Source organism: Billgrantia montanilacus, assembly GCF_003336675.1.
Lineage (GTDB): Bacteria > Pseudomonadota > Gammaproteobacteria > Pseudomonadales > Halomonadaceae > Halomonas > Halomonas montanilacus.
Genome location: NZ_QPII01000014.1, coordinates 1 through 57,671 on the forward strand (window position 1 = coordinate 1; position 57,671 = coordinate 57,671).

44 protein-coding genes and 5 tRNA genes (1 of these 49 running past the window's edge) are annotated in these 57,671 nt (G+C 62.9%); 29 read left to right on the plus strand and 20 right to left on the minus strand.

Annotated features, from left to right (window positions below):
* On the plus strand, positions 1-93 hold a 93-nt coding region (locus DU505_RS16150; protein ID WP_147273091.1), incomplete at its 5' end, for an IS3 family transposase.
* A 171-nt stretch (positions 94-264) separates the two neighbouring features.
* Positions 265-927 (plus strand): LuxR C-terminal-related transcriptional regulator, encoded by a 663-nt coding sequence (locus DU505_RS16155; RefSeq protein ID WP_114480024.1) that lies wholly within the window; start codon positions 265-267, stop codon positions 925-927.
* Positions 928-1,126: 199 nt separating this feature from the next.
* On the opposite strand, the gene DU505_RS16160 is transcribed toward DU505_RS16155, so the two are convergent.
* The 4 genes from DU505_RS16160 to DU505_RS16175 form a co-directional block, all read right to left on the minus strand.
* A complete protein-coding gene (locus DU505_RS16160; protein WP_114480025.1) occupies positions 1,127-5,077 on the minus strand; it encodes a hybrid sensor histidine kinase/response regulator in 3,951 nt (1,316 codons plus the stop codon).
* A 168-nt stretch (positions 5,078-5,245) separates the two neighbouring features.
* Complete coding sequence (locus DU505_RS16165; RefSeq protein ID WP_114480026.1) at positions 5,246-5,761, minus strand: hypothetical protein; 516 nt, start codon at positions 5,759-5,761, stop codon at positions 5,246-5,248.
* Positions 5,762-5,856: 95 nt separating this feature from the next.
* The gene (locus tag DU505_RS16170) at positions 5,857-7,653 is read right to left on the minus strand and encodes a sodium:solute symporter family protein (protein ID WP_114480027.1); all 1,797 of its coding nucleotides are present in this window, start codon (positions 7,651-7,653) and stop codon (positions 5,857-5,859) included.
* Positions 7,654-7,659: 6 nt separating this feature from the next.
* Positions 7,660-7,920, minus strand: a complete 261-nt coding sequence (locus DU505_RS16175) for a DUF4212 domain-containing protein (RefSeq protein ID WP_114480028.1) — start codon at positions 7,918-7,920, stop codon at positions 7,660-7,662.
* A gap of 721 nt (positions 7,921-8,641) precedes the next feature.
* Here DU505_RS16175 and DU505_RS16180 point away from each other — a divergent pair.
* From DU505_RS16180 to ttcA, 3 genes are all read left to right on the plus strand, one after another.
* Positions 8,642-10,462, plus strand: coding sequence for a putative nucleotidyltransferase substrate binding domain-containing protein (locus DU505_RS16180; protein WP_114480029.1), 1,821 nt, complete (start codon positions 8,642-8,644; stop codon positions 10,460-10,462).
* Between the two features lie 73 nt (positions 10,463-10,535).
* Complete coding sequence (locus DU505_RS16185) at positions 10,536-11,165, plus strand: 3'-5' exonuclease (RefSeq protein WP_114480030.1); 630 nt, start codon at positions 10,536-10,538, stop codon at positions 11,163-11,165.
* A 90-nt stretch (positions 11,166-11,255) separates the two neighbouring features.
* A complete protein-coding gene (ttcA, locus tag DU505_RS16190; RefSeq protein WP_114480031.1) occupies positions 11,256-12,197 on the plus strand; it encodes a tRNA 2-thiocytidine(32) synthetase TtcA in 942 nt (313 codons plus the stop codon).
* Between the two features lie 143 nt (positions 12,198-12,340).
* Here ttcA and fnr read toward each other — a convergent pair whose 3' ends face one another.
* The 11 genes from fnr to ccoN all read right to left on the minus strand — a co-directional run bounded on the left by fnr (position 12,341) and on the right by ccoN (position 23,485).
* Positions 12,341-13,087, minus strand: coding sequence for a fumarate/nitrate reduction transcriptional regulator Fnr (gene fnr / locus DU505_RS16195; protein ID WP_114480118.1), 747 nt, complete (start codon positions 13,085-13,087; stop codon positions 12,341-12,343).
* 140 nt (positions 13,088-13,227) lie between these two features.
* Positions 13,228-14,634, minus strand: coding sequence for an oxygen-independent coproporphyrinogen III oxidase (hemN, locus tag DU505_RS16200; RefSeq protein WP_245948006.1), 1,407 nt, complete (start codon positions 14,632-14,634; stop codon positions 13,228-13,230).
* Positions 14,635-14,741: 107 nt separating this feature from the next.
* A complete protein-coding gene (locus tag DU505_RS16205) occupies positions 14,742-15,440 on the minus strand; it encodes a sulfite exporter TauE/SafE family protein (RefSeq protein WP_114480032.1) in 699 nt (232 codons plus the stop codon).
* Positions 15,440-15,673, minus strand: a complete 234-nt coding sequence (ccoS, locus tag DU505_RS16210; RefSeq protein WP_114480033.1) for a cbb3-type cytochrome oxidase assembly protein CcoS — start codon at positions 15,671-15,673, stop codon at positions 15,440-15,442. The genes DU505_RS16205 and ccoS overlap by 1 nt, the downstream gene beginning before the upstream one ends.
* Entirely contained in the window at positions 15,670-18,147 is a 2,478-nt protein-coding gene (locus DU505_RS16215; protein ID WP_114480034.1) for a heavy metal translocating P-type ATPase, read from the minus strand. The genes ccoS and DU505_RS16215 overlap by 4 nt, the downstream gene beginning before the upstream one ends.
* A 34-nt stretch (positions 18,148-18,181) precedes the next feature.
* Positions 18,182-18,697, minus strand: a complete 516-nt coding sequence (locus DU505_RS16220; protein WP_114480035.1) for a FixH family protein — start codon at positions 18,695-18,697, stop codon at positions 18,182-18,184.
* Positions 18,694-20,133 (minus strand): cytochrome c oxidase accessory protein CcoG, encoded by a 1,440-nt coding sequence (ccoG, locus tag DU505_RS16225; RefSeq protein ID WP_114480036.1) that lies wholly within the window; start codon positions 20,131-20,133, stop codon positions 18,694-18,696. The genes DU505_RS16220 and ccoG overlap by 4 nt, the downstream gene beginning before the upstream one ends.
* A gap of 131 nt (positions 20,134-20,264) precedes the next feature.
* Positions 20,265-21,194, minus strand: coding sequence for a cytochrome-c oxidase, cbb3-type subunit III (gene ccoP, locus DU505_RS16230; protein WP_114480037.1), 930 nt, complete (start codon positions 21,192-21,194; stop codon positions 20,265-20,267).
* Positions 21,191-21,427, minus strand: a complete 237-nt coding sequence (locus tag DU505_RS16235; protein WP_114480038.1) for a cbb3-type cytochrome oxidase subunit 3 — start codon at positions 21,425-21,427, stop codon at positions 21,191-21,193. Before DU505_RS16235 ends, ccoP begins: the two co-directional genes overlap by 4 nt.
* Before the next feature lie 2 nt (positions 21,428-21,429).
* Positions 21,430-22,038 carry a cytochrome-c oxidase, cbb3-type subunit II gene (ccoO, locus tag DU505_RS16240; protein ID WP_114480039.1) on the minus strand — a complete coding sequence of 203 codons (609 nt, stop codon included), beginning with the start codon at positions 22,036-22,038 and terminating at the stop codon, positions 21,430-21,432.
* A gap of 22 nt (positions 22,039-22,060) precedes the next feature.
* Entirely contained in the window at positions 22,061-23,485 is a 1,425-nt protein-coding gene (gene ccoN, locus DU505_RS16245; protein WP_114480040.1) for a cytochrome-c oxidase, cbb3-type subunit I, read from the minus strand.
* Between the two features lie 162 nt (positions 23,486-23,647).
* Between ccoN and DU505_RS16250 the strand changes: the two genes are divergently transcribed.
* The 7 genes from DU505_RS16250 (at position 23,648) to DU505_RS16280 (ending at position 27,139) form a co-directional block, all read left to right on the plus strand.
* Positions 23,648-24,379 carry an alpha/beta family hydrolase gene (locus tag DU505_RS16250; RefSeq protein WP_181872851.1) on the plus strand — a complete coding sequence of 244 codons (732 nt, stop codon included), beginning with the start codon at positions 23,648-23,650 and terminating at the stop codon, positions 24,377-24,379.
* Positions 24,380-24,421: 42 nt separating this feature from the next.
* A tRNA-Val gene (locus DU505_RS16255) sits at positions 24,422-24,497 on the plus strand.
* 41 nt (positions 24,498-24,538) lie between these two features.
* Positions 24,539-24,615, plus strand: a tRNA-Asp gene (locus DU505_RS16260).
* A gap of 27 nt (positions 24,616-24,642) precedes the next feature.
* Positions 24,643-24,719: transfer RNA gene (locus DU505_RS16265), tRNA-Asp, on the plus strand.
* A gap of 64 nt (positions 24,720-24,783) precedes the next feature.
* Positions 24,784-24,860 (plus strand) — tRNA-Val (locus DU505_RS16270).
* A gap of 3 nt (positions 24,861-24,863) precedes the next feature.
* Positions 24,864-24,940, plus strand: a tRNA-Asp gene (locus DU505_RS16275).
* Positions 24,941-25,195: 255 nt separating this feature from the next.
* Positions 25,196-27,139, plus strand: a complete 1,944-nt coding sequence (locus DU505_RS16280; RefSeq protein WP_479688577.1) for an FAD-dependent oxidoreductase — start codon at positions 25,196-25,198, stop codon at positions 27,137-27,139.
* A gap of 19 nt (positions 27,140-27,158) precedes the next feature.
* Here the strand turns inward: DU505_RS16280 and DU505_RS16285 are convergent, their stop codons facing one another.
* From DU505_RS16285 to DU505_RS16295, 3 genes are read right to left on the minus strand one after another with little or no spacing between them, the layout of a single operon-like run.
* Positions 27,159-28,241: a response regulator gene (locus DU505_RS16285; RefSeq protein WP_114480042.1), complete on the minus strand. Its 1,083-nt coding sequence runs from the start codon at positions 28,239-28,241 to the stop codon at positions 27,159-27,161.
* A complete protein-coding gene (locus DU505_RS16290) occupies positions 28,238-30,007 on the minus strand; it encodes a sensor histidine kinase (protein WP_114480043.1) in 1,770 nt (589 codons plus the stop codon). The genes DU505_RS16285 and DU505_RS16290 overlap by 4 nt, the downstream gene beginning before the upstream one ends.
* Entirely contained in the window at positions 30,004-30,516 is a 513-nt protein-coding gene (locus tag DU505_RS16295) for a putative pterin-binding protein (protein ID WP_220250848.1), read from the minus strand. The genes DU505_RS16290 and DU505_RS16295 overlap by 4 nt, the downstream gene beginning before the upstream one ends.
* A gap of 278 nt (positions 30,517-30,794) precedes the next feature.
* Here DU505_RS16295 and DU505_RS16300 point away from each other — a divergent pair, with 278 nt between their 5' ends.
* From DU505_RS16300 to DU505_RS16345, 10 genes are all read left to right on the plus strand, one after another.
* On the plus strand, positions 30,795-36,209 hold the full coding sequence (locus tag DU505_RS16300) for a VWA domain-containing protein (protein WP_181872852.1): 5,415 nt from the start codon (positions 30,795-30,797) through the stop codon (positions 36,207-36,209).
* On the plus strand, positions 36,206-38,044 hold the full coding sequence (locus DU505_RS16305; RefSeq protein WP_114480045.1) for a hypothetical protein: 1,839 nt from the start codon (positions 36,206-36,208) through the stop codon (positions 38,042-38,044). Before DU505_RS16300 ends, DU505_RS16305 begins: the two co-directional genes overlap by 4 nt.
* A 194-nt stretch (positions 38,045-38,238) precedes the next feature.
* Positions 38,239-40,563 (plus strand): hypothetical protein, encoded by a 2,325-nt coding sequence (locus tag DU505_RS16310; RefSeq protein ID WP_114480046.1) that lies wholly within the window; start codon positions 38,239-38,241, stop codon positions 40,561-40,563.
* 10 nt (positions 40,564-40,573) lie between these two features.
* Entirely contained in the window at positions 40,574-42,013 is a 1,440-nt protein-coding gene (locus DU505_RS16315; RefSeq protein WP_114480047.1) for a hypothetical protein, read from the plus strand.
* Between the two features lie 52 nt (positions 42,014-42,065).
* Positions 42,066-43,214: a WD40 repeat domain-containing protein gene (locus DU505_RS16320; protein ID WP_114480048.1), complete on the plus strand. Its 1,149-nt coding sequence runs from the start codon at positions 42,066-42,068 to the stop codon at positions 43,212-43,214.
* Positions 43,215-43,373: 159 nt separating this feature from the next.
* Positions 43,374-44,354, plus strand: coding sequence for a hypothetical protein (locus tag DU505_RS16325; RefSeq protein WP_114480049.1), 981 nt, complete (start codon positions 43,374-43,376; stop codon positions 44,352-44,354).
* Between the two features lie 92 nt (positions 44,355-44,446).
* Positions 44,447-45,076 (plus strand): hypothetical protein, encoded by a 630-nt coding sequence (locus DU505_RS16330; protein ID WP_181872853.1) that lies wholly within the window; start codon positions 44,447-44,449, stop codon positions 45,074-45,076.
* 549 nt (positions 45,077-45,625) lie between these two features.
* Positions 45,626-47,548, plus strand: coding sequence for a PrkA family serine protein kinase (locus tag DU505_RS16335; protein ID WP_114480050.1), 1,923 nt, complete (start codon positions 45,626-45,628; stop codon positions 47,546-47,548).
* A 24-nt stretch (positions 47,549-47,572) separates the two neighbouring features.
* On the plus strand, positions 47,573-48,853 hold the full coding sequence (locus DU505_RS16340; protein WP_114480051.1) for a YeaH/YhbH family protein: 1,281 nt from the start codon (positions 47,573-47,575) through the stop codon (positions 48,851-48,853).
* 17 nt (positions 48,854-48,870) lie between these two features.
* The gene (locus DU505_RS16345; RefSeq protein ID WP_114480052.1) at positions 48,871-50,424 is read left to right on the plus strand and encodes a SpoVR family protein; all 1,554 of its coding nucleotides are present in this window, start codon (positions 48,871-48,873) and stop codon (positions 50,422-50,424) included.
* A 129-nt stretch (positions 50,425-50,553) separates the two neighbouring features.
* On the opposite strand, the gene DU505_RS16350 is transcribed toward DU505_RS16345, so the two are convergent.
* On the minus strand, positions 50,554-50,868 hold the full coding sequence (locus DU505_RS16350; protein WP_114480053.1) for a high-potential iron-sulfur protein: 315 nt from the start codon (positions 50,866-50,868) through the stop codon (positions 50,554-50,556).
* A 190-nt stretch (positions 50,869-51,058) separates the two neighbouring features.
* Here DU505_RS16350 and DU505_RS16355 point away from each other — a divergent pair, with 190 nt between their 5' ends.
* Together DU505_RS16355 and DU505_RS16360 are read left to right on the plus strand one after the other, a co-directional pair.
* Positions 51,059-51,553: a methylated-DNA--[protein]-cysteine S-methyltransferase gene (locus DU505_RS16355; protein ID WP_114480054.1), complete on the plus strand. Its 495-nt coding sequence runs from the start codon at positions 51,059-51,061 to the stop codon at positions 51,551-51,553.
* Positions 51,554-51,588: 35 nt separating this feature from the next.
* A complete protein-coding gene (locus DU505_RS16360; RefSeq protein WP_114480055.1) occupies positions 51,589-52,008 on the plus strand; it encodes a CopD family protein in 420 nt (139 codons plus the stop codon).
* 54 nt (positions 52,009-52,062) lie between these two features.
* On the opposite strand, the gene DU505_RS16365 is transcribed toward DU505_RS16360, so the two are convergent.
* Positions 52,063-52,527: a DUF2231 domain-containing protein gene (locus tag DU505_RS16365; RefSeq protein ID WP_114480056.1), complete on the minus strand. Its 465-nt coding sequence runs from the start codon at positions 52,525-52,527 to the stop codon at positions 52,063-52,065.
* Positions 52,528-52,623: 96 nt separating this feature from the next.
* Between DU505_RS16365 and coxB the strand changes: the two genes are divergently transcribed.
* The 5 genes from coxB to DU505_RS16390 all read left to right on the plus strand — a co-directional run.
* Positions 52,624-53,637, plus strand: a complete 1,014-nt coding sequence (gene coxB, locus DU505_RS16370; protein WP_245948008.1) for a cytochrome c oxidase subunit II — start codon at positions 52,624-52,626, stop codon at positions 53,635-53,637.
* Positions 53,634-56,165 (plus strand): cytochrome c oxidase subunit I, encoded by a 2,532-nt coding sequence (ctaD, locus tag DU505_RS16375; protein WP_114480057.1) that lies wholly within the window; start codon positions 53,634-53,636, stop codon positions 56,163-56,165. The genes coxB and ctaD overlap by 4 nt, the downstream gene beginning before the upstream one ends.
* On the plus strand, positions 56,162-56,512 hold the full coding sequence (locus DU505_RS16380; protein WP_114480058.1) for a hypothetical protein: 351 nt from the start codon (positions 56,162-56,164) through the stop codon (positions 56,510-56,512). The genes ctaD and DU505_RS16380 overlap by 4 nt, the downstream gene beginning before the upstream one ends.
* Before the next feature lie 117 nt (positions 56,513-56,629).
* Positions 56,630-56,905 (plus strand): Lrp/AsnC family transcriptional regulator, encoded by a 276-nt coding sequence (locus DU505_RS16385; RefSeq protein WP_043510462.1) that lies wholly within the window; start codon positions 56,630-56,632, stop codon positions 56,903-56,905.
* Between the two features lie 83 nt (positions 56,906-56,988).
* Positions 56,989-57,671, plus strand: the 5' portion of a protein-coding gene (locus tag DU505_RS16390; protein WP_114480059.1) for a DNA/RNA non-specific endonuclease. It continues 205 nt past the right edge of the window; the window shows 683 of its 888 coding nt (coding positions 1-683); its start codon is at positions 56,989-56,991; the stop codon falls past the right edge of the window.

Below are 57,671 nucleotides of genomic sequence, written 5' to 3' on the forward strand. Positions count from 1 at the left end.
TACATACGGTGGTATAACGAGAAAAGAATCAAAATGTCACTAGGTGCCCTGAGCCCTCTCGAATACCGAAAGAGCCTAGGGATCGCAGCATGAAAGAGTCCAAGAAAAGCACCGCACCCCCGATTGACCCGGTTCGAGAGATTGTTGACAAATATGGTCATGTGCTTGGGAAAGCCTCGACGCATGGGGTAACATGCTGCTATCGATTGATGAGCCCAGTGTGTCGGCCCTTGGCCCACTGCTCGAGGAACCGGAGGAGAATCCATGGCGTTTGCCCAGAAATTCATCGTTGCCGATGATCATCCGCTGTTCCGTGCAGCCCTGACCCAGGCGCTGCGCCAACTGGCGCCCCAGGCCGAGATCGTCGAGTCCGATACCATGGCGGCAACCAACGAGATGGTGACGCGTCATCCCGATGCCGACCTGATCCTGTTGGATCTGCACATGCCCGGCGCACATGGCTTCTCGGGGCTGATCCAACTGCGTGGTCAGACTCCCGATATTCCGGTAGCGGTAGTATCCGGCAGCGACGAACCCTATGTGGTGCGCCGGGCCATCGACTATGGCGCTTCCGGCTTCATACCCAAGTCCTCCTCCCTGGCGCTGATCGCAGAGGCGGTGGGCGAGATTCTTGACGGTGAGGTGTGGCTGCCCAAGGAACTGGCCGATGCCATGGGCGATACCAATGAAGAGGAGACGCGTTTCGCGGAGGCTATCGCCTCGCTGACGCCGCAGCAGTTCCGGGTGCTGAACATGCTCACCGAGGGCCTGCTCAACAAGCAGATCGCCTATGAGCTGAGCGTCTCCGAGGCGACCATCAAGGCGCATGTTACGGCCATCTTGCGCAAGCTTGGCGTGCATTCACGCACCCAGGCGGTCATCGCGGCCCAGAAGCTCGAGGTGGAGCCGCCCAAGGTCGAGTCCTGAGCGACTCGCACCGAGCATCGAGGCAAGACAAAACCGCCGGATGGCAACATCCGGCGGTTTTTTGTGTCCCGGGGGGCTTGCTGGCCATGCCGGTGGAGGGCGAAACGGAGGTCATTCGCCATGGATGGCGAATGTAGCGCCCAGGGATGGGTTCACAGCGCCTCCGTGGAGCCCTCCTCCGGTCATGTAACGCCCTGCGCTAATTCTCCTGCCTGGCGGCACGGCTGGCCTGAAGTGTCCGGGTCAACAGGGCTCGCAGGGCGGCAGGGCGCACCGGCTTCTGTAGCAGGTGATAGCCCGAGCGGCGGATCACCTCGGCCACCTCTTCGGTGCGATCGGCGGTGATCACGATGCCGGGCACGGCACCCTCGAGGCGTTCGCTCAATGCTTCCAGAGCCATCAGGCCGGTCACCTCGTTGTCCAGGTGATAGTCCGCCAGGATGGCATCCGGCTCGCCGTCCAGGTTGCGCAGGACCGACTTGGCACCACCGATGCTGGTGGCGATGAGCACGTCGCAGCCCCAGCCGGACAGCATCGCCTTCATGCCCTCCAGGATCAGTGTCTCGTTGTCGATGCACAGGATACGGGTTCCGGCGAGCTTGTTCCCGGCGCGCCGGGCGATGGCCTGGCTCGAAGCGGCTTCCTGAGGCCGGGCCTCTACCACCGGAACGCTGACGGAGAAGACCGTACCGTACCCCTCACGCGAACGAACCCGTATCGGGTGGTCAAGGACCCGGCTCATGCGGTCGGCAATGGAGAGACCAAGCCCCAGCCCCTTCTCGCTCTCCTTGTGGCGGGTGGTTTGGTCGAGGCGACGAAACTCCTGGAAGATCTCCGACTGTTTGGACTCGGGTATGCCGGGGCCGCTGTCCCAAACCTCGATGGAGAGCCGTTGCCCCTGGCGGCGACAGCCGAGCAGTACCCGCCCTTCCTGAGTGTAGCGGATGGCATTCGACAGGAAGTTCTGGACGATGCGTCGCAACATCTGGGGATCGCTGTCGACCCAGAGTCGTGTCGGCACCATCAACAGGTCGAGGCCACGGTCCTCGGCCATGACCGCGAATTCGGCATATAGCGGCTGGACGATATCGGCCAGGGCGAAATGGCTGCGACGGGGTGTCAGCGCCCCGGCATCGAGCTTTGAGATATCGAGCAGAGTACCGAGCAGTTCCTCGGCTGCCTGCAGTGAGTTGTCGATATGGCCGATGGTTCGGCGCATGTCCTCTGCCACGTCTTCCTGTGCAAGCGCTGAGGTGAAGAGGCGGGCGGCATTCAGCGGTTGCAGCAGGTCGTGGCTGGCCGCTGCCAGGAAGCGTGTCTTGGAGGCGTTGGCGTCCTCGGCCACCTGCTTGGCCTGGCGCAGAGCCAATTCGGCCTCGGCGCGGACCCGGTTCTCCTGCCGCAGGGCGGCGTTGGCCTCGGACAGCGCCTGGGTGCGCTCGCGGACCCGTTCCTCAAGCGTCTCGTTGGTCTCCTTGAGGGCAATTTCGGCCACGCGACGCTCGGTGATGTCCTGGTAGAGGGCGAAGAAGCCGAGGATGGCACCGCTGTCACCGAAGTGGGGCGTATAGGTAACCAGCATATAGCGGAGGCCGTCGTTACCTCGCATGGAGACTTCGAAGCTGACCCGTTCCCCGGCCAGTGCCCGGCGAATCCAGGGCGCACGTTCGCGGGCCATCTCGTCGGTGATCACCGTGTCCACCGATTGTCCAATGACCTCGTTGCGGTCGATGCCGAAGGCCTGCTCATAGGCGCGGTTGGTAAAGAGGTAGCGGCACTCCTTGTCGAAGTAGGCGATCAGCGCCGGCACGTTATCGGTATAGATACGGATATTGTTCTCGGAGCGGATCAGCGCTTCCTCGATGCGCTTCTGCTGGGTGATGTCCTGGTAGGTGTAGACGAAGCCGCCTCCCGGCATGGGATTGCCCTGCACCTCCAGCACGCTGCCGTCCTGGCGGTAGCGCACGTAACGATGGGGTTGGCCGTCACGGATATTGTCGATCAGCAGCTGGACGTGTTCTTCCGGGTCGCCGGGTCCGTATTCGCCGTTGTGGGCGTTGTAGCGGAAGATCTTGTTGATGGGTGCGCCGACCCGTATCAGGTGGTCGGGAAAGCGGAACAGCTCCAGGTAGCGTTGGTTCCAGACCACCAGGCGCATATTCTGATCGACTACGCTGATGCCCTGGTTGATGTTCTCGATGGTAGCCTGCAGCAGGGCGCGATTGAATTCGAGTACCTGCGAGGCCTCGTCGACGATGGAAATCACATCCGAAATGCCGATGCCGCGCCCCTGTAGTGCCGAATTGACTACGATCCGCGCCGACGATGCCCCCAGCACCGAAGCCAGGAAGCGCTCGGTGAACTGGATCACGTCGATGGAGGCCCGTGAGCCGTCCTCCAGTGGCTTGCCGGTGCGCCGGGCGTAGTCGTCGAAGGCACGTTGTACCTGCTTGGCCCCCAGGAAGCGCTCGCACAGGACCTTGAGATCGCCTACGGTCGTGGCGCCGGTCCAGGGACGATTGACCGAGGTCTGGCGGGTTTCGACGCTATCGACGAACAGCGAGGCCTGGATCCGCTCCACCACGCGCTGCGAGGTGACCTGGGAAACGAAGATGTAGCAGAACAGGTTGACCCCGAGTGAGAGCATCACCCCATGGGTGAAGCTGTCGCCGAAATTGAGCCCGAACAGAGCGGTGGGGGTGAGCCAGGCGTGCCCGAAGGGGCCACCGTCGAGCCAGTGGGCCGGCAGCACGCCGGCCTGGATCATGGCCGGCATCAGCAGGCTGTAGGCCCAGATGGCGAAGCCGGCATTCATGCCAACGATCACGCCCAGCCGGTTACCGCGTTTCCAGTAGAGGCCACCGAGCAGGGCGGGAGCAAATTGGCCGGCGGCGGCAAATGAGAGCATGCCGATTGAGGCCAGCGAGGTGAATTCGCCGATCAGGTGGTAGAAGCCATAGGCCAGCGCCAGGATGGCGCAGATGGTGATGCGCCGCGCCTGTAGCACCAGGCGACCGTAGTCTCGGGGCCGTGCGTCCAGCCAGCGCAGCCTGAACAGCAGGGGAATCACGATCTCGTTGGAGATCATGATCGACACAGCGACCGTGGCCACGATCACCATGCCGGTGGCCGCCGAGAAGCCACCGATATAGGTGAGCAGGGTCAGCCATTGATTTCCTGCGGCCATGGGCAGCGCCAGCACGAAGGTGTCGGGCTCCACCGAGCCATCGGGGAACATGGCCAGGCCAGCGGCGGCGATGGGCAGGATGAAGAAGGCGAAGGCCACCAGGTAGAGCGGAAACAGCCAGCGTGCGTTGGATGCGTCATCGGGATGGGTGTTCTCCACTACCGCGACATGGAACTGCCGGGGCAGGCAGAAGATCGCCAGCATTGCCAGCAGGGTCTGGGCCCAGAAGCTGCGGCCGAAGTCCTGGTCGGCCAGCTGGCGCTGCAGTTCCAGCTGATTGTCGGCCCGGCTCAGCAGGTCGCCGAGGCCGTCGAACATCCCCCAGGTGACGTAGGCGCCGAGGACCAGGAAAGCCAGCAGCTTGACCAGCGACTCGAAGGCCACGGCGTGGATCAGGCCTTCGTGATGCTCGGTGGCGTCCGTGTGGCGGGTGCCGAAAAGGATGGCAAAGGCCGCCATGACGATGGCCACGAAAAAGGCTGTATCGGCAAACAGCGGGGTATGGGTGATGTCCGTGGCATCGGTGAGCACGGCAAAGGAGGTTGAGACCGCCTTCAGCTGCAGGGCGATATAGGGCAGCGTGCCGATCAGTGCCACCAGGCTGGCAAAGGCGGCGAGCGACTGCGCCTTGCCATAGCGCGAGGCAATGAAGTCGGCGATCGACGTGATGTTCTGCCGCTTGGCGACACGGATCATCTTGGCCAGTACCGGCCAGAAGAGCAGGAAGGTCAGTATGGGACCGACATAGATGCTGGCGAAGGACCAGCCGGACGTGGCGGCCTGGCCAACCGCCCCATAGAAGCTCCACGAGGTGCAGTAGATGGCCAGCGCCAGGATATAGATGATGGGCCGGCGGCGGCTCGCACCGTGCTTGCGCGCATGGCGATCTCCACGCCAGGCGATGGCGAACAGGACGGCAATATAGAGCAGCGAAACGGCAATCAGTAGCCAACCGGCGAACATGCACTCTCTCCCTCGGGTCTGTGGCCATTCTAGGGCAATGGCGGCCGGTAGGGCAGTCAGTCGATGTCCAAGGGCAGGTAGGCGTCGCGTCGCGGGGGCGATCGGCGGGGCGGAGGCGGCCGGTCACCCGATGGCAACCGGCGTACGATGGATCCTTGTCAGGCAGGCTCAGGTGTTGCCACAGACCGCCTGATACAACGCAGAATCGCTATCGACGCTGCGCAGGGCTGAAAGGCGGGGCTGGCGCTCTTCGCCGACGAGCGGCAGCTGCTCCTGGGTGGTGCAATTCATCAGGTACGCCTGATGGGTCAAGCGGTCCACATAGTCCTTCTCGAAGCGATAGAGGATGAACTCGACCAACTGTTGCCCGTCGGCCTCACTCGGTACCATGCTGTCTCGATCCACCACGCTGAAGGCCGTGGTCATGGGAAAGAAGTACGTCCAGGGGCGCCAGAACGCTTCACCCTCCTCGGTAGATACCACCTGGCTCGTGGCCGGCAGCTGGCTCTGCTTGTGGCTGAGCCAGGAGTACTCGTAGTGAATCTGGTAACCCAGCATGCCCAGGCCGGCACAGGCCGGAACGATCCAGCGGGGCAGACGCTTGCCGCTGATCAGCCGCAGTAACAGGCCAATGCCTGCGGCCCCCAGTCCGGCAAATATCGCTGCAACCAGATGCCATATCATAATGTAGCCTTCTAAAAGCAGTCGGGCTTCCTGGTGGAAGCCCGACTTGGTTTTGATTCCACAACAGCCTTGCTGTGTCAGGAATCCATTATGGCTTAGTGGTCAACCGCACCGCCAGCGCCTTTGGGGAAGCGAACGCTTTCCACCAGGTCCTGGATTTCCTGCGGAGGCTCTTCGGTTGCAGAAGAGACCGCGAAGGCAATGGCGAAGTTGATCATCGCACCGATTGCGCCGAAGGAGAGCGGCGAGATGCCCGCGACCCAGTTGTCCGGCGTATTGGGCAGCATGTTGGTCTCCGGAATGAAGAACCAGCCCAGGTAGGTGAAGATATACAGCAGGGTGGCAAGCAGGCCTGCCAGCATGCCGGCTACGGCGCCCTTGCTGTTGATCCGCTTGGAGAAGATACCCATCATCAGTGCCGGGAAGAGCGATGCACCGGCGATACCGAAGGCCAATGCCACCGTCTGTGCCGCGAATCCGGGCGGGTTCAACCCCAGGTAGGTAGCAAGCAGGATGGCGCCACCCATGGAGATCCGTGCCGCCAGCATCTCGCCTTTTTCGGTGATGTTGGGGTTGATGGTCTTCTTGATCAGGTCGTGACTGATCGCGGATGAGATCGCCAGCAGCAGGCCTGCTGCGGTGGAGAGCGCCGCCGCGATGCCGCCGGCTGCGACCAGACCGATGACCCAGCCCGGCAGGTTGGCGATTTCCGGGTTGGCCAGTACCAGGATGTCGTTGTTGACCACCAGTTCGTTACCTGCCCAGCCACGATCTGCGGCCGTATCGGCGAAGTCGGCGTTGCCGTCATTGTAGAACTGGATGCGACCGTCTTCGTTCATGTCGTTGAAGGTGATCAGGCCGGTATCTTCCCAGGTGCGGAACCACTCGGGACGATTCTCGTAGAGAATCGGTTCGGCCATTGCCTCTTCATAGTTCTCGACTTGGCCGGCAGCTTCCGGGTAGACGGTGGTCAGCAGGTTGAGGCGTGCCATGGAGGCCACGGCGGGGGCGGTCAGGTAGAGCAGGGCGATGAACACCAGTGCCCAGCCAGCGGACCAGCGCGCATCGGCGACTTTCGGGACGGTGAAGAAGCGGATGATGACGTGGGGCAGGCCGGCGGTACCGATCATCAGCGACAGGGTGAACAGCACCATGTTCAGCTTGTTGTCCACGTCAGCGGTGTAGTCCCGGAAGCCGAGTTCCACCAGGACTTCGCTCAGCTTGGCCAGCAGCGGTACGCCGGATTCACTGTGCGTGCTGAACATGCCGAACATCGGGATCGGGTTGCCGGTGAGCTGCATGGCGATGAACACGGCCGGAATGGTATAGGCAATGATCAGTACCACGTACTGCGCCACCTGGGTGTAGGTGATGCCCTTCATGCCACCGAATACGGCGTACAGGAAGACGATGGTGGCGGCGATCCAGATGCCCCAAGTGTTGCTGACCTCCAGGAAGCGGGAGAAGGCGACGCCGGCACCGGTCATCTGGCCGATGACGTAGGTCACCGAGGCCACGACCAGGCAGACGACCGCTACCAGGCGCGCGGTACTGCTATAGAAGCGGTCACCGATAAAGTCTGGCACGGTGAACTTGCCGAACTTGCGCAGGTAAGGTGCCAGCAGCATGGCCAGTATGACGTAGCCGCCGGTCCAGCCCATCAGGAAGGACGAGTTGGCGTAGCCGCCGGATGCCAGCAGACCAGCCATGGAGATGAACGACGCGGCCGACATCCAGTCGGCTGCTGTCGCCATGCCGTTGGTGATCGGATGGACGCCGCCGCCGGCGACATAGAAGTCCTTGGTCGAGCCGGCGCGTGACCAGATCGCAATGCCGATATAGAGGGCAAAGGAGCCACCCACGAACAACAGGTTGATTGCAAATTGACTCATACCGGCTTACTCCCCAAGACCGTATTTTTCGTCGAGCTTGTTCATTTTCCATGCGTAGAAGAAAATGAGCCCGATGAAAGTGAGGATGGAGCCCTGTTGGGCAAACCAGAAACCGAGGTCCGTACCGCCGATGGGAATGCCGGACAGCAAGGGCCGCAGGAGGATGGCGAAGCCATAGGAAACCATTGCCCACACAATCAGGCATCCGGTTATCGTGCGAACGTTCGACTTCCAGTACGCAGCAGCATTGGATTTATCATCTGCCATAGTGTTGCTCTCCACTTGTTTTTGAGGTTGGGAAGTTGCACAGAGAGATAACAGGATTCATCAGGGTCGTCCCACGAGGTCAACCGTACGTTGAACACCTCGACAATGGTGCCGGCTAGAACCTCTTTTTATCGTTACCCTGCGCGGCCAAGCCACTCTTCCCACCATGTCTCTTTGCCGGTTGTCGAAGTGTGTTACCGACGTGCAATTGCCCTGTATGACTCATCGGCAATACTGGTCAATAAATGAGAAAATTAAATCCCAGACTTTGGTATCATGAGTAAACTGTGATTGAACGATTCAAAATTTTCTCTATATTTTTCAGTATGTTGAGTCCCATCCTTCGGCTTTGGCTCGAAGCTGCCCGTCTCGGGCATAGGACGATTGTCTAGCCTCGGATTGTATGGACCTTTGTCTAATTATTTTTTGAATAGACTATTGTCTAAGGCGCGTGCGCTGGATTATTTCGGCTTGTAGGACGATGGTCTAGGTTATGCCGCAAAAGACGATATTGTTATTCTGCCTGAAGGCCTCTTCGCCACGTCTACCTGAGAACCTCTTTGCGACGTGGGTGACAGCAGGGAGCCGTTGGAAGGCCAGATCGAAGCGTCCGCTGCCGGAGCGATTTGGAATCCACTAGCAGTTGTTTTTCCGAGCGTGCTGGTCCATCCATGGTCCCACTCCTTTCCGCGCATAATGGCCGCACAACGAGGGCAGCTGCATGGTCGATGTCGATCTCTCTCAACCGCCTTTTTCCTTTCTTGATGATGAGGGGCGCGAGCGTGTTCGCAACGGCATCGACCTGGCCTATTTCGATCGCGACGAAATCATTCTCGAGACCGGCCAGCCCGGCGAGTATGTCTTCATCATTCATAAGGGTGAAGTCGCCGAACTGGATACAACCCTACCCGGCGCTCGTGAACGGATCGGCCATTACACGGCCGGCGATCTCTTCGGTGCAATCAGTATCCTGAACGGTAAGAGCCGCTATCGTTTCCGCGCCGAACAGGAGAGCCTGTGCTACCTGTTACCCAAGACATTGTTCCTGCAACTGTGCGATGAATTTCCCCCCTTCGCCGAATTCTTCCGCCAGACCCTGGCCCATAAGGCACGCCTGCTAACCGAACAGCGTGCCGAAGGCGGCGTGACCATGGCCGGCTTCATGCTCGCAAAGGTCAGTGAGTGCATGCGCGTACCGCTCTGCGTGGGCCGGGAATCGACCATCGCCGATGCGGTGGCCACCCTGCACGACAGCCATGCCGATAGCCTGCTGGTCGAGGGAGACCAGGGAGTCGGCATGGTCACCAAGACTGATTTACTCAATGCCCTGGTACTGGAGGGGCGTGAACAGGCCAGCCCGGTGCGTGAGGTGGCCAGCTTCGAACTTGTCACGGTCAGTCCCGACCAGTACCTGTTCGAAGTGCTGGTCAAGATGACGCGCTTCAAGGTGGAGCGGGTCGTGGTCACCGAGGCAGAGGCACCGGTTGGCGTGGTGGAGCTGACCGATGTGCTCAGCTACTTCTCCAGTCGCAGCTACGTGGTCAGCCTCCAGGTGGAGCAAGCTGACAGCCTCGACGCACTGTTCCGTGCCAGCCACCGGACGCCGGAACTGGTCAAGGCGCTGATGGCCCAGGGGGTCAAGCTCCGATTCGCCATGGGGCTGTTGGCGGCACTCAACGGCCGCATCATGTCCAAGGCCTGGAGCTTCCTGATCGATGAACGCTACCACGACGGCAGCTGCCTGATGGTGATGGGTAGCGAAGGACGTGGTGAGCAGATACTCAAGACCGACCAGGACAACGGGCTGATCCTTGCCGATGACCTTGACTGGCCGGATGTGCATGACCAGATGCAGCGCCTTACCGAGACCCTGATCGAGCTGGGATACCCGCCATGTCCCGGCAACATCATGGTATCCAACCCTGAATGGGTGGGAAGCGTATCCCAGTGGCGCGAACGTATCGCGCGCTGGGCCCGGGCGCGCGATGGTGACAGTCTGATGAAACTCGCCATCATGCTCGATTCCCATGCCGTGGCCGGTAATCCGGCGCTTCTCGAGCGCGTGCGCGAGTCGCTGTTCGAGGCGTGCTCACGGGATGAGCTTTTTCTCTCCTATTTCGCTCGCACCGCGCTGCGCTTCTCCACCCCGCTGACGCTGTTTGGTTCATTGAAGAAACCCCAGCATGGGATCGATATCAAGAAGGGGGGCATTTTCCCCATTGTGCACGGCGTGCGAACCATGGCGCTGGAGCGGCGTATCAAACCGACCTCGACCCTGGAACGCCTGGAGGCGCTGGCCGCCGATGGACGCCTGGAAGAGCGCGTCGCCGAAGACCTGTCGGAAGCGCTCTCACTGTTTACCGAGCTGCGCCTCAAGCAGCAGCTCGAGCGCCTGGACGGCAGTGCCGGCGATGCGAGCCCAGACAGGGTCGTCGTACAGCAACTGTCGTCGCTCGAGCGAGATCTGCTGCGAGAGGCGTTGCATATCGTCAAGGATTTCAAGCAGAGCCTGTCACAACGCTATCACCTGGAATACTCCTGAGGGATCACGAGAGCATCGGGTAGAGCGCAGGCTGACAACCGGTTAAAACCGGTCAATAACAACAGGAGGCTACATGCTTCGAGCATTGCGTCGGGCCAAGGATCGTCGCCGTCATGCCAACGGCGAGTATGGCTGGCTGTTCCACCCCTATACCGGCGACGAACTGGTTGCCATCGATTGTGAAACCACCGGCGTCGACACCCGCACGGCGGAACCGGTATCCATCGCCGCCGTGAAAGTGCGTGGCGACCGCGTGCTGGCCAGCGAGTCGCTGGACCTGCGACTCAGGCGTCCCGCTTCGCTCACGGGGGATTCCATTCGAATCCATGGCTTGCGTGGCATCGACCTGGATGACGGCGAATGCCTCGACGAGGCGCTGGCGAAGCTGCTGGATTTCATCGGTAACCGGCCGTTGCTGGGCTGGCACCTCGATTTCGACCTCGCCATTCTCAATCGTCAGCTACGTCCTCGTTTCGGCTTCGAGCTGCCGAATAGCGGGATCGACGTGGCCCAGCTCTACCATCGACAATTGCGCCGCAGTGCCATGGAGCCGGACCCGACGACGATCCGCTTCGACACGGTGGCGGAAGTGCTGGATGTCCCGGTGATGGGGCGTCACACCGCGCTGGGGGATGCCGTGACCACGGCGCTGATGTACCTGAAGCTCGAGCGTGGAAGCATGCAGGCCCGGCGGGAGGCATGACCGGGACGTTCTGCCAGGCGTCGCCAGTCGCGGGTGGCGATGGTAGGATGTGCCCCGATATCCACCACACGCCCTGGCAGCGCCGTGACCATGCAAGACGCCGTGACATTCGACCCGCTTGCCCTGAAGGGCAGCTCCGTTAGGCCCGCCTCCACTTCAGTAGAGGAGCCACGTTCTCCGCTGGACGGCCTGGATGCCAAGGCCCGCCGTGAATTCAACAAGCTGCAGAAGCGCCTCCGTCGCCATGCGGGAAATGCCATCATCGACTATGGCATGATCCATGAGGGCGACAGGGTGATGGTCTGTCTTTCCGGGGGCAAGGATAGCTACACCCTGCTGGAGATACTGCGAAACCTGCAGCGCAACGCGCCAGTGAATTTCTCCCTGGTGGCGGTCAACCTCGATCAGAAGCAGCCCGGTTTTCCCGAGCACGTATTGCCGCGCTATCTGGATGCACTCGGCGTCGAGTATCATATCCTCGAGCGCGACACCTATTCGGTGGTCAAGGAGAAGACACCGGAAGGAAAGACCACCTGTGCGCTCTGTTCGCGGTTGCGTCGCGGCTCGCTCTACGGCTTCGCCGAGGAGATCGGCGCCACCAAGGTTGCCCTGGGGCATCATCGCGAGGACATACTCGAGACGCTGTTTCTCAATCTCTTCTTCGGTGGCAGCCTCAAGGCCATGCCGCCCAAACTGCTCTCCGATGATGGCAAGAATATCCTCATTCGCCCGCTGGCTTATTGCCGCGAAGCCGATATCGCCGAGTTTGCCCGGCTGATGCAGTTCCCTATCATCCCCTGTAACCTGTGTGGCTCACAGCCCAATCTCCAGCGCCAGGTAGTCAAGGAGATGCTGGCCGAGTGGGAAGCCAAGCACCCCGGCCGACTCGAGAGCATGTTCAAGGCGGTGACCAACGTGGCGCCTTCTCAGCTGGCGGACCGCGACCTGTTCGACTTTGCCGGTCTCGAGGAGAAGCAGGCGAGGCGTCAGGCGAATCACATCGATGCCCTCGATCTGGGTCAAGGGGGCTGAAGAAGAGGCCTGGCCGCTTTCGTTCCGGTCGACATTGTCACGGGGCAGAGTGGGGTCGATAAAGCAACGGCCCATCGCGCTTTGCACGACGGGCCGTTGCTTGTACCCAGGTGCCCAGGGCGGATGCTCAAGGCGGCCTGGGCTCAGTGCTCTTCCTGAGCCTGGGCAAGCAGCGCTTCCAGATTGAGGATGTTCACTTCGCGGCCGGAGACCTCCACCAGCCCCTGCTGCTGGAAGCGTCCCAGGATACGGCTGACTGTCTCCACCGCCAGGCCCAGATAGTTGCCGATATCGGCCCGCGACATGGAGAGCCGGAAGCTGTAGGGCGAGTAGCCGCGACGACGGAAGCGGTCCGACAGGCTGGAAAAGAAGCTGGCCAGGCGCTGGTCGGCGGTCTTGCGCGACAGCAGGCGCATCATCCGACGGTCGTCTCTCAGCTCCTTGCTCATGCTGCGGTAGAGCTGGCCACGTAGCTCGGGCAATGCCTCGGATAACGTATCGAGGCGATCGAACGGGATCTCGCAGACCGTGGTGGTTTCGAGTGCGATCACGCTGCCGGGGTAGGCCTGTTCGTCGATGCCGTCGAGCCCGACGAGTTCGCTGGGGAGATAGAAGTTGGTGACCTGGTCGTCGCCGGAACCTTCGGTGGTGACCTGCTTCAGGCTGCCGGAGCGCACCGCGTAGACGCTATTGAAGGCGCTGCCCTGGCGGAACAGCGATTCGCCCTTCTTGAGAGGGGCTCGGCGGCGGATGATGGCATCGAACTGCTCCATATCCTCCAGTTCGAGCGCCAGCGGCAGACACAGGGAGCTCAGGCTGCAGTTCTGGCAGCGGGTTTCATGCAGCAAAGAGCGCCGCTTGTCGATCGCGTTGGCCGCATGGACAGCCATGGTCACCTCCTTGATCGTGATCATGGAGGCATTATGGAGCATTCTTTGGCCCGGGAGAATGCCCGTTGTGACGATTGGTCGCAACACATTGATAACGTGTGTTAACTCAACGGGTCCATTGGTCGAGTTCGTTGGACATTTCAGGGCAGGGGGGAGACCGGCTGACGAGGCAGCCGAGTATCGAAGGCCGTGGCGAGATGGCAAATCAGCAGCCGGCCGATCGGTGTGGCAACGAGCCGGTCTCCCTGCCAGGCGAGCAAGCCATCCCGCTCCGGCGCTTCCAGTCGGGCCAGGGCATCGGCCAGGTAGCGCGCTGCATCGATGCCGAATCGTTCCCCCAGCTGGCCCAGGTCCAGCTGCATGTCGCAGATCAGCCGCTCGATGGCGTGGTGACGCACTCGATCATCGAAGGTCTGGCGAATGCCGCGCGCCGTCGCCAGATGGCTGGCGTCCAGGGCCGCTTCGTAGGCGCCGAGGCTGATGGGGTTCCGGGCGTAGACGCCGTCGACATGAGAGATGGCCGACACGCCAAGCCCCACCAGGTCGCAGCGACCATGACTGGAATAACCCTGGAAGTTGTGCTGTAGCGTCCCCTGGCGCTGGGCCATGACCAGGCTGTCCCCGGGGCGGGCGAAGTGGCCCATGCCGATATGCACGTAGCCGGCATCGGTCAGCATGATGATGGTGATTCGCAGGATGGCCAGTTTCTCTCCCGGGCCGGGAAGGTCCTCGCGTCGGATGCGTCGCTGTGAGATGAAGCGGCCGGGCTGATGGGCAAAGTTGAAAATCGACAAGCGTGCCGGCGCCATGGCGATGACCTGTTCCAGAGTGGTGGCGAAACTGTCGCGGGTCTGGAAGGGCAGGCCATAGATCAGGTCGAGATTGAGCGAACGAAAGCCCAGTCGATCGGCTTCATCGAGCAGGGCTTCGGTCAGGATACGCGGCTGTACGCGGTTGATCGCGCGCTGCACCCTGGGGTCGAGGTCCAGTACACCGAGGCTCAGGCGGTTGAAGCCCAGGGCCTGCAGGTGGCGCAGGGTAAAGACATCGGCCTCGCGCGGATCGATGTCGATGGCGTAGTCACGTTCCCGGGAACTGGAGAGCCCGAAGCGGGCGTCGAGCCGGTCTATGAGGTCGCTCATCTGGTCGAGGCTGAAGAACGTCGGCGTGCCGCCGCCCCAATGCAATTGGGTGACCTCCCTGCGGGTATCCAGATGCGACCTGACCAGGACCATCTCCCGGTCGAGCCGGGAGATATAAGGCTCGGTAACGCGCTTGGCCTTGGTGACGATCCTGTTGCTGGCACAGTGATAGCAAGCCTGGCGGCAGAAGGGGAGATGAAGATAGAGCGACAGGGGACGGCCGCCGTCGTTGCTGTTTGCCAGGGCGTGCTGATATGCCTCTTCGCCGATACCGTCATGGAAGGAGCTTGAGGTCGGGTACGAGGCGTAGTGGGGCGTGCGCATGTCATAGCGGTGCAGCAGGACTTCGTCCCAGGCGAAGGGGTCGGTCATCATTCCATGCAGGGCCATCGCGGGGACGGACATGAGGGCGCTCCGGCGTCTCGTAAGATGACCTCATGCTAGCGGCACCACATCTGCCGTGGTTTGAGCTGAGTCAAGCGAAACCACAATGAACGGAGAAGTTGCTCATTTCAGTGCGGCATGCCCTGGGCCAGCAGCGACAGGAGCTGCCACAGGGCAAAGGCGATGATCGACAGGGCCGCCACGGTGCGAGTGGCGCGATGGCGTATCAGTGCGCCCAGCTGGCGCGCGGCGAAGCCGGTAACGAGTAGCGCTGGCAGGGTGCCGAGCCCGAAGGCAGCCATCAGCAGGGCGCCTTGAACCGGGTCGGCGATGGCCAGGCTCCAGGCGAGCATCGAGTAGACCAGGCCGCAGGGCAGCCAGCCCCAGACCGCACCGAGGCCGACAGCCTGGGGAATCCTCACCACGGGCATGAGTCGCTTGCCGATGGGTTCAAGGTGTCGCCAAAGCCGCTTGCCCACGGCCTCTACCCTGAGCAGACCTTTCCACCAGTTGGCGATATAGAGCGCCATCAGGATCAGCATCAGTGCGGCAAACAGCTGCAGTATCACCCGTGCCGTAGCCGACAGAGCGATCACTGTGCCGAGCGAGGCCACCAGGGCGCCGGCGGTCATGTAGCTGAGTATTCGCCCCAGGTTGTAGCCGAGCAGCAGCCCGCTGAGTCGTGCCGGGCTGCGCATGCTGGGGGGGACCGCGAAGGTCAGGGCACTCATGATGCCGCCGCACATGCCGATGCAGTGGGCGCCGCCGAGCAGGCCGAAGACGAAGGCTGCCGTCAGCGGTGGCAGGCCGAGCCCGGTGGGGTCCATCAGCGGTCGGGGTCCTCTTCGCTACCGGAATCATCGGATCTGCGCTCGGCTGCCTTGCGTCGCTGCTCCCGTGCTTCCGGGGTCAGGTCGTTCTCGTCATCATCGAACAGGATGCGATGCGCCGGCCCCTCTAGGTCCTCGAACTGATCGTTCTTCACGGCCCAGAAGAAGGCCCAGACTGCCAGCCCCAGCAGAACAAGCGACAGTGGGATGAGCAGATACAGAATTGTCATGCGTTCACCAGGCGGGCGGGGTTGGCCGGGTCGGGCGGTGATGCGGTGCGATAGCGGCTCAGGCGAAGGGCATTGCCCACCACCACCAATGAGCTGGCCGACATCCCCAGGGCAGCGACCCAGGGGGGCACGATGCCGATGGCGGCCAGGGGAAGCGCTGAGAAGTTGTAGCATACCGACCAGATCATGTTCTGGCGCATGATGCGTCGTGTGGCGTTGGCGATCTCGATGGATTCGACGATACGCATCAGCCGGGGGCTGAGCAACACGGCATCGGCGCTGGTACGTGCCAGGTCGGTGGCACCGTTCATGGCGATCGAGACGTCGGCACCGGCGAGTACCGGCACGTCGTTGATGCCATCACCGATCATTGCGACTTTCTCGCCGCGTTCCTGGCACTGACGAATATGGGCCAGCTTGTCCTCTGGGCTGGCACCGGCCCGCCAGGCGTCGATGCCAAGCGTACGGGCAAGGCTTTCCACGGTGCCTGCATTGTCGCCGGAGAGCAGTTCCACCGATAATCCGCGAGCCTTGAGCGCTGTCACGGTGGCGGCGGCGTCTTCGCGGACACGATCATGGAGTGCGAACCAGGCACGCGGCTCCCCGGCTTCGGCAAGCAGCAGCCACTGGCCCGGACCCGGAATCGAGAGATCCTGCTCGGGTGCCGCGAATTCCGGGCGACCCAGCCGCCATGGCCGCCCATCGATGTTGCCTTCGACGCCCTTTCCCGTGCGGCTTGTTCGCTCGCTGGCCACGACGGTTGCCAGGCGCCAGGGGCGAAAGGCCCTGGCGATGGGATGTTCCGAGTGCGCCTCAAGTGCCGCTGCGATCACCCGTGCGCGATCTATCGACAGGTCTCCGATCGGCCGTGTTTCGCGCAGCTGCATTTCGCCGCTGGTCAGGGTGCCGGTCTTGTCGAAGATCACCCGGTCCACCTGGGACAATGACTCGATGGCGTCGGCGCGCGTGATCAATACGCCGCGGCGTCGCAACTGGCCGTGTCCAGCGGTCAGTGCCGTGGGCGTGGCCAGTGCCAGGGCGCAGGGACAGGTCACTACCAGTACCGAAAGGGTGACCCACAGTACCCGGGAGGGGTCGATGAACCACCAGGCAATGGCGACGCAGGTGGTCACCAGCAGCAGCCGCAGCACGAACAGGTGGGACATGCGAGCGGCCATCTGGGCCAGGCGAGGGCGGCTGGCGAAGGCGCGGTCGGTGAGGTCGACGATTCCGGCGACCCGGGCCTGCTTGCCGGCATGGGTGACCCTCACGATTAATGGGCTCTCGATGTTCTGGCTGCCACCGACGACGCTGTCGCCCACGCGTCGGGTCACCGGCAGGTACTCCCCGGTGAGCATCGACTCGTCAAGGCTGGATTCGCCCTCCTCGATCACGCCATCGGCGGGTACGCCATGCCCGGGCTTGATCACGACCCGGTCGTCGGTGGCGAGTTCGCTGGCCGGCAGGATTCGCTCTTCGCCATCCTCGGTCAGTCTCGTCGCCGACAGTGGCAAAGCCCCGGCCATGGCGTTGCCGGTATGGCCGCTGCGTCGCCGGGCCCTGGCCTCGACATAGCGGCCGAACAGCAGGAAGAAGGTGAACATGGCTACCGAGTCGAAATAGACCTCGCCGGTGTCTGTGATCACCGCATACCCACTGGCCAGGTAGGCGCCTCCGATGGCGATCGAGACCGGCACATCCATGCCCAGTACTCGGGTGCGCAGGTCGCGCAGTGCGTTGCGGAAGAACGGCATGGCCGAGAAGAATACTACCGGGGTAGCCAGGGCAAAGGAGAGCCAGTGGAACAGGGCGTAGAAATCCTCGCTGATCTCGCCGGGGCTGGTCATATAGATGGGGATCGAGAACATCATCACCTGCGCCATGCCCACCGCGGCCACGATCAGCCGGCGGATGTTCATGCGCTCCTCGAACTGCAGCCGCTGTTGGGCGGCATCGGGCTCGTAGGGCTGGGCACCGTAGCCGATGGCGGCCATCTCGGCGAGGATGCGCGACAGCATGAGCCGAGCCGGGTCCCAGGTCACGCGGACCCGGTGGTGACTCAGGTTGACGGCGCTGACGCTGACCCCTTCAAGGGCATTGAGCCGATGCTCGATCAGCCAGGCACAGGCGGCACAGGTAATGCCGTCCACCGCCAGGGTGGCGTATACCAGGTCGCTATCGGCTTCAGGGTGGACGAACTCCCGCTGAAGCCCCGGGTCGTCGAAGACGGCCCAGGTCTCTGCCTTGACCTTCTGGCGATCGTCCGGGCGCTCGGGCAGCTCGGTGCGAAAGCGGTAGTAGCTCTCGAGTCCGCCGTTGACGATGGCGTGTGCCACGGCCTCGCAGCCCGGGCAGCAGAGCGGGTGCGCCTGGTCGTCGAGAGTGATCGACCAGGGCGCGCCTGCGGGGACCAGGCTGCCGCAGTGATAGCAGTCTGCCGTCGCGTGCTCTGCCGTGGTGGCGTGCTGGCTCATGGCCGCTCGGATGAGTAAGTCAATGCGCAAGCCATCAGCCGCGGTCCACGATGCCTGGCGTCAGGTCGAATTCGTCCTCGCTGGGAAAGCTGGCTTCGCCCACCAGACGCCAGGCCGGTTCGACCTCGCTGGGGTGTAGCTGCAGGTACCAGCGATAGCGCAGGTTGTCGGGCGCCTGGCCGAGATAGCGCCCATCCTTGACATGCTCCAGGACCAGATCCTGGTCCCGGTCGTCCTGGGTAGGAAAGATCAGCGTCAGATAAAGCCGCTCGGGGCGATCGTCGCCGTCGAGCTGGACAATGATGTCGCTGGTCAGCGGGTCGATGCGCAGGTCGGCGGCCAGATTCAGATCATGGGCACGCTGTTGCTTGGCGAGCACCCTATTGATGGCACGTCCGTGCTCGTAGTAGTCCTGCTGTACCAGGCCGTCGGCAGTTCGTATGGCCATGACGGCCAGGGTCGAGCTGCCGAAGATGGAGGTAAACAGCAGGCCGATCAGGAACCAGGGCCAGAACTGCTTGTACCAGGGGGAGCGGGTCGTCATGGTCATCTCCGGGCTTCACCGATGAAGCGGGTGTCACGTTCAATGGTGATGCGTTCATTCTGTTGGGACTGCACATGTAGCTGAATCGGATGGCTGGGCAGCTCCAGCACGTCGGGGTCGGCAGTTACCTGCACCGCGAACATGCGCGAGGCGCCGGCAGGGACTCGCAGCATGTCGGTATCGATCTCCAGCCCGGGCAAGCCGCTCACTTCGAGGCGAAACTCATGATCCTCGCGATCCTGGTTGCGCAGGGTCAGGGTGAAGACATTGCTGATGCGTCCGTCGCGTGTCATCTGGTAGAGCTGTCCGCGTTCCCGTTCGACCTCGAAGTCCAGCGGCATGCGGTCGCTAAGTGCCCAGATGAAGAGGCCGACCATGACCAGCAGTGCTGCCAGGTAGCCCATCAGCCGAGGACGCAGGATATGCGACGGCTTGCCTTCCAGGGCGTTCTCGGTGGTATAGCGGATCAGCCCTCGTGGATAGTTCATCTTGTCCATCACGCTGTCGCAGGCATCGATACAGGCGGCACAGGTGATGCACTCATATTGTAGGCCGTCACGGATGTCGATGCCGGTTGGGCAGACCTGCACGCAGAGATCGCAGTCGATGCAGTCACCGTAACCGGCTTCCCGCGCCTCCGTGTGGCTGAGACTCTTCTTGCGCGAGCCGCGGGGCTCGCCGCGAGCCTCGTCGTAGGAGACGATCAGGGTGTCGGCGTCGAACATCACCCCCTGGAAGCGGGCATAGGGGCACATGTAGATACACACCTGCTCGCGCAGCCAGCCGGCATTGAGGTAGGTGAATACCAGGAAGAAGCCGGACCAGAAGTAGGCCCAGCCGTGGGCCTGGAGGGTAGGCAGCTCCACCACCAGTTCACGGATCGGCGTGAAGTAGCCGACGAAGGTGACCCCCGTGGCAAGGGCGATCGCGAGCCAGATGACGTGCTTGGCCCCCTTGCGCCACGCCTTGTCCAGGTCCATGGGCTGGCGATCGAGCTTGATGCGTCGATTGCGGGAGCCCTCCAGGCGGTGCTCGACCCAGATATAGAGAAAGGTCCAAACGCTCTGGGGGCAGGTGTAGCCGCACCATACGCGGCCGGCAAAGACGGTGATGAAGAACAGCCCGAAAGCGCAGATGATCAGCAGCCACGACAGGAGGATGAACTCCTGGGGGTAGAAGGTGGCGGTAAAGATATGGAATTCCCGTCCCGGCAGGTCGAACCAGATCAGCGGACGGTCGCCCCACTGGATCCAGGGCAGACCGAAGAAGGCCAGCATCAGCAGCCAGTTGGCAGAGCGACGCAGGCGCTGGAAAAATCCTTTTATTTCGCGAACATAGATATGCCGTCGACTGGCATACATCTCCTGCTGGACGATGGCACGCGGTTCGTGGTGGCCCACGGGATTCGGGGTCACGTCGCGGGCGGGTATCTTCTCACTCATGGCGGACTCGTGGCGGGCAGCGACGGCCCGCAGAAGGGAGGCAGTGAAACGATTTCATTGTATCGAGGCCTCGTCACCAAGAGAAAGGGTGCGACCCCAGGCCGCACCCTCCTTACCGCTCGGCAACGTCCTCAGTCGCGAAAGCGCAGGCTGTAGACGTAGGCTGCGACCAGGTGGACACGTTCCTCGCCGATGTAGGCTTCCTGGGCCGGCATATGGCCATTGCGGCCGTTACGCAGGGTCTGGCGAACCGAGTCGGCAACGCTCTGGCCGGGCGCCTGATAGAGCCAGGTGTCGTTGGTCAGGTTCGGTGCGCCCAGCGCCTGATTGCCACTGCCATCCGGCGAGTGGCAGGCGGCGCAGACCGACGCGAAGACCGAGGCCCCCTGCTCGGCGCGCTCGGCGTCGTGTTCGAGGTCGGAAAGCGCCAGGACGTGCTGAGTGACGTTCTCGATGTTATTTGCGCCAAGCGACTGGAAGGCGGGCATCAGGCCGTTACGCCCTCTGGCCAGCGACGTCATGATCTGCTCCGGCTCGCCGCCGTAGAGCCAGTCGTCGTTGGTCAGGTTGGGAAAGCCGTAGCCACCCTGGGCGTTGGCGCCGTGACACACCGCGCAATTGTTCAGGTAGATGCGTTCGGCTACCTGCATGGCCTCCTCGTCCTGGGCCAGGTCGGGAATCGGAATCTCCTGGTACTGGGCGAAGATCGGCGTGAAGCGCTCCTCGGCCCGGGCTACCTCCTCTTCCCACTGGCCTTCCTGGGTCCAGCCGAGCAGGCCGGCGAAATTGCCCAGACCCGGATAGAGCAGCAGGTAACCGAGCGAGAACACCACGGTCGCCACGTAGAGCTGGAACCACCAGCGTGGCAGCGGGTTATCGTACTCCTCGATCTCGTCGGCGGCGTGGCCGGTGGTTTCGACATTGCCCTCGGCGTCCGGCACCTTGTCGGTTTTGCGGTTGGCGTAGAGGATCCAGAAGGCAAAGGCAATGGAGCCCAGTGTGATGACGATGATCCAGGCGCTCCAGAACCCGGAAAGGGAGTCATCCCAAAGATTATTCATGTGTTTCTGTCTCCCTGGTTCGTACGGGAATCGCCATTGTTGTCCTGCTCTCGGATCGAGCGGGGCGAGGCGCTGCTGTCACGTGTTGTCTGGTCATCGTCATCGGCGAAGGGCAGGTTGGCCGCCTCGTCGAAATCCGGTTTACGTCGCCGGGAGTAGGCCCACCAGGTGATGCCGAGGAAGGCGACGATCAGCAAGAAGGTGATAATGCCGCGAAACGTGCCGGTATCCATGATCAACGCGTGCCCTCGAGCACGGTGCCCAGCTGCTGCAGGTAGGCGACCAGTGCAGTGATTTCCTGCTGGCCGCGTACCTCGCGGGTGGCGTTCTCGATGGCTTCGTCGGTATAAGGCACGCCGAGTGCGCGCAGGGCCTTCATCTTGCCAGGCGTATTGTTGCCGTCCAGCGTGCGCTCGAACAGCCACGGGTAGGCTGGCATGATCGAACCCGGGACCACGTCACGCGGGTTGTACATGTGAGCGCGATGCCAGTCGTCGCTGTAGCGGCCGCCGACACGTGCCAGGTCCGGGCCGGTGCGCTTGGAGCCCCACAGGAAGTTGTGCTCGTAGATGAACTCGCCGGCCACGCTGTAGTGTCCATAGCGCTCGGTCTCGGCACGGAAGGGGCGGATCATCTGAGAGTGACAGCCGACGCAACCCTCCCGGCGATAGATGTCACGGCCCTCAAGCTCCAGGGCGGAGAGCGGGCGCAGGCCTTCGACCGGCTCGGTGGTCTGCTTCTGGAAGAACAGCGGCACGATCTCGGCCAGGCCGCCGAAGCTGATCACCACCAGGATCAACACGGCGAGCAGGCCTACGTTCTTTTCGACAATCTCGTGTTTCATTGGTGTCGGTATCCCCGGTTGCTCAGGCGGTCTGCGGAATCGGATGTTGCACGGCTTCGCTGCGCTGGATGGTCCTGAAGACGTTGTAAGCCATGATCAGCATGCCAACGATCCAGAACAGACCGCCGATCAGGCGCACGATGTAGCCCGGACCGCTGGCCTCGACGGATTCCATGAAGGTGTACATCAGGGTGCCGTCGGGGTTGATGGCGCGCCACATCAGGCCCTGCAGGATGCCATTGACCCACATGGAAGCGATGTAGAGCACGGTACCGATGGTGGCCAGCCAGAAGTGCACCGCGATCATGCCTACGGAGTACATTTCGGTGCGACCGAACAGGCGCGGGATCAGGTGGTACATGGAGCCGATGGTGATCATCGCCACCCAGCCCAGCGCGCCGGCATGGACGTGGCCGATGGTCCAGTCGGTGTAGTGCGACAGAGCGTTGACAGTCTTGATCGCCATCATCGGCCCTTCGAAGGTGGACATGCCGTAGAATGACAGGGCAACCACCAGGAAACGCAGGGTCGGGTCGGTGCGCAGCTTATGCCAGGCGCCGGAGAGGGTCATCATGCCGTTGATCATGCCACCCCATGAGGGAGCCAGCAGGATGATCGACATGACCATGCCCAGTGACTGGGCCCAGTCGGGCAGGGCGGTGTAGTGCAGGTGGTGCGGGCCGGCCCACATGTAGATCATGATGAGCGCCCAGAAGTGGACGATGGACAGGCGATAGGAGTAGATCGGGCGTTCGGCCTGCTTGGGGACGAAGTAGTACATCATGCCGAGGAAGCCGGCGGTGAGGAAGAAGCCGACCGCGTTGTGCCCGTACCACCACTGCACCATGGCATCGATGGTGCCGGAGTAGATGGAGATCGAGTACATGGCGGTGACCGGGATCGCCGCATTATTGACGATGTGCAGCACGGCCACGGTCAGAATGAAGGCAGCGAAGAACCAGTTGGCCACATAGATGTGCGAGGTCTTGCGCTGCTTGATGGTCATCAGGAAAACGATGGCATAGCTGACCCAGACCGCGGCGATCAGGATATTGATCGGCCATTCGAGCTCGGCGTACTCCTTGGTGGTGGTGTAGCCCAGCGGCAGGGTGATCACCGCAGACACGATCACAGCCTGCCAACCCCAGAAGGTGAATGCCGCCAGCTTGTCGGAGAACAGCCGCGCCTGACAGGTACGCTGCACGACATAGTAGGAGGTCGCCATCAGCGCCGAACCACCGAAAGCGAAGATGACGGCATTGGTGTGCAACGGCCTCAGGCGGCCAAAGCTTGTCCATGGCAGGTCGAGGTTGAGTTGCGGCCATACCAGCTGTGCGGCAAGGATGACACCGAGGAGCATGCCCACGATGCCCCACACGACTGTCATGATCGCGAACTGCCGAACTACCTTGTAATTGTAGGTCGGGTGCTCTAATGCTGTGCTCATGTCAGGTTCCCATCGAACGCGTATCGAGAGCCGGTCGTGACGGATGCCGCAGCCGACGCTCACGGTTGGGTGAAGCAGGTCAGAAAACAAGATGGATTCTATCGCAGCCGCATCGCAGACTGAAACATGCCCAAGGGCGAAACTCACACAGGAGTTTGACCGGTGTCGTACTTTGCGCGACTTGATCGGGTAGCAATTTCTTCGGCACGCCTTCGAGAGCGTCTTCTCGAAGGAGAGACGGGGCGCTGGCGTGTCGAGGGGCTGGGCCCGCTGGAAGTCGAAGGCGACGGCAGTGCGGGCCGGCTTCTGATCGCCCATGGGGCGGGGGCTGGGCAGGGGTCGCCCTTCATGAGCCAGCTGCGCGCTGGCCTGGCAGAACATGGGGTTCAGACCCTGGCCGTCGAGTTCGCTTACATGCAACGCATGCAGAAAGAGGCCAAGCGTTTCCCGCCCCCACGCATCGATCGGCTGGTGGATGAATTGAGCGCCTGGTGCGACATTCTGACACATTCCGAACTGGGTAGTTTCTGGCTGGGCGGAAAGTCAATGGGTGGGCGAGCAGCCAGTTTGCTGGCGGCCCGTGACCAGGCCGCTGGCCTGATACTTTGCGGCTACCCCTTCCATCCGCCGGGCAAGCCGGACAGCCTGAGGCTGTCTCATTGGCCGCTGCTTGCCTGCCCGACTCTGGTGCTGCAGGGCAGTCGCGATCCTTTCGGGAGCGCCGAGGAGATCGAAGGCTATCGGCTGGGCGAGAATGTGGCGGTGCATCTGCTGGAAGATGGCGACCACGACTGGAAGCCGCGCCGCGCTTCCGGCCTCACCCAGGAAGAGTTGATCGAGCAGGCCGCTGGCGAGATCGCCGCCTTCATGCTGCGGCACCCTCAAAGGCATTGACAACCAAGCGGATCCCTGTAGAATTCAGCGCCACATGACCGGGGGTGGTTAGCTCAGTTGGGAGAGCACCAGCCTTACAAGCTGGGGGTCACTGGTTCGAACCCAGTACCACCCACCATCGCTTTCGGGGTGATACCGATCATGTAGGAAGCACGCAGCGGACCGGTAGTTCAGTTGGTTAGAATGCCGGCCTGTCACGCCGGAGGTCGCGGGTTCGAGTCCCGTCCGGTCCGCCAACTGTTTCTGATGTCATGTCGTCTTGTGGACCGGTAGTTCAGTTGGTTAGAATGCCGGCCTGTCACGCCGGAGGTCGCGGGTTCGAGTCCCGTCCGGTCCGCCACGATGACTGGCACGCAGTTTTGAGTAGAGCAGGGCTGTATTAGTAAATGAAGTGCGGTATCCGTGGGTGATTAGCTCAGTTGGTTAGAGCACCAGCCTCACATGCTGGGGGTCACTGGTTCGAATCCGGTATCACCCACCACGCGGACCGGTAGTTCAGTTGGTTAGAATGCCGGCCTGTCACGCCGGAGGTCGCGGGTTCGAGTCCCGTCCGGTCCGCCAACACGATATTCCAGACCCCGAGCCAAATGGCTTGGGGTCTTTCGTCTGTGCACGGTTTTTCCTTTCCTGTCTCCTCTTGCTCTTCCTCTGCGCTATGCTGCTTTCGCCTATGGCGAATCATTACCTTTGCGCATCTTGCCTGGCTATCATACAGTTGTTTGAAACCTTGACCAGCAGGAGGAGTTCGGCGTGCGCTACCCTCATCTCTTTCGCCCGCTTGAAGTGGGTCACCTGACGCTGCCCAACCGAGTGCTGATGGGCTCCATGCATACCAATCTCGAGGAGGCGCCCAACGGTTTTTCCCGCCTGGCGGCCTTCTATGCCGAGCGTGCCCGGGAGGGCGTCGGGCTGATCGTCACGGGCGGCATCGCCCCCAACCCCGAGGGTGCCGTTTTTCAGGGTGCGGCAACCCTGGAGCGGAGCGAGCAGGTGGCGAATCATCGCGGCGTGGTCGAGGCGGTTCATGCCGAGGGCGGACATATCTGCATGCAGATTCTTCACGCCGGCCGTTACGCCTACTCCCCTGAGCTGGTGGCGCCGTCGCCGATCCAGGCGCCCATCAACCCGTTCGCGCCCCGGGAGCTCGCCGCGAAGGAGGTCGAGGGACAGATCGCCGACTATGTGCGCTGCGCCACCCTGGCCCGTGAAGCCGGTTACGACGGCGTCGAGGTAATGGGGTCCGAAGGCTACCTGATCAACCAGTTTCTGTGCCTGCGTACCAATCATCGCAGCGACGAGTGGGGCGGTGCGTTCGAGAATCGCATGCGCTTTGCCGTCGACATCGTCAAGGGAATCCGCCAGGCGGTGGGGGAGGACTTTCTCATCATCTTCCGCCTGTCGATGATCGATTTGGTGGACGAGGGCAGTACCTGGGAGGAAGTCGTCACCCTGGGGCGGGCCCTCGAGACCGCGGGCGTCAACCTCATCAATACCGGTATCGGCTGGCACGAGGCGCGCGTGCCCACCATCGTCACCAGCGTGCCACGGGCCGCCTTCACCGAGGTGACCCGGCGCATGAAGGCCGAGCTCAGCGTGCCGCTGATCACCACCAACCGCATCAACATGCCAAACGTGGCCGAACGGGTGCTGGCGGACGGCCACGCGGACATGGTTTCCATGGCACGCCCCTTCCTGGCCGACCCGGCCTGGATCACCAAGGCGGCGGAAGGGCGTAGCGAGGAGATCAATACCTGTATCGCCTGCAATCAGGCGTGTCTCGATCACACCTTCCAGGGCAAGCTGACCTCCTGTCTGGTCAACCCCCGGGCCTGTCACGAGACTGAGCTCGAGATACTTCCCGCCGAGACGGTGCGTGACATCGCCGTGGTTGGTGGCGGGCCGGCCGGTCTCTCGGCTGCCGTCACCGCGGCAAGGCGGGGGCATCGCGTGGTGCTGTTCGAGCGCAATAGCGAATTGGGTGGACAGTTCAACCTGGCGCGAAAGATCCCCGGCAAGGAGGAGTTCGACGAGACCCTGCGCTACTTCAGGGTCATGCTCGACAAGCACGGTGTCTCGGTGCGTCTCAACTGCGATGCCGATCTCCACACGCTCAAAGGCTTCGATGCCGTGGTGCTGGCCAGTGGCGTCCAGCCACGCCAACTCTCGCTGCCGGGTCATGACCACCCGAAGGTGCTCAGCTACCCCATGGCCATCCATCACCCCGAGCGCGTGGGACGTCGAGTGGCGATTATCGGTGCTGGCGGGATCGGTTTCGATGTGGCCGAATTGCTCACCCATGTGGGTCATCCCGCCATGAATACCGAGGCCTGGTGCGCCGAATGGGGGGTAGACCTCACCGTTTCCGAGCGAGGCGGTATCGCCCCGCCGCAGCGCCCCGATACGCCGAGGCAGGTCTTTCTGCTGCAGCGCAAGTCCTCCAAGCCGGGCAAGGGGCTGGGCAAGACCACGGGTTGGGTGCACCGTGCCTCGCTGAAGCATCGTGGTGTCGAATCCCTGTCAGGCTGCGAGTACATGGGCATCGATGACGATGGTCTCCACATCCGCCAGGATGGTGAGCCGAGGCTGCTCGAGGTCGACAGCATCGTTGTCTGCGCCGGGCAGAACCCGGTGCGCGAGCTCTTCGAGCCGCTGCAGGCGTCGGGTGTGGAGGTACACATGATCGGCGGCGCCGACGAGGCGGCCGAATTGGACGCCAAGCGCGCCATCGAACAGGGCACTCGTGTCTCGGCCAGCCTTTGAGCGAGCGTACCGTAGCGTCTCAGGGCAGGGCGACCGACATCGAGCCGGAGAGCACCAGGGCGATCAGGTCGGCCTGACGGTGGGTATCGGTCTTCTGGAACAGATTGCGCAGGTGGAAAGCGACCGTGGTGGTGGAGATGGACATGCGCTCTGCGATCTCCTCGCTGCGCAGCCCCTCGGCCAGGGCCAGAGCGATCCTGGCTTCGCTCGGCGTAAGCCCGAACAGGCTGGCCAGTATCTGCTGGGGTACCTGGGCACGCTTTTCGGGGTCCGAGAGCAGTACCACCACCGCCGGCTCATGGGGCGAGCCGGCGGGGCAGCCCAGCGAACAAGCCAGCACCAGCAGGTCACGGCGTTCGCCCGGGCGATCGAGCCGTAGGCAGGTCACCTTCTCTTCTCCTTCCCGACTGCACTCGAGCGCGGCCCGAACGGTTTTGCGCAGCGCCTGACCGCAGACGGCCGTGGCCGCGGACAGGCTATGGCCAAGTACCAGCTGTTCGGTGTCCTGCGACAGGCGATGAGCTGCCCGGTTGGCAAAGAGTATCTGTCCGTCTCGCCCCAGCAGGACCATGCCGGGCGCCACCAGGTCGAGGGCCCGTGTGGCGGCGACGAAGGCCTGGCTGCTTGCCTCCTTGCGCAGGTCGGTCATGGCCTGGCGCAGCTCGGTGATCTCCTCGGCGGTCTTGCAGCGCATGCGTCTCACCTGACGCAGCCGGGCGTCGAGGGTCGCCAGCATGAGGTCGAAGTCGACGGGCTTTACCAGATAATCGTCCGCACCGATGCGCTTGCCGTCGACGATGTCGCGTGGATCGGAAAGTGCGGTGAGAAAGAGGAAGGGCGTATCGGCAAGATCGGGGCGCGCCTGGCGAATCTCGCGTAGTACCTCATAGCCGTTGCACCCCGGCATGTTGATATCACATAGGATCAGGTCCGGTGCCACGGCGTTGATCTGGGCGATGGCTTCGTGCCCGTCGGCGGCTTCGATGACGGCGTAGCCGGCCTCTCTGAGTTCCTCACAGATATCCCTGCGCAGTTCGGCATGATCCTCGGCACAGAGAACCAGTGCCGGCATGGCATTCGAAGGTGGTGCCTGGTCGATCATGGCTCGGCTCCTCCAGCAGCGAGTGGTAGCGTGAGCGTGAAACGCGTGCCCTCTCCCTCTCGGGAGGCCACGGTGATGTCGCCGTGCTGAAAGCGGGCCAGGTGGCGGGCGATATTGAGTCCCAGGCCGATGCCCGGTGTCGCTGCGACATTTCGAGAGCGGAAGAAGCGTTCGAACAGCAGCGGAAGATCCTCTTCCGGTATGCCGATGCCTCGGTCCTGCACGGTACAGGTAGCGTGTGCGCTGTCGTGGTCGAGCCGAACCGTGATGGGGGCGTCCGGCGCGGAATACTTCAAGGCGTTGGACACCAGATTGGCGAGGATCTGTTCGACCAGCGCTCGGTCACAGACCACGATCATCGGCGGCGAGTCCGCGAGTTCCAGGGTGATGCGCCGGGTGCCGGCGGTCTCCTCCTGAAGCTGGCACACCTGCTGGACGATGGCCGCGAGGTCGCAGGGGGCTGTCGATGCCTCCACCTGGCCGCCATCCAGTCGTGCGGCCGTCAGAGCGCTCTCCACCAGGCGGGTCATGTGCGCCACGGCATCACGCAGGCGGGTATAGCGCTGCTGCCGATCCTCCGGTGTCATCTGGTCGCCACGGCGTAGCAGCCGTTGCAGGCCGGAGTCGATTACCGCCAGCGGGGTGCGGAACTGGTGTGAAACCGTGGCGGCAAAACTGCGATAAAAGTCGCTGACGCCCCGTTCGCGGCGCAGGGCGCTCTCCAGCGACAGGGCGGCCTTCTTGTAGCGTGTGATATCGGCGACCCGCAGTACGTGTCCTCCATCATCTGTCTGGCGAATCATCATCTGCCGCCAGCCCTGGCCGAGGATCTCCATATCGCATTGGAGGCTGCCGTTCAGGGCCGTACCGAGGGTGTCGCACTGGGTCTCTTCCGGTCGGGCCAGCTCGCGAATGTCCTGCAGTATCGAGGCCAATGGACGTCCCCGTGCCAGACTGGTTGCCGATATCGGTAGCAGCTCGGCCAGCTGTGGGTTGGTCAACGCCAATCGCCCGCGGGTATCGAAGGCGGCAAAGCCGTCCGGGGCGGTCTCGATAGCCGCGGCCAGGCGCTGGCGCTCCGCATCGAGATCCCGAGTCCTGCGCTCCACCTCATTCTCGAGCTCGTTGCGATGCCTGGCGAGCGCCCGCTGGGCGTTGGCACGCTGGCGCAGCGCCGAGAGCAGCAAGACGACCAATACCACGCCGCTGAGCATGATGCCCACCACCGAGGCAATCACCTGTAGCGTGCTGTTGCGATGCTCGTCCAGCCGAGCGCCTGTGCTCTCCCATTCCTCGATCATTACCGCGTTGGCGATGCGGTTGAGCTGCCTCATCATGGGCTCGAGCGTGCCATGAATGCGATCGGAGACGTCGATGGCCCCGGGCCGCACGCGCTCCAGCAGGGGCTCGATGGCATCCAGCTGTTCGAATGCCGCGGCGATGTCGCCATCGAAGCCAAGTCCTGCCAGGTAGCGCTGCTGCGGGCCTGCGTCAAGCAGTACAAGGCGACTGGTCAGTACATCGAAGCGCAGGTCAGGCCGGGTGGTTTCGTCACCCAGAGCGCGGCGGTTGACCGCCTCGTCAAGCCGGTGGCTGGCTACCTGGGCCTGGGTAATGACCCACAGCATGTTGTCGCTGACGTTGGAGCGCATGTCCTGCTCGACCTGGAAGAGTCGCACCAGGGAAAACGTCAGAAAGGCCACGAAGGCCAGAATGACGACCAAGGGGGCAAAATAGGCGGGCATGCGTCGGGTCAGGGGCATCATCGTATATCAAGGCTCTCCAGTTGCCAGACCCAGCGGTAGTCGTAGCGAATGTCCTGAAGCTCACTGTGATCGTCCCTGGGGTAGACGATCCATAGCGGCCCCTTGTCACGCGGTGTCAGTCGTTCCCCGTCCATGCTGTCGGCGACCAATACCTCGAAGTCGCGGAAATCCTCGAGCGGTATATCCACCACGTAGTCATTCAGTGCCCTGGCCTCGGCACGCTCGCCCTGTGCGCCGACGTGGGCCAGCAGATCGCTCATCAGGAAACCCTCGAAGCGGTTCACCCCATCGGTCACCACGGTCGAGGTGTGTAGGGTCTGCCGCGGCAGGGCCTCGAGCATGGTGCGGTCGAAGTGTGCCTCGCTGTCAACGTTGGTCTTGCCGATCTTGCCGCTCACACTCAGCAGCACCTTACCTTCTGGTACGGGCAAGGTATCGGCAATGGCCTGCAGGGTTGTCATCAGCAGGGCGGCAGTGAGGCACAGGCAGGTGAGGCGACGTGTCGTCATGGCAATCTCCTTGGCGCTCTGGGCTGGAAGGGACGGGCTGCCGGGACCGGATGCCATCCAGCCATCTTCCCGTCCATTGGAGGTGCTGTCCCCGTTCATTCGAACGGGTGTGACTCGGCGGCGGTATGCGAGGCTGTTCCGTCGATGCCTATGAGAAACATGGCTTACAGAAAGGAAACATGCGAGGCGTGACGGGTTACCCGTGTAAACGGACGGGGCTAGGGAAAAGGCGTGTGCCTAGACTGATGAGTAACAAAAAAGTACGAGGGGGTAATAAGGTGAGAGCCAAGGTTACATCAGTCGCCTGCTTGCTGACACTGCTGCTTGCTGGTAGTGCGGCGGCCTTTCCCGGGATGGTCTTCGAGCAGGAGCCCAACGACACCCTTGAGCAGGCGCTGTCGTTCCGTGGCGAAGCCCGCCTGGTGGGCGAGGTGTCGGGCTATGATCGTGACCTGTTCCGCTGGGCGTTGGATGATGCCGAAACGGACCGCCTCTGGCACCTCGAGCTGCAGGGCGATGGCGCCTTGGACGCCGAACTCTTCTGGCCGGGAGAGGAGGCCGCCGGCGGCTCCGGCGTTGCCACTTTCGGCGCCGAACCGACAACCGATGCCAGCGCCGAGAGAACCTTGCTGACGCTCTCGGTGGCCCCGGGCGGCGATGGCGAAGGGCGCGAGCCATTGATGGTGCCGGCCGGTGAGCATCTCATTCGCTTCCTGCCGCAAGACACGGGAGGCGAGTACCGCCTGTCTCTGACCTCCGGCGATCGAATCCGTATACGTGGCACGGTGGGTCCCGACCGTACCGATGACATCGCCGTCGAACCTGGGCGGCAATGGTATTTCCAGCTCAATGTGCCCGACGCCACTATTCCGCTTATCCCCGAGGAAGACCCTCGTCAGCTATGGCGAGTGGTCCTTGTCGGTGAACTGGGAGCGCCGCTAGAGGCCTGGATCACGGACGAAGAGGGCGAGGTCATCGTCGAGGCCGTCGAGGGGGCGCCCCTGCAGCAGGCATGGGGTCGGCTCGAGCTGCCCGAGGGGAGTCGGCTCCACGTGCGCCACGTGGAGGGCAACGCCATCGGCCGCCTGGGCGCCAGGATGAGTGAAGACGGTAGACGACGGGAGGAATCGATCGCTGCAGAGGACATGGCGGAAGAGGGTCGTGATAGTGAGGAGGTGCAGGTCGCTGGCTCTCCTGAAACGCGTCACTGGCTTGACGGCGGGGAAGAGATCGCGCTGACGATGGAGCGCAACGAGCGACGCTACCTTGCCTTCCCGGTGGGTTCGGACGAAGAGGCATGGACGCTGGGGGCCGTGTCCGATGACATGGAACAACAGCTGGAGGTCTGCCTGAAACCGATCGACAGCCGTGACGAGGTCTGCCGTATCGGTTTGAGCGAAAACCTTTTCTCCCGGATGTCTCTGCCGGAGGGTGACTATGCGTTGATGCTGCGCAGCCGCGCTCGCGGGGGCGAGCCGGTGACCTTTACCTTGCGACTGGACGAGGATGAGCCGGCGCCCGAGGGCTGGGTCGATCGGCCCAACGATATCCGCGAATGGGCTGTTCCAATGCTGGCGGATGCGCCGATTCATGGCCGCTTCGAAGGGAGAGGCGAGGCGTGGTTCGCGTTGCAGGTCGGCGGCGAGGTCCAGCAGTGGGCCTTTACCACGGAAAGTGAAAGCCCCCTGGAGCGACTGGGAGTCCATCGCGTCGGAGACGGCTCCCTGGTATTGGAACATCGCCGGACGGGGCGTGGTGATCATGATCTGTGGCTGGAGCATGTTCGACTGCTTCCCGGGCGCTACCTGGTCAGGTTGCTGGGAGAGGGGACCGACTATCGGCTCCTCGCTTCACCGACGGGCCAGCCCGAGCCGGGCTTCGAGCAGGAGCCCAATGACGAAGATCGCGATGCCAACCCTCTCTGGCTGGGCGAACCGTTGCATGGCTCCTTCCACTCCTTGCGTGACCAGGACCGCTTTCACTTCCATCTGCCGGGCCGGAACCGGGTTGTACTCGAATTTGAGCCACCCGAAGGTGGCGAGATGGATGTTGGGCTGGAGTGGCAGGGAGAGACTCGGCTCAGGTATTCGGTGGACAAAAACGTACGGCTGGATTCGCTCCTGCCACCGGGTGACTACACCCTGGTGCTGGGCGGAGATGCGGCTTCCCGAGCTCGCTATTCCGCTCGAGTGACCATCGCCGACCCCTGGAACCATGTCGACATGCCTATACCGGCCCTACGCCGTGACGAGGCACCGCTGCTCCCTGAGGATGCCGTGATCAGCAGCAGTATGGGGGGAGCCGGCGGCGACGGGGGCTTCCTGCGCCTGCCGGTGACCGAGGAGGATCGAGATGTCTTCCTGGAAGGGCGCTTCGACTCCCTGGGCAGCGCCTATACGGGCCTCGAGTTCCGCACCGACGACGGCGACATGCTTGAGGTACAGGATACCGAAGAGCGCGGCCGTCATGTCGTCACCATACCGGGAGGCGAAGCGGCTACGCTGGAGGTCTCCTTCGGGCGTGCAGGCCGGGACGTGAGTCTCTCGGACCCTGCCTACCCCCTGCCGGCAGCGCCGCAGCTCGAGCTGAACCTGACAACGGAGGCTCAGCGCCTGCCTCCCTTTGCGCCTACAGGGCAGCGTCTTGCCTCAAGGCTCAGACTGGTCAATCCCGAAGATGAACCCCAGACACTGACGCTGGAGGCGCATGTCAGCCATGACGGCGCCTCGGTATCCGGCCTGCCGGAGGCGATCGAACTGGCTCCCGGGGAGGAGACGGAACTGCCGCTGAACTGGACGCTGCCGCCGAACATGCTGGAAAACGCGCCGCTATCGCTGTTCGTGCGAGCGGGTGAGCGGGTGCTGCGCAAAGACATTGCGCTGGACCCCCTGGCTCCGGCGGTCGGTTCCTTCAACACGCCGGATGTGCCGAAGCCGTTGCAGGGCCTTGCCGACCTGGCATGGAACGCCTTCGGTGCCACCTTCGTCGATGCGGGCAGCGGTGAACCTATCGATACTCTGCCGGGACGTGGCAGAAGCTATCCCTACTTGCTTATCGATGGTATGGCCGGTTCCGGCAGCTCGATCGAGGTGTCAAACGACCTGGGTGAGGCGCTGCCGCCGATACGCCTGGCTGATGAGGGCGGGCTGGTCCGGGGCGTCGTCTTCAACCAGCGGTCGAGTCACGATCATAGTGATCGCTGGCGCGAGGTGGAAATCGCCCTGGGTGATGACCTCGACACCTTCGAGGTGGTCGAGACCCTGGAACTCGCCTCCGGCGACGGCGAGCAGTTCTTCGAGCTCGACACCCCCCGTGAAGCACGCTATGTCCAGCTGCGGCCCCTTAGCGTCTGGGACCATGAAGCGGCCCGTCGCAGGACTCACGGCAGCGGCCTGCTGCGCGTGCTTGGCGAACCGGCGGGCCAACTGGCCCGGCGCCGGCATGACCTGCTCGACCCTGAGCTGGGCGGTCACTGGGTCCACACCCGCCCGGACATCTCCTCCCTGTATGGCTTCAAGGGGCACCGCTCTACCGCGCGAGGTGTCATGGGTGATAACCCGCGAGGAGAACGTATCCGTGATCGCACCCTCGATATGGTGTTCGCCTTCCTGCATCAGCGCGCGGCACGTATCGACGAACTCGAATGGATCGAGAATCTCGACTGGGAGGGCCAGCCCGTGGAGCAGGTGAGCGTCTATACCGCCACCGAAAGCCCGGTGGGTCCCTGGGAGCACCAGGCCGACTGGAACCTCGCGCGTGATGATGAGGGCGTGGCGAGCCTGCCGCTGCCCGCTTCGCCCCGCGTGCGCTACCTGAGGCTGGTGTTCGACGAACCCGAGGAGGGGGAAGGACGACGCGAGAACACCTGGCGCCCTCCCGAGGCGCTGAGGGCCTATGAGGCGGATAGCCTGGGCAGCGGCCGCTCGATCCTCGGTCACTGGGGCATGGATCACTCCCGTGGGCCGCTGGAGGCCGAGCGGTCGACCACCGAGCTGGCGCTGGCCGCCGTCGAGGATACCGACAGTCATGCCGGCCGACCGTTGACGCTGACGTCTCGAATCACCGGCAGGGTCGAGGAGCCGGGGGACTCGCGACACTATCGAATCGACCTGGAAGAAGGCGACAACACCCTGGCTTTCGCGCTGCAGGAGTCCCTGCGCGGGAGGCTGAAGGCGAGCTTGACCGACCCCGAGGGCGGCGAGGTACCGCTTGCCTGGCGGGACGGCCAGGGGGGGCAGCGTTTCGCCGAGGCGCTGGACCTCGTGCCGGGAACCTACAGGCTGACGATGGCCGAGCCCCCGCGGTCGGTGGTTTTCCTGTGGGACGGCAGCGGCAGCGTGGCCAAGCACCAGCCGGCCATCTACCAGGCGCTCAATCGTTTTGCCGAGGGGCTTCAACCGGGACGAGAAGTGTTCAACATGCTGCCGCTGGGGGGGCCGCTGCTGATCGATGGCTGGGCGGAATCGCCCAGCCAGGTGGCCCAGACCCTGAATGGCTACAACGGTCGCTACTCCGACTCCGACTCCGAACCGGCATTGAAGCTCGCCACCCGTGCCTTGGCGAGCCAGGAGGGCGAGAAGGCGATCTTCCTGATCACCGATGCCGAGCAACTGGGCCGTGACATGTCAGTATGGAATGACCTGGAAACGGTTCGCCCACGGATATTTACCCTCGAGATCTCCCACGGCAGCCGGAGGGAGGAGACCAACGAATACCGCTGGTATCAGGATCAGATGCTCAGCTGGGCACATGTAGGCGGTGGCACCTATCGCTACACCACAGGGCGCAGCGAGTTGATTCGTGCCTTCGAGGCGGGCATGCGTGAATTACGCCAGCCCACCACCTTTGCCCTCGAGGTCGAACGCCGCTATCAGGAACCCCCCGAGCCCGGCAGTCTGCGAGTGGCCAGCGGTGATGCGCCGGTGGTTGCCGCTGGCGTGGTACACCTGATCTTCGACGCTTCAGGCTCCATGCTGCAGCAGATGGAAGGCGGCCGACGTATCCAGGTGGCCCGCCGCATCGTACAGCAGGTGCTTGACGAGCGGGTCCCCGAGACCGTGCCTGTCGCACTGCGTGCCTTCGGCCACACCGAGCCCCATAGCTGTGCCACCGAACTGCTGGTCGCGCCCGGCGACGACAATCATGCGCAGGTGCGGCGTGCCGTCGAAGACATCCAGGCGATCAACCTGGCGCGCACACCGCTGGCCGATTCACTGGATGCCGTGCTCGACGACCTGGCGTCTTACGAGGGACAGCGTCGTCTGGTGGTGATGCTGACCGACGGCGAGGAGACCTGCGAGGGCGACCTGGAGCAGTCGGTGGCAGACCTGATAGAGGAGGGCCTCGACGTTCGCCTCAATATCGTCGGCTTCCATATCGATGAGATTGGCCTGCAGGCCGAGTTCGAGCGCTTCGCCGAGCTGGGTGGCGGCGAGTACTTCGATAGTCACGACGGCGAGGAACTGGTCGAGGGCCTTGCCGGCGCCTTGGCGGCTCCCTGGCGGGTGCTGGATGCGGCCGGCAGTACCGTGGCTCGTGGACGTGTCGATGGCGAGGCCATCGAACTCGATGTCGGGGATTACACCCTGGTGGTGGAAGCCCAGGAGGGCGACCGCCATCACACTTTCAGCATCGCGCCGCGCCAGGCCAAGGAAGTTCGCCTGAGCGAGGCCCTTTCGGAGCCATCCACATGACAGAACGCTTGGGTATTATCACCAAAGCGCTACTGATGGTGCTGCTGCTTGGCCTGGCACCTGTCGTCTCCCTGTCGGCTGCCGGGCCGCCGGATCCCGATGCCCAGGCGCGCCAGCCACTGCCGGACCACCAGGCGGATGCCACCCATCGAGGCAAGTCGGCCATGGAGCATGCCGAGTCGCTGGTGGCTTCTTCCATGCTGCAGCGGAAGATGGCGTTCGAGTGGCTGCGGGAGATGGGCGTCGATGCGCTTCCGGCCAGAGACGCGGTGCGCTATGTGTTCCAACAGGTCGATACGGAAGGCCTGACAGCTCGCGAGGTCGATCAGTTGCGAGTGGCGGCCCTGAAGACGCTCTTCGCCATGCAGGCACCGGAGGCCGAGGCATTGCTGCGAGAGGCGATCCTTGACCCTGCTTTCAGTCAGCATTCGTCGACGTATCGACACCTGGTTCTCGGTGCCGTCGAGATGGGGGTCGACGCCACCACCCTGCAGGCGGATATGCTCGCCCTGGCGGAGGAGGATGGCGCCCATGCCGCCCGCTTGATGGCGACCGGGGCGCTGCCCGATACGGTACTCCACTCCCTTGCCGAGGAACTCTTTCATGACGAGCACGGCGAGGCGGCTACCCGCTTTTTCCTTCCGCGCATGGCCGAGCTGGACTTTGTCGATGCCCCCACCTGGCTCGCCTATGTGAGTGAGCATGCCGAGCTGGCGAGAGAGAATCCGACAGAGGTACTGGCGGCGCTGGCTGATATCGGAACCCGGGACGCCCTGGAGGTTGCCCTGGAGATCGATGACTTCCCGGGCAGGCGGGGCGAGCTGTTTGAGCGCTTCGCCGGAGGGCCGCTGGGGCCGGAACCTGTCTTCCGCCGGCTTTTGGAGGCGCTGCGGGAGGAGATATCCCAACAGGAGTCGGCACGGCTGGCCGCCCTCATGGAAAACCTCGCCCGAGAGCTTGCTGCCGGCGCTGCCGGTCCCGACACCTCACCGTTGGCCGAGGTGGCCAGGCGCAGCTTTACCGGTGCCATGGCGTCACTGGTCGAGCAGGGGCCAAGCGACGATCATCGTCTGGTCGGCCTTCAGCGTCTGGTCAGGTACCACCAGCGTAACCCCCGCACCTCCCCCGAGTTGACCCTGGGTCCGGTCTTCGATGCCCTGGAGCGGGACGATACCTCCGAATTGGTGAAGCGCAAGGCGACCGAAACGTTGCAATTGTCACCGGCCCGGCTGGCCAAGTCGGATCCCGCCTTTTTTACGCAGCGTGCGGTGACCCTGCTCTGGGCGGCGGAATCGGCAGCTCATGCCCAGTTGCCCGAACGGTTGTTGCAGCCGCTGATGCGATCGGCGGATCATGCGCCGCTTGTTGTCGAGACCATCGTCCAGTCCATCGACGAACATCGCGACCGTTGGGCCGTGAACCCGGCGGTAGGCGTCCTGATGAGCTCAGGCCTTACGCCAGGGTTGGAGCGCTCGCCGACACGCGAACTGGCTTCCCATGAAATGGGACGGATCCTCGTCAATCCGGTGGCCGACTTTGCCTATATCGGTGATCACTTCATGAACAACCGGGGCGGTGGTGCCTTGGCCACCCTGGAGTACAACACCGTGCCCGGGCTTATCGGCATTCTCGAGCCGGTCATCTTTGCGCCCGCTGCCGGTTGGTATGCCCCCTTTCCGCCCGAGGCGCTGGCCGGCGTGATGACCGCCCGACCCGGCTGGCTGTCACGAGAGCCCCAGGCAGAGGCAGGCTGGATCGACTTCCTGAAGCGTGTCAGGGATCACGGCGACCCTGACTTCAGTCCCGTCGCCGAGACGGCCCTGGCCGCCTTCTGATGGGCCGTTACTCGAGGAACAAGGGGGACGCTGGGATGAACTGTTGCACCAGCCGAAGAGGGCAATGGAGAGGGCCATGCAGACGGCAAGGGAGAGCGCCATGCAGAGCGCGCTGGGGCGTTGTTCGGCGTGGCCTGCTGCTGGCGCTGGGTCTGTCCCTGGGAGGGACTGCCTGGGCGGACGCCCAGTGTCGTATGCCGGCCGACCGCTATCAGGTCGTTGAGCAGCAGCTGCAGCAGGCCTATCGGTTCACCGAAGAGGCCCTGGCCGAGCTAGCGATGGAGCGCTACGCGGTGCCCTCGCGGCAGGCACTCATCGGCGACGATGTCGAGGAACTCTTCGACTGGGTGCGGGACGAGACCCGATGGCTGCCGTACCAGGGTGCCTTGCGCGGTGCCCGCGGGGTGCTGATGGATGGCCATGGCAGTCACCTCGACCGCGCCCTGCTGCTGGCGGAACTGCTCGAATCGGCAGGCTATCGCGTCCGCCTTGCCAGGGCGACACTGGACGACGGCAGTATCGAGGCGCTGCTCGGGGACTGGCAATCCGACGTCGGGCACGTCTCGGCGCGACCTTCCTTGGTGGCAGCGTCGAGCGACTATGCCACTGCGGCACAGCGACTGAACGCCGACGAGGGCGCTGTCCAACGGCAAGTCGAGCTATCCGATGAGCGTGCCGAACGAATGGCGGCTCGGGTCTCCGACCGCACGCTGGAGCAGGCCAACTATCTTGCCGGTCATCTGGCCGGGCAGCTCGACCTGGCTTCCGCCGATGAGGGCAATTCGGATGAGTGGCGGCGGGCTGTGGCCGATCACTGGTGGGTTCAGTGGGAAAGCCCAGGCGGCTGGCAGGATCTCGACCCCGTGTCTCGGCGTCACCGACCGGGTGAGCGGGTCCACGAAGGGGAATTCGAGTCGCTGTGGCCGGAAGCGATACCCGAGGAGCAGTGGCACCGTTTGCGCTTCGAAGTGGTTGCCGAGCGACTCGAAGCGGGCAAGCTCGAGGAGCGCACCGCACTGGACCATGAAGCGGCGGCCGCCGCGTTGATCGGGCGATCACTGATGCTGGACCTGCAGCCCATGGGCCTGCCCCCGGCGGCGACCCTGATGGGCGGTGACACCGGCTTCAGTCCCGATGAGCTGCCGACCCTGCTGGGAAGCAGCGAGGAGTGGTTGCCGCTGCTGCTGGTCGATGGCGAGCCGGTCATTCAGCACAGCATCCTCCACGATGGCAGCCTGGGCGACCCCGAAAGCGGGACCGCGATTTCCGAGGCCTACAGCGAAGCAACCACTGCCCTCGGGCAGATCGGCATCGGAGGGCGTCGCGGTCAGCAGGAGGCAGAGGCCCCGCCTGAGCTGACGGCCACCTTCCTGCGCCTCAGCGTCTCTGCTCCCGGTCGTGAGACAGACATCTTCGAGCGCTCACTGATGGATGTGCTGGGTGGTGAGCGCCGGGAGGTAGGCGTCGAGGATCTCTCGTTCAGCGATGCCATGCGCGAAGCCCGGGCATTCAGCATGCTCTCGTCCACCGAGCTGCTGGCCCAGAGCCATTGGTGGCCGACGGAGTATACCCTCGGCCAGCTCCTGCTAGGCACTCTCGACAACCGCATGGTGAGCCTGGGGGCGGTGCATGCCCTGCGCCGTGATGAGGCAAGCCTGATGGGGCAGGCGCTGGAACGCTTCGAACCCCACCCCGTGGATCTGATGGCACTGGCACATCATCGCCATGCCCGCAGCCCGCACCGCGATCATATCGCCCTGACCCGCCTCAATCTGCTGTCGACCTTCGAACACCTCACGCTGGAGGAGGAGGGGCCGCTGTTCGAGCATGGTTTCGACATCATCGATAACCGGATAGAGGTTCTGCCCGGAAGTGCTGGCCCGCGCCAGGTTCGCCTGGCGCAAGGGGTGCTGGATACGGTGCTGGAGGCAGAGCTGATGCGCAGCACTGAAGAGCGTCACCTGGATAGCGCCGAAGGCAGCCCCGTGAATGCCAGTCTGGCGCTGGCCGATGCTCTGTCGCATGGAATCGACTGGCAGCTGGTGACATCGGGCGATGCGCTGCAGAGTGTCGATGCCGACACGGCTACCCACCTGCGAGAGTCGCTGGATCGGGGGCAGTGGCTGGTCATGGCGACGAAGCCCGAGGCTGTCGTGACCTGGTGGCGCATCGACCCCGAGACAGGCGACACCCTGGGCATGGGCCCCCAGGGACGAGGGCAGATGACGGAGCAGATACTGGTCCTGATGAACAGCATCGACAATGCTGCCTCGGCGGTGGCCATGGTGCAATCGATCTGGAGCTGCATTCTCACCAAGCCAAGTGCCGGGTCCATGCAGTGTTGCATCCTGCGCGAGGGGGCCAAGGCAGCCGGGGGCAAGGCGCTGGGCAAGCTGAGTGACCAGTGGGTCGAGATAGCCAGCTGGGCCATCGAGTCGAAGATCTACCTGGCTGCCCTTGACAGCGTATTCGGGGAGGTCAACGGGGCCATCGTCGATACCCTGCCGGACCCGTGCTGAGGAGCGAGCCATGAAAAATACGATCAAGCAAGCCGTGGCGTCACTGGGCCTCTGTCTGGGTTTGCTGACTGGCGCAGCATCGGCAGAGGTGCCCCGGACGATTCCCGGGCCGCAGGCCCTGACGGTCGAACGAGGAGGGGCGCTGGCCGCCGAGGGGTGCAACCGCGCCTTGCACATGAGGATCACCGACTGGGCACTGCGTGACGAGCATGCCGGAGAAGCTCCGCCACCCGGGCATCGTTGGCTGGTGTTGTCGCTCGAGGTCGAGAACATCATGCCCGCCGATCTGATATTCGATCTCGACTATCCGGAGGAGGTGCTGATCGGCTCCCTCGAGCGACAGGGCTATCTGCTGGTCAACGGCGAGCGTGTCTATCGTCGCGCCCGGATGAGTGGCGACAGTGATGCCATCATCGACAGCTTCGTACTCGGCCGGATCGGCGCCATGATCAGTGGCAGCCTGGTCTACCCGGTGCCGGACGCCGGCATCGAGTCGCTGTCGCTGCGCTACTACCATGACGACTATGCGGCGTTGGAGGTTCCACTGATGGCTGGCGAGAGCAGGAAGCCAGAAGCCGACAGGGAGGCCGCGCAGCAGGTCGAGGCCAACGACCTGATGGAGGTCGGCGTACAGGGTTTCGACCTTCATGAACGCTGGGAAGGCCATGCTGCTCCGCCGGGAATGATCTGGCTCGTGGTCGACCTGCGTGGCAGGGGAAAGTGGGTCGCGATGGCAGACGCCCTGGCCCTGGACCGCGATGCCGATCCGTCTGCTGATATCGAGCTGCCGCGCGTCATGGAGTATGTGGAGGGGCGGGGGCTGCTGCAGGCGGTCATCGATACGACCCATGGCTATGTACGGGATAGCGAGCTTGGCTCGCTGCCTGATAACCCTGCCTGGCTGCCGGATGCCTGGGCGGGCGGCATGGCCGTCTTTGCGATACCCGAAGACGCCGAGGGCATCGAGCTGGTGGCCTACTTCCCCGAGTTCCGTGCTACCGGCATCACCCCGGATATTCGCCCCTCGATGCGCTTCAGGCTTCGCGACGGTACGACATCCGCCGCAAGCGTGGAGTCGCTGGCGCTGATCGAGGACGAACCCACGCCGGTCACGATCCATGCCCTTGGCGCCCTGGATGCCTTTTCCGAATATCGCGCCGAGGAGGGCGAGACCCTGGTGCTGGTCGAGGCATCGATGACGAATCTCAGCGGCACCGGCGGCATGATGACGGTGACCGATCGGTTCCGGCTGCGGGCACCGCAAGGTGAGCTGGTGGCCGCCTATCAGCGTGGCCCGGTCGAACTGGTGGAGCCCTTCTGGCTGCCTGCCGACGACGAGCCTCGCCATTTCATGCTGCTCTATCGCCTCGACGCCTTGGCCGATGACCTCGAGTTCGAGTACGGCGGTGTATCGGTGAACGAAAGTCTCCGTCTTGCGCTGGACCAGTGACCGTTCGATTCGGCCGGACCAGACCAGAACAGACCAGACCCAGGAGGAAGCCATGCGACCTGACAGACTTCGGCAGCTCGGGCGATTTGTCATCGCGGGGCGTGGCCCCGCCATTCTCCGGCCCTGGCCGGGGTATGGCATGCACAGCCGGATGGCGGGCTGGCGCCATGCCCTCAACCTCGGCTTGATGGCGGGCGCCTTGCATGGCCCAGCCATGGCAAGTGGCGCGCCGGATTGGGCTTCCGCAGAACTTCAGCACGAGTTCGAGCTCGAGGGGGAGAGCGTGGAGCAGCTGGCGCTCTCCCCGGATGGCACGCGCATGGCAATTGCCGTAAACGGTGGCCTCGAGGTGCGGATGGTGCCTTTCGGAGAGTCCCGCCATCGGCTGGAGGGCCATCTCTCTCCGGAGATTGACCGGCCACTGCCGATCACCGGGCTGGCCTTCAGCCCCGATGGCGAGAGGCTGGCAAGCACCAGCTGGAATCCGGGAGTGGCGGCCGACGCCTCGCTCAAGCTTTGGGAAACGAACACGGGGGAGTTGCTTCAGGCCCTGGCAGGTGGTCAGGGATGTCGCGAGGTCGCCTTCTCCGCCGATGGTGCCAGCGTATGGGCTGCATGCGGTGCGGATGTCCAGCGCTATGTGCTGGAGACGGGTCTTGTGGTCGAGCGGGCGGAGTCCTTCCCTGCTGAACTGCAGCATGGGCCTGATGCCGAAACCGCGGCAGATGCGCTGCCGATGCCCCGGCAGGGCCCTGCCCAGGCGCTGGCCTTGAGCCAGGACGGCATGCGGCTGGCCTGGGCAGGCAAGCCGCCGACCTTTCCCGTCCCGGTGGTGCGATTGTGGCAGGTCGATGAGGGGGCCCCCGCTGGAGAGGCTAATGCCAACTACCATCTCCTCGAACTACCCGAGGTCGATGCCACGCCAGACCCTGTTGCCCAGGCCCGCGATCTGTATGGGCTCAAGGAGTTCAATCCTGTCACCTCGGAAACGGTGAGCCAGCGAATGCTCGACTCAGGAGAGATCGAGGTCAATCTCAGGCTGGACAACCTCAAGGATGATTCCGTCAGAGCCTTGCGCTATCAGTTGCACTTCACTTCCGGGAGTGATGGCCGCTGGTTGCTCACGCAGCTGGGGCGGCAACAGCAGTGCCGACGCGGGCCCGTCGAGCCGGACGAATGGACGACGGAGCTTTGCCACTGACCGGCCATTCACGAGCCATCGATTCGACCGCGGGCGAGCTGCGTCCTTTCCCTCTTTGAACGAACGGGGCCAAGCGGCAAGAGACTGATTACCCTAACGAGATGCGCTCAGCGCTCTAGCCCAGACAACCAACAACATTCAACCTCTGCAGGGGGCGACATGTGGGATTTCAAGATTGGCCAGGCCCTTGGCCTGATGCTGAAGACGCTGCCTTTCGTTCTCTTCCGCCTTGCCGTTTACTTCGGCGTGGCCCTGGCCTACGTACTGATGACCGGTGTCGGTGCCGGCGTGGGGTGGGGCGTCGGGGGCCTGGGCGACGAGGGCTTCCGCGCCGCGTCCACCTTCTGGGGCGGTGTCATCGGCTTCGGGATCGTCGGCGCCATCATTTACATCCTGCGTGAGTACCTGCTGTACATGGTCAAGGCGGGCCATATCGCCGTGCTGGTGGAGCTGATGGACGGCAAGCCTCTGCCCCCGGGACGTGGCCAGATCGAGCATGCCAGCACCGTGGTGAAGGCGCGCTTTGCCCAGGCCAGCGTGTTGTTCGGGGTAGATCAACTGATCAAGGGGGTGCTGCGTGCCATTGCCGGCCTGGCTCGCGGGATATTCCGGCTGTTGCCGATCCCCGGCGCCCGTCAGTTCCTCCGGCTCGTCGAAATGTTCCTGCGCATCGCCGTGGGTTTTATCGACGAGGTGATCCTGGCCTACTGTATTCGCACCCGCTCCGACAATGCCTGGGCATCCTCCCGCGATGCGCTCGTGCTCTACGGTCAGAATGCCAAGCCAATGCTGAAGAATGCCGCCTGGCTGGCGCTGATCGTCTACGGTCTCTCGTTCCTTGTGTTCCTGGTCATGCTGGCGCCTGCTGCTCTTGTCGCCTATCTCATTCCCGGTGGCTGGTCGGCGACGGGGGTCATCGTCGCACTGCTATTCGCCTGGAGCGTCAAGGTGGCGGTACTGGAGCCCTTTGCCATCACCTGCATGATGCAGGCGTATTTCAAGGCCATCGAAGGCCAACAGCCGGATCCGGAATGGGAAGCCAAGCTGGATGGCATGTCGGCCAAGTTCCGCAAGCTGAAGCTGCGTGCCACGCAGACACCGACAGACGACGATACGCAAGGAGCAGAGGTTGCGCAGTGAGACCGCGGGGCCGGGAAATGCGCTGGACGATGTGAGCCGGCGACCTGCAACGGTCGCTGCAGTGGAATGTAAAAATAACGAGGAAAACGAACATGCGAAACAAACGCTCTCTTGGTATCGCCCTGTTGGGTGCCGCGCTGGCAATGCCATTCACCGCTTCAGCGCTGGCCGATGAAGTGATCGAACAGATCGAGCTGGGGCTTGAGCTGTATCAGGAGGAGGATTACGGCGCGGCGATCACCGAGCTGGAGTTCGCCATCAACGACATTCGCAAGCTGCTGTCGGGACGCATTGCCGAGACCTTCCCCGATGCCCCCGATGGCTGGACCGCAGGCGAAGCCGAATCTGCCGGCGGTGGTGGCGCGGCGGCTCTGATGGGGGGCGGTGGCGCCATGCTACAGCGCAACTATCGCGAGGACGAAGGAGAGGGACGCCTGGAGGCGTCGCTGATGATCGACAACCCCATGGTCCAGGGCATGGCCGCGATGTTCAACAATCCCGCCATGATCGCAGCCCAGCCCAACATGGAGCGTGTTCGCATGGGGCGTGAGTCTGCCATCGTCAAGTGGGAGGCGGATCGCTCGCGGGTCGAGGCGACGCTGCTGCTCGACGGACGAATCCTGATGCAGGTCAAGGGACAGGGAATCGACTCGCCCGATGCTGCCGTCGATCTGCTCAAGGCCTGGGATCTGGCCGATGTGCGCGAGAAGGCGGCACGCTGAATCCAGGGCATTGAGGCCATGCTTGCGTTCAGCCAGCGAAGGCGCGGCCGACATCAATCAGTCCTTCGTTCCGGCCGGCACCAGTGTGCCGGCCATTTTTTTGCGTTGAACCCGACGCTGAACCTTGAGCTAACTTGAGGAAATATCCGGCTGGCGCACTGAGCGCAGTGAAGGTTTGCTTCGGATGGGCTTCGGCGCCTTGAACCTGGAGGGCAGCCCGCTACTCTTTTCCTCGATGGCCCTGAAATGGCGGGCGCCGCCGCAGGAACCCGGTCGATACGCATCCCAGGGCGCTCTGCCCCATTACCGTACCGGTCGGGCATTTCGGTGAGGTGTCGAGCGACCTTTGAGCATTGCGTCCATGCATCGTTAAATCAGCATACGTTTCTTCATCGAACCCTCGGCGGTCCCTGCGTTCTCATGGATAGTCATTCACTGCGTTGACAGTTCCCCCGGCCGCTCCGCCGGAAGCTGACTAGGCTGATGAGTAACCCGGTGAGGTCATCGACTGTGGCGGTGGCCATCAGGGTGGGCAAACAGGAGGCTTCGATGAGCATCTTCGATCATGTGCAGAACCGCTTCTCTCGTGTCCAGCAGGAAGAAATGTCCCTGCAGGAATACCTTGAGCTGTGTCGCGAAGACCCCATGGCCTATGCCAGCGCTGCCGAGCGCATGCTTCAGGCCATCGGTGAGCCCGAGGTGATCGACACTGCCAAGGATTCAAGGCTCTCGAGGATATTCTCCAACAAGGTGATTCGTCGCTATCCCGCCTTTGCCGAGTTCTACGGGATGGAAGAGGCCATCGAGCAGATCGTTGCCTACTTCCGCCATGCTGCCCAGGGGTTGGAGGAGCGCAAGCAGATCCTCTACCTGCTGGGGCCGGTGGGGGGCGGCAAGTCATCGCTTGCCGAGCGACTCAAGCTGCTGATGGAGCACATCCCCTTCTATGCCATCAAGGGCTCGCCGGTATACGAGTCGCCCTTGGGGTTGTTCTCGCCCGAGGAAGATGGCGAACTGCTCGAGAAGGAGTACGGCATTCCCCGGCGCTATGTGAAGAGCGTGATGTCGCCCTGGGCCTCCAAGCGGCTCAGGGAGTATGGCGGCGATATTTCGGAGTTCAAGGTGGTCAGGCTCTACCCGTCCCGCCTCAACCAGATCGCCATCTCCAAGACCGAGCCCGGCGACGAGAACAACCAGGACATCTCCTCCCTGGTGGGTAAGGTGGATATCCGCCAGCTCGAGCTCTACTCCCAGGATGACCCGGATGCCTACAGCTTTTCCGGCGGCCTGTGCAAGGCCAACCAGGGGCTGATGGAGTTCATCGAGATGTTCAAGGCACCGATCAAGGTGCTGCACCCGCTGCTGACTGCCACCCAGGAGGGTAACTACAACCCCACGGAGGGCATGGGGGCGATTCCCTTCGAAGGCATCGTGCTGGCCCACTCCAACGAAAGCGAGTGGCAGGCCTTCCGCAACAACCGCAACAACGAGGCTTTCCTCGACCGGGTCTACATCGTCAAGGTGCCCTACTGCCTCCGGGTCACCGAAGAGATCAACATCTACAAGAAACTGCTCGAGCATTCGTCGCTTGACCAGGCGCCCTGTGCACCCGACACCCTGCGCATGCTGGCCCAGTTCTCGGTGCTCTCGCGGCTCAAGGAGCCGGAGAACTCCAGCATCTACTCCAAAATGCGGATCTATGATGGCGAGAACCTGAAGGACACCGACCCCAAGGCAAAGTCGATCCAGGAGTACCGCGATGCGGCGGGTGTCGATGAGGGCATGGACGGATTGTCCACACGCTTCGCCTTCAAGATCCTCTCCAAGGTGTTCAACTTCGACAATCACGAGATTGCCGCCAACCCGGTACACCTGCTGTATGTACTCGAACAACGCCTGGAGCAGGAGCAACTGCCCAAGGAGACCTTCGAGCGTTACCTGAGATTCATCAAGGAGTTCCTGGCGCCGCGCTACGTGGACTTCATCGGCAAGGAGATCCAGACCGCCTACCTGGAGTCTTACTCCGAATATGGTCAGAACATCTTCGACCGCTATGTGACCTATGCCGACTTCTGGATTCAGGACCAGGAGTATCGCGACCCTGAGACAGGGGAGCTGTTCAATCGTCAGTCCCTCAACGAGGAGCTCGAGAAGATCGAAAAGCCGGCGGGTATCTCCAATCCCAAGGACTTCCGCCACGAGGTGGTCAACTTTGTGCTGCGGGCACGGGCCCAGAACAATGGCATGAACCCCAGCTGGCAGTCCTACGAGAAGCTCAGAGGGGTCATCGAGCACAAGATGTTCGCCAATACCGAAGAGCTGTTGCCGGTGATTTCCTTCAATGCCAAGGCATCCACGGCAGACCAGAAGAAACATGAAGACTTTGTGGAACGCATGAAGGATCGCGGTTATACCGAGAAGCAGGTGAGGCTGCTTTCAGAGTGGTATTTGCGCGTACGAAAATCGCAGTAACCGGCGCTGGCCTGGGAGGTCACCATGACCTATTTCATCGATCGACGCGCCAATGCCAAGCATAAGAGTGCGGTCAATCGGCAGCGTTTTCTCGACCGCTACCGGACGCATATCAAGCGTTCGGTGGAGGAGGCGGTCAATCGCCGCTCGATCACCGACATGGAGCGCGGTGAGAAGGTGTCGATTCCGGCCCGCGATATCTCCGAACCGGTTTTCCAGCACGGCCCGGGCGGCAAGCGGACCATCGTCAGCCCCGGCAACAAGGAGTTCGTCGAAGGCGACCGCCTGCGTCGTCCCGGTGGTGGCGGTGGTGGTGGGGCAGGTGAAGGGGGCGCCTCCAACCAGGGGGAGGGCATGGACGAATTTGCCTTCAGCCTGACCCGGGAGGAGTTCCTTGACTTCGTCTTCGATGGCCTGGAACTGCCCCACTTGGAACGCAAGGCACTGGTGGACCTCGACGAGGTACGGCCGGTACGTGCCGGTGTCTCCCGCGACGGTGTGCCGGCCCGTATCAATATCGTGCGCTCCATGCGCGAGGCCTATGCTCGGCGGATTGCCATGCGGGCTCCCATCCGCCGTGCGCTGCGCGAAGCCGTGGAGGCGCTTGAAGTCGAGGAGAGCAAGGATCCGGTACTGCGCAATCCGTCCCGCATTGCCGAGCTTAAGGCCGAGATCGAGCGCCTCGAGAAGCGCCTCGAAGCGGTGCCGTTCATCGATACCTACGATCTGCGCTACAACAACCTGGTCAACCAGCCCCAGCCATCGAGCAAGGCGGTGATGTTCTGTGTCATGGATGTTTCGGGTTCCATGACCCAGGCTCACAAGGACATCGCGAAGCGATTCTTCCTGCTGTTGTACCTGTTTCTGGAGCGCAATTACGAGAAAGTAGAATTGGTCTTCGTCCGTCACCACACTGCCGCCAAGGAGGTCGACGAGGAGGAGTTCTTTTATTCGCGGGAGACCGGCGGCACCATCGTGTCGAGTGCCCTGACCCTGGTCGACGAGATCATCACCGACCGCTATCCACCGGGTCAGTGGAATCTCTATGTGGCCCAGGCCTCGGACGGCGACAACTGGGACGACGACTCCGTCACCTGTCGGGAGCAGCTGATGAAGTCCCTCATGCCACGGTTGCAGTACTACACCTACGTGGAAATCACGCCCCATGCCCACCAGGCGCTGTGGGAGGAGTACGAATCGGTGGCCGACGAGTTCCCCGACCGCTTTGCCATGCGGCAGATCGTCGAGGCCGGCGACATCTATCCGGTTTTCCGCGAGCTGTTCAAGCGCCGCGCCGCCCACTGATGCGGACAGGAGGCACCATGACCCGACGCAAGCCTATTGCTACCGGTTCCGACTGGAATTTCGAGGTATTGGAAGCCTATGAGCGGGAGCTGGCGTGTCTGGCCGATGAGTATCGGCTGGACACCTACCCCAATCAGATCGAGATCATCACCACGGAACAGATGATGGATGCCTATGCCAGCGTGGGTATGCCGGTGGGCTATCATCACTGGTCGTTCGGCAAGCAGTTCCTGGCGGTGGAGCAGGCCTATCGGCGCGGTCAGATGGGGCTGGCCTATGAACTGGTGATCAACTCCGACCCTTGCATCGCCTATCTGATGGAGGAGAACACCCTGATGATGCAGGTGCTGGTCATGGCCCACGCCTGCTACGGCCACAACTCCTTCTTCAAGGGTAACTACCTGTTCCGGACCTGGACCGATGCCAGTTCGATCGTTGATTACCTGGTGTTCGCCCGGAAGTACGTGGCCGATTGCGAACAGCGTCACGGCGTCACTGCTGTGGAGCAGTTGCTGGATGCCTGCCATGCGCTGCAGAACTATGGCGTCGATCGCTACAAGCGCCCTTCACCGATCTCCGCCGAAGAGGAAGCCAGGCGCCAGACCGAACGCGAGGAGTATCTGCAGGCTCAGGTCAATATGCTCTGGCGTACTATTCCCGAACGCCCGGTGGGGGAGGCCCTGCCCGGCTCACTCGACGACGGCGAGGACCCTCTGGGTCTGCGAGGAGGGGGGCGCTATCCACCGGAACCGCAGGAGAACCTGCTCTATTTCATCGAGAAGAACGCGCCGCTCTTGGCCCCCTGGCAGCGCGAAATCGTGCGCATCGTGCGCAAGCTGGCCCAGTACTTCTATCCCCAGCGACAGACCCAGGTAATGAATGAAGGCTGGGCATCGTTCTGGCACTACACCCTGATGCATCGCCTCTACGATGATGGGCTGGTCGATGAAGGCCTGATACTGGAATTCCTGCAGTCCCACACAGCGGTGGTGAACCAGCCGGCGTTCGACAGTCCGTTCTACAGTGGCATCAATCCCTATGCGCTGGGCTTTGCCATGTTCAGTGACATCAAGCGCATGTGCGAAGCCCCCACCGAGGAGGACCGCGAGTGGTTTCCCGATACGGCGGGGGGGGATTGGCTGGAAGCCGTCCATTTCGCCATGCGCAACTTCAAGGACGAATCCTTTATCCAGCAGTTCTTGTCACCCAAGGTGATCCGTGACCTCAAGCTCTTCACCATTGTCGATGACGACCAGGACGAAATGCTGGAAGTGACGGCGATACACGATGAGCGCGGCTATCGACGCGTCAGGGACGCCTTGGCCACCCAATATGCGCTCTCGGTTCGCGAGCCCAATATTCAGGTCCATGCTGCCGATATTCGCGGCGACCGATCGTTGACGCTCCATCATGTGCAGGATAGCCGTCGCCCGCTGGGGCGCAGCGTCTACCCGGTACTACGCCATCTGCATCAACTATGGGGCTTTCCCGTGCGGATGGAGTCCATCATGGATGACGACTCCTTGGGGCGGCGCATTCAGTGGCCGATACCGGACGAGGAGACGAAGTGAAGGAAAGGTCGCGGTGAAGGCGATGGCAATGGCAACGCTCAGGGAGTGGGGGGATGCGAACAAGAACAGGCGTCCGAACAGGCGCCTGTGTTGTCCAAACATCGAGTCGCTACACATCGAGCTGGCTGCTCAGCCCCGTGGTGCCCAGGATTGGCACCAGCCCTGGGGCTCGACACTGTTCTGCGGAAACAGCTGGCAGCCCTCGGTATTCGGGTTGAAGAACATGCAGTTGTCGCAGCGCTCGCCTTCCTCGTAGGCAGGGTGATCGCTGGCTTGTTCGGCCACTTCGACGTAGTTCAGCGCCTGGGCCTGTTCGTTATTGGGGTCCAGCCGGGGCAGTGTCTGGGCAAAGGCCTGTTTTGACAGGATTCCGGCCCCCAAAGGCAGGGCGGCGACGCCGAGCAGGCTGTTGCGCATGAAGTCACGACGGCTCTGATTGGCCATGGGGTTTCCTTTTCGTCACGGTCCTGAAGTAGCGGATCTGGCAATGCTATGCCGGTTTGCTGGCATCTCGCTGCCTTGACCCATGGGTGGGCGAATGGTCGTCCACTTAGGGTCCGACAGGATCGAGCTCGCCGAGTTCGCTATCATCATACAGTCAGGATGACTATCTTGAACCGACGGAGGGGACGCCATGCCGATCTTTACCCGATTTGCTTCGCCCATGGGCGACATTCTGATTGAAGCCGACGAGCGGCAGGGGCTCATCCGCCTGGTCGTGGCGGCTGACGCCGAACCAGATCCGGTGGATGCGCACCGGGATGATGCGGCGCTGGCAGAAGCCCGCAAGCAGGTCGAAGGGTATCTGGCCGGCCGCCGGCGCAGCTTCAGTCTTTCCCTGGCGCCTGGCGGCAGCGATTTCCAGCGGGATGTCTGGTCGGCGCTGCTGCGCATTCCCTATGGTGAAACCCGCACCTATGGCGAGCTGGCAAATCGGCTTGGTCACGAGGGGGCGGCGCGGGCCGTATCGGCGGCGGCGCTTGCCAATCCCGTCCCTTTGCTTATCCCCTGCCACCGGGTCGTGGCAGCCGACGGCCTTGGCAGCTACAGCGGTGGACAGGCGCTCAAGGACTCGCTGTTATCCATGGAGTATTCGGCGATGGTGGAATCTCCCCCCCACTCTAGGTAGGGTGAAGAGGGCACTGCAACTGCAAGGATGCTGTCATGCCGTGGATCAAAATCTTGCATATCGCCACCCTGCTCTGCTGGTGTGGCTCACTACTTTACCTGCCCGCACTGCTGCTTGGCAGCGTCAAGCCGCGAGGGGCCTCGTCCTTCCATGTCCCTGCGCCGGTCATTCTGCGCTTCCTCTTCACCCATGTCGCAACGCCATTCGCCCTACTGGCGATCATGAGCGGAACGCTGCTGTTCATTGTCGGGCAGCTCACCGGAGGCTGGCTGGTACTCAAGCTGGCCGCCGTGACGGGCATGGTGTTCTGTCACGTCCTGTGCGGGGGATTGATCGTGCGTCTGGAACAGGAGCGGCTGCGTGGCATGATCCCGGCAAGCGCGCTGGTGGCAGTCGTGGCGGCATCACTCATGCTTGCCGTGCTGGTGCTTGTTCTCAGCAAGCCATTCGATTGAAGCGCGACAAGGAGAGTCACGATGCGTCACTCCACCCGCCATTCACTGTTTGCGTCACTTGTCGTCGATTTCGACGCCCACCGCCTCGTCATAGACAAGCATGCCGCCGAGGATGCCAGCCAGGGCGATCAGTGCCGTGGTAAGCAAGGTCAGCGCAACGGCCCAGGGCAGCAGGTCGACGGGGTCCTTGAAGCGCCACAGCCAGTTGAGCGATGCCAGCGACAGCAGCATCACCGCCAGGATGGCGTGGCACCAGCCGAGCACCATCTGGCGTATGCGCTTCACCGTGACAAGGTCGACCAGACCGGCAATGCTGGCGATCCAGCCGCCCAACGCTCCGACCCCGGCAAGCCACAGGCTGACGCGAGCCCAGAACAGGTCTGCGGTATAGAGGAAGGCAGCATCGCTGGCAACGAGCAGCATCAGGCAGGCGATGGGGAAGTGGATCATGACCGGGTGCAGGGGATGTCCCGCGATGGCGGCTCGGCTCTTGATCGAGCGATTCGGGTTGTCAGCCATGTTCGCGTCCTTTGCGATCGTTTCAGTTCTCTCTCTGGCATTCAACGCCTTGGGCGACATCGGGTCAACCGTTCCCGTCGACCCTCATGGTGCGCCTTGCCGTTGCCGTTGCCGTTGCTGGTGCTGCTGGCCGGCTGTGCCGGTGAGATGTCGATCATGGACCCTGCCGGGCCGGCGGCAAGTCACCAGTTCTGGGTTTGGTGGACCATGCTGTTCGTCAGCGTGGTGGTTGCCCTCGCGGTTATTGCACTATGGCTATACACCTTCCGCCGCCGGGAGCAGCCGCAGCGAACGCCGCGACAGGAGCAGCGCATCATGCTGCGCTTGGTCCTGGGTGGTGGCATCCTGCTACCTGTGGTCAGCATTGTTGCACTGCTCGTATTTGCCGCGCCGACGGGACGCGGCATGCTGCCCTTGCCGCTGCCGGAGCGTGAAGCCGAACGCATCGAGGTGGTCGGCCACCAGTGGTGGTGGGAGGTGCGCTATCCCGGAGAGAACGGTGAGCCCGATGTGGTCACCGCCAATCGGCTGATGATGCCGGCCGGCGAACCCGTCGATTTTCGCCTGACCAGCGCTGACGTCATCCACGCCTTCTGGATCCCGCGCCTTGGGGGCAAGCGGGATATGGTGCCGGGGCGCTATAGCACCATACGACTCGAAGCCGACGCCCCTGGCGTGTTCGGTGCCCAGTGTGCCGAATTCTGCGGCGCCCAGCACACCGGTATGCTGCTGCATGTCGAGGCGCTGGAACGCAACGAGTTCGATGCCTGGCTGGCTGATCGGCGTGTGCCGCCTGGGCCGATCGATGACGAAGACGCGGCGGTTCGCGCCTTTGGTGAGCACTGTGCGGCCTGTCATACGGTCGCAGGCTTCCCCGAAGCGCTCATCGACGATGAGGCGGCCCACGGCATTCAAGGCCCCGACCTGACCGACATCGGTTCCCGCCCCACCCTGGGGGCCGGTGTGATGCCCATGGAGGAGGACGCCATCGCCTACTGGCTGCAGCACCACCAGACGCTCAAGCCTGGCAACCGGATGCCGCCCCATAACCACCTCGATGCCGAGACACTGCAGGACATCGGAGCCTGGCTGGAGACGATGGAACCATGAGCGATATCAAGGATGCGACCCTGACACCTGAGGTTCAGCGGCTTCACGAGGGAATGGAGAAGGTCTGGGGCAATCCGAAAGGGATCAGGGCCTTGACCGTGGTGAACCATACCACCATCGGCCTGCGCTTCATGGTGACCGGGGCGATCTTCTTCCTGATCGGTGGCCTACTGGCCATGCTGATTCGCACTCAGCTGGCCTTCCCCGACAACGATTTCATGTCGCCCGAGATCTATAATCAGGTCTTCACCATGCACGGCACGGTGATGATGTTCCTGTTCGCCATCCCGATTCTCGAAGGGTTGGCGATATACATGATCCCCAAGATGATCGGGGCCCGGGACCTGGTCTGTCCGCGCCTGACCGCCTTCGGCTACTTCTGCTATCTGTTCGGCGGCATCATCCTCGCGTCCAGCATGATCCTGGAGATGGCGCCGGCCAGCGGCTGGTTCATGTACACGCCGCTCAGCAGCGGTGACTACTCACCGGGGCCCGGGTCGGACTTCTGGCTGCTGGGGATTACCTTCGTCGAGATTTCGGCGCTCTCCGCCGGGGTGGAGCTGGTGGTGTCGATCCTGCGTACCCGCACCCAGGGCATGGCGCTGCACAAGATGCCGCTGTTTGCCTGGTATATCCTGGCTATGGCACTGATGATCGTGGTTGGCTTCCCGCCGCTGATTCTTGGCAGCATCCTGCTCGAGTTGGAGCGCGCCACCGGGATGCCCTTCTTCGATGTGGCCGGCGGGGGCGACCCGGTACTCTGGGCGCACCTGTTCTGGCTGTTCGGTCATCCCGAGGTCTATATCATCTTCCTGCCCGGTGCGGGCATCGTCTCGACATTGATTCCGGTTTTTGCCGGTCGCCCCATTGTCGGCTACGGCTGGGTAGTGGCGGCGATCATCATCATGGGCTTCGTCAGCTTCGGCCTGTGGGTGCATCACATGTTCTCCCTGGGCATTCCGCAGCTGGCTCTGGCCTTCTTCTCGGCGGCAAGCATGCTGGTGGCGATTCCCACTGGCATCCAGATCTTCGTCTGGCTCTCCACGCTGTGGCTGGGCAGGCCGAGAATGACACTGCCGATGCTGTGGATCGTCGGCTTCCTGGTGATCTTCGTGCTGGGCGGGCTGACCGGGGTGATGCTGGCCCTGGTGCCGTTCAACTGGCAGGTCCACGATACCCACTTCGTGGTGGCCCACATGCACTACGTACTGGTGGGGGGCATGCTGTTCCCGTTGATGGCCGGTCTCTATTATTGGCTGCCCCAGGTGTCGGGACGCATGCCGTCGGAGCGGCTGGGCAAGTGGAGCTTCTGGCTGATCTTCCTTGGCTTCAATATCACTTTCCTGGTCATGCACTGGACCGGGTTGCTGGGCATGCGACGGCGCGTCTTCACCTACGACACGGCCATGGGGTGGGACCTCTACAATCTCATCTCCTCGGTGGGCGGATTCATGATGTCCGCCGGCGTTGCCTTGTTGATTCTCGACATTACGCTCCATTTCCGCTTCGGCAAGAGGGCGCCTCAGAATCCCTGGGGCGCCGACACCCTGGAGTGGGCCATGCCCAAGCCGCCCACGGCCTACAACTTCGTCAGTCTGCCCAATGTCGAGACACGCCACCCGATGTGGGAGAACCCCGAACTCCCACGCGCGATCTACGAGGGCAACCATGGCCTGGCGAATATCGAACATGGTCGCCGGGAGACCTGGGGCAGTGATGCCTTGACCGGCAAGCTGCGTGAGACCATTCATCTTCCGAGCAACTCCTGGTGGCCGCTGTTCGCCTCGCTGGCGCTGGCCGCGGTGTGTATCAGCCTGCTGGTGCGCGTCTACTGGGCAGGGGCCGTGGCTGCCCTGGTGGCCGTCGTGCTGCTGCTGCGCTGGTCCTGGGAGAACGGCGCGCATCCCAAGATGGCTCCCGAGGCCACGTTGGAGCCCAGCGAGCCCCCCTTGCACTATCACACCATGAACGGGCCCGGCGTATGGACCATGTCGGTCTCTCACCTGGCCAATGGCTCGCTCTATCTCTCACTGCTGTTCGGCTGGTTCTACCTGTGGACGGTGGCACCGGAGTGGCAGATGCCGCAGACGTCGCCGCTTTCCATGCCGCTGCTGGTGCTGGCCGGGGTGGCGCTGACCCTGGGAACACTGCTGCTGGCCAAGCTGGTAGGCCGGTTGCGCCAGGACGTGGATGCGGGGCTCGGCGGTGGTATGTACCTGACCGGTATGCTCGGGGCGCTGCAATCGGCGCTGATCGGCATTGTGATCTGGCAGGCGGAATTGGCGCCTACCGAGAGCGCACACGACGCCACGCTGCTGGTGGCACTGATTTACGCTCTGGCTCATGCGTTGCTGGGCGCCATACTGTGTCTGTTACAGGGGCTGCGTGTCGGCCATGGCTTCGTCAGCGCCGAGATGCCCATGGAGCCGGTCGTGGTACTGCGCTTGTGGTACTACAACCTGGTGGTCTACTGGACCCTGTTCGTGGCCATCTGGGTCATGCCGACCATGCTGGGAGGAGCGTCATGAAGCACTTGCTGAGGCTGACTCACCCGATCCAGATGGTGGGAGGCCTGACCATCTGGAGCATCTGGTTTGTGGCAATCTACAGCGGGCTGTCGGTGGCCTGCTCGGTGGCGCCGCCGGACCCAGGGCGCGACATCTGGACCGGCATCAACCTCGCTGTGGGCTTGGCGACTCTAGGCACCACCGCGCTGCTACTGTGGCTGAGCTGGGCAGGGGTGTGGGCAGCGCGCAGAACGTCGGTCGTTCGTGAAAACTACTTTGCCCGAGTTTCAGCGGGTATCTACCTGTTCTCGGCAGCCGCCACGCTGTTCGTTGGCTACCCGGTGATTTTCCTCCCGCCCTGCCTGTGAGCACCAGGTCGCTTGATACCAGCATCGATTCTGCCGGCACCGCTTGCCTGCTATACTCGCGCCAGGTCGCGGCAATGCGTTTGCCGCAGGACGTTCCAGTTCCAGGGGGAGTTCCCGATGCAGAATGCCGTGATCCTGATCAACACAGACAAGGGCCAGGTCAAGGCGGTGGCAGAACGTCTCGCCGATGTCGAGGGTATCAGCGAGGTCTATTCGACCTGCGGCCGCTATGACCTGGTGGCGATTGCCCGTACTCGCGATTTCGAAAGTCTGGCGGAGCTGGTTACCGAGCGCCTCAATGCCGTCGAAGGCATTCGCGATACGGAGACCCTCAATGCCATGCAGGTCCATTCCCGGCACGATCTCGAAACCATGTTTTCGCTGGGTTGGTAACTACCGCGCCACCTTCCATGCGACACCCTCACCGCTGATGCAGGCTTGCGCCGGGCAACGGCGCTTATACGGTTCACTTCTTCATGGCCACCATACGTTCGAGGAGCACGCGTCGACGCTCTCCGCTTTCCCGCTGGCGTCGCCGGACCCGGCAGTTCGGCATTTCCCTGCTCTTCGTGCTGGTCGGCAGCGGACTCTGGTATAGCCAGGAACAGGAGTACCGCGATCAGTTGAGCTGGATGGGCGTTCCCACCTGGGAGAGCCTCACTCCCTTGACCCTCCACCGTGTCCTGCGCAATGACGGCTTTCTCGTCGGCTGGTCCGACATCCGGGTCAACCCGCTCTGGGTCAGCTACCTGTTGCATGAGATGGACGACCCGCGTGCCGGTCCCAGGCCCGGCTTCCGTCGTGACTGGCGCACGCTCTGGCCGATTGCGGCGGACAGTTACTCCGGCAGCGGCTACGACCGGGGGCACCTGGCGCCCAACTATGCCATTGCGGTGGTGCACGGTTACGAGGCGCAGCAGCACTCTTTCCTGATGAGCAACATGTCGCCGCAGCGGCCGGACCTCAACCGCCGCCTCTGGCAGCGGCTGGAAGAGGTGGTGATCGATCACTTCGTGCCGCGCTTCGGCGTGGTGCAGGTGATCACCGGCCCGGTATTTCCCGAGCGCTTCTTCGACAACGTGACCAATCGAGTCGGCCTGGTGGAAATCCCCGAGGCGTTCTACAAGATCATCGTGGTGCCGGCAGAGGAGCCGCGGGC

What these genes read in the sequence shown, in the direction of transcription:
- ccoN (WP_114480040.1), bottom strand. Translation starts at nt 23,485, where the DNA reads ATGAGCACAGCATTAGAGCACCCGACCTACAATTACAAGGTAGTTCGG.
- DU505_RS16175 (WP_114480028.1), bottom strand. Translation starts at nt 7,920, where the DNA reads ATGGCAGATGATAAATCCAATGCTGCTGCGTACTGGAAGTCGAACGTT.
- DU505_RS16280 (WP_479688577.1), top strand. Translation starts at nt 25,196, where the DNA reads ATGGGCTCCATGCATACCAATCTCGAGGAGGCGCCCAACGGTTTTTCC.
- DU505_RS16360 (WP_114480055.1), top strand. Translation starts at nt 51,589, where the DNA reads ATGCCGTGGATCAAAATCTTGCATATCGCCACCCTGCTCTGCTGGTGT.
- DU505_RS16305 (WP_114480045.1), top strand. Translation starts at nt 36,206, where the DNA reads ATGACAGAACGCTTGGGTATTATCACCAAAGCGCTACTGATGGTGCTG.
- DU505_RS16185 (WP_114480030.1), top strand. Translation starts at nt 10,536, where the DNA reads ATGCTTCGAGCATTGCGTCGGGCCAAGGATCGTCGCCGTCATGCCAAC.
- fnr (WP_114480118.1), bottom strand. Translation starts at nt 13,087, where the DNA reads ATGGCTGTCCATGCGGCCAACGCGATCGACAAGCGGCGCTCTTTGCTG.
- DU505_RS16320 (WP_114480048.1), top strand. Translation starts at nt 42,066, where the DNA reads ATGCGACCTGACAGACTTCGGCAGCTCGGGCGATTTGTCATCGCGGGG.
- DU505_RS16215 (WP_114480034.1), bottom strand. Translation starts at nt 18,147, where the DNA reads ATGAGCCAGCACGCCACCACGGCAGAGCACGCGACGGCAGACTGCTAT.
- ccoS (WP_114480033.1), bottom strand. Translation starts at nt 15,673, where the DNA reads ATGACAATTCTGTATCTGCTCATCCCACTGTCGCTTGTTCTGCTGGGG.
- DU505_RS16385 (WP_043510462.1), top strand. Translation starts at nt 56,630, where the DNA reads ATGCAGAATGCCGTGATCCTGATCAACACAGACAAGGGCCAGGTCAAG.
- DU505_RS16285 (WP_114480042.1), bottom strand. Translation starts at nt 28,241, where the DNA reads ATGATCGACCAGGCACCACCTTCGAATGCCATGCCGGCACTGGTTCTC.
- ttcA (WP_114480031.1), top strand. Translation starts at nt 11,256, where the DNA reads ATGCAAGACGCCGTGACATTCGACCCGCTTGCCCTGAAGGGCAGCTCC.
- DU505_RS16325 (WP_114480049.1), top strand. Translation starts at nt 43,374, where the DNA reads ATGTGGGATTTCAAGATTGGCCAGGCCCTTGGCCTGATGCTGAAGACG.
- DU505_RS16340 (WP_114480051.1), top strand. Translation starts at nt 47,573, where the DNA reads ATGACCTATTTCATCGATCGACGCGCCAATGCCAAGCATAAGAGTGCG.
- DU505_RS16335 (WP_114480050.1), top strand. Translation starts at nt 45,626, where the DNA reads ATGAGCATCTTCGATCATGTGCAGAACCGCTTCTCTCGTGTCCAGCAG.
- DU505_RS16205 (WP_114480032.1), bottom strand. Translation starts at nt 15,440, where the DNA reads ATGGACCCCACCGGGCTCGGCCTGCCACCGCTGACGGCAGCCTTCGTC.
- DU505_RS16155 (WP_114480024.1), top strand. Translation starts at nt 265, where the DNA reads ATGGCGTTTGCCCAGAAATTCATCGTTGCCGATGATCATCCGCTGTTC.
- DU505_RS16345 (WP_114480052.1), top strand. Translation starts at nt 48,871, where the DNA reads ATGACCCGACGCAAGCCTATTGCTACCGGTTCCGACTGGAATTTCGAG.
- DU505_RS16170 (WP_114480027.1), bottom strand. Translation starts at nt 7,653, where the DNA reads ATGAGTCAATTTGCAATCAACCTGTTGTTCGTGGGTGGCTCCTTTGCC.
- ctaD (WP_114480057.1), top strand. Translation starts at nt 53,634, where the DNA reads ATGAGCGATATCAAGGATGCGACCCTGACACCTGAGGTTCAGCGGCTT.
- DU505_RS16290 (WP_114480043.1), bottom strand. Translation starts at nt 30,007, where the DNA reads ATGATGCCCCTGACCCGACGCATGCCCGCCTATTTTGCCCCCTTGGTC.
- hemN (WP_245948006.1), bottom strand. Translation starts at nt 14,634, where the DNA reads ATGTCCGTCCCCGCGATGGCCCTGCATGGAATGATGACCGACCCCTTC.
- DU505_RS16380 (WP_114480058.1), top strand. Translation starts at nt 56,162, where the DNA reads ATGAAGCACTTGCTGAGGCTGACTCACCCGATCCAGATGGTGGGAGGC.
- DU505_RS16355 (WP_114480054.1), top strand. Translation starts at nt 51,059, where the DNA reads ATGCCGATCTTTACCCGATTTGCTTCGCCCATGGGCGACATTCTGATT.
- DU505_RS16180 (WP_114480029.1), top strand. Translation starts at nt 8,642, where the DNA reads ATGGTCGATGTCGATCTCTCTCAACCGCCTTTTTCCTTTCTTGATGAT.
- DU505_RS16220 (WP_114480035.1), bottom strand. Translation starts at nt 18,697, where the DNA reads ATGACCATGACGACCCGCTCCCCCTGGTACAAGCAGTTCTGGCCCTGG.
- DU505_RS16235 (WP_114480038.1), bottom strand. Translation starts at nt 21,427, where the DNA reads ATGGATACCGGCACGTTTCGCGGCATTATCACCTTCTTGCTGATCGTC.
- DU505_RS16315 (WP_114480047.1), top strand. Translation starts at nt 40,574, where the DNA reads ATGAAAAATACGATCAAGCAAGCCGTGGCGTCACTGGGCCTCTGTCTG.
- ccoO (WP_114480039.1), bottom strand. Translation starts at nt 22,038, where the DNA reads ATGAAACACGAGATTGTCGAAAAGAACGTAGGCCTGCTCGCCGTGTTG.
- DU505_RS16295 (WP_220250848.1), bottom strand. Translation starts at nt 30,516, where the DNA reads ATGACGACACGTCGCCTCACCTGCCTGTGCCTCACTGCCGCCCTGCTG.
- DU505_RS16365 (WP_114480056.1), bottom strand. Translation starts at nt 52,527, where the DNA reads ATGGCTGACAACCCGAATCGCTCGATCAAGAGCCGAGCCGCCATCGCG.
- DU505_RS16350 (WP_114480053.1), bottom strand. Translation starts at nt 50,868, where the DNA reads ATGGCCAATCAGAGCCGTCGTGACTTCATGCGCAACAGCCTGCTCGGC.
- DU505_RS16330 (WP_181872853.1), top strand. Translation starts at nt 44,447, where the DNA reads ATGCGAAACAAACGCTCTCTTGGTATCGCCCTGTTGGGTGCCGCGCTG.
- DU505_RS16160 (WP_114480025.1), bottom strand. Translation starts at nt 5,077, where the DNA reads ATGTTCGCCGGTTGGCTACTGATTGCCGTTTCGCTGCTCTATATTGCC.
- DU505_RS16310 (WP_114480046.1), top strand. Translation starts at nt 38,239, where the DNA reads ATGCCGGCCGACCGCTATCAGGTCGTTGAGCAGCAGCTGCAGCAGGCC.
- ccoP (WP_114480037.1), bottom strand. Translation starts at nt 21,194, where the DNA reads ATGAATAATCTTTGGGATGACTCCCTTTCCGGGTTCTGGAGCGCCTGG.
- DU505_RS16165 (WP_114480026.1), bottom strand. Translation starts at nt 5,761, where the DNA reads ATGATATGGCATCTGGTTGCAGCGATATTTGCCGGACTGGGGGCCGCA.
- ccoG (WP_114480036.1), bottom strand. Translation starts at nt 20,133, where the DNA reads ATGAGTGAGAAGATACCCGCCCGCGACGTGACCCCGAATCCCGTGGGC.